The 57,671-nt window shown below is 68.1% G+C and carries 40 protein-coding genes (1 of these 40 running past the window's edge); 17 read left to right on the forward strand and 23 right to left on the reverse strand.

Features of this window, described 5'->3' with window-relative positions; translation table 11 throughout:
- The first annotated feature begins 121 nt into the window (after positions 1 to 121).
- Together E8A74_RS31725 and E8A74_RS31730 are read left to right on the forward strand one after the other, a co-directional pair.
- Positions 122 to 1,876 (forward strand): M1 family metallopeptidase, encoded by a 1,755-nt coding sequence (locus E8A74_RS31725; RefSeq protein WP_136932857.1) that lies wholly within the window; start codon positions 122 to 124, stop codon positions 1,874 to 1,876.
- Positions 1,877 to 2,036: 160 nt separating this feature from the next.
- Positions 2,037 to 2,558 (forward strand): hypothetical protein, encoded by a 522-nt coding sequence (locus E8A74_RS31730; protein WP_136932858.1) that lies wholly within the window; start codon positions 2,037 to 2,039, stop codon positions 2,556 to 2,558.
- Between the two features lie 9 nt (positions 2,559 to 2,567).
- Here the strand turns inward: E8A74_RS31730 and E8A74_RS31735 are convergent, their stop codons facing one another.
- From E8A74_RS31735 to E8A74_RS31770, 8 genes are all read right to left on the reverse strand, one after another.
- Entirely contained in the window at positions 2,568 to 3,428 is an 861-nt protein-coding gene (locus E8A74_RS31735; protein WP_136932859.1) for a sugar ABC transporter permease, read from the reverse strand.
- Positions 3,425 to 5,686 carry an extracellular solute-binding protein gene (locus E8A74_RS31740; protein ID WP_136932860.1) on the reverse strand — a complete coding sequence of 754 codons (2,262 nt, stop codon included), beginning with the start codon at positions 5,684 to 5,686 and terminating at the stop codon, positions 3,425 to 3,427. The genes E8A74_RS31735 and E8A74_RS31740 overlap by 4 nt, the downstream gene beginning before the upstream one ends.
- Before the next feature lie 4 nt (positions 5,687 to 5,690).
- Positions 5,691 to 6,773, reverse strand: a complete 1,083-nt coding sequence (locus E8A74_RS31745) for an ABC transporter ATP-binding protein (RefSeq protein WP_136932861.1) — start codon at positions 6,771 to 6,773, stop codon at positions 5,691 to 5,693.
- A 15-nt stretch (positions 6,774 to 6,788) separates the two neighbouring features.
- Positions 6,789 to 8,720 (reverse strand): alpha-amylase family glycosyl hydrolase, encoded by a 1,932-nt coding sequence (locus E8A74_RS31750; RefSeq protein ID WP_232379839.1) that lies wholly within the window; start codon positions 8,718 to 8,720, stop codon positions 6,789 to 6,791.
- Between the two features lie 25 nt (positions 8,721 to 8,745).
- Positions 8,746 to 10,422, reverse strand: a complete 1,677-nt coding sequence (locus tag E8A74_RS31755) for a carbohydrate porin (RefSeq protein ID WP_136932863.1) — start codon at positions 10,420 to 10,422, stop codon at positions 8,746 to 8,748.
- A 75-nt stretch (positions 10,423 to 10,497) separates the two neighbouring features.
- The gene (locus tag E8A74_RS31760; RefSeq protein ID WP_136932864.1) at positions 10,498 to 11,817 is read right to left on the reverse strand and encodes a hypothetical protein; all 1,320 of its coding nucleotides are present in this window, start codon (positions 11,815 to 11,817) and stop codon (positions 10,498 to 10,500) included.
- On the reverse strand, positions 11,814 to 12,605 hold the full coding sequence (locus E8A74_RS31765; RefSeq protein WP_136932865.1) for a BtpA family protein: 792 nt from the start codon (positions 12,603 to 12,605) through the stop codon (positions 11,814 to 11,816). The genes E8A74_RS31760 and E8A74_RS31765 overlap by 4 nt, the downstream gene beginning before the upstream one ends.
- Before the next feature lie 22 nt (positions 12,606 to 12,627).
- Positions 12,628 to 13,491 (reverse strand): coiled-coil domain-containing protein, encoded by an 864-nt coding sequence (locus tag E8A74_RS31770; protein WP_136932866.1) that lies wholly within the window; start codon positions 13,489 to 13,491, stop codon positions 12,628 to 12,630.
- A gap of 114 nt (positions 13,492 to 13,605) precedes the next feature.
- Here E8A74_RS31770 and E8A74_RS31775 point away from each other — a divergent pair, with 114 nt between their 5' ends.
- Positions 13,606 to 14,484 (forward strand): hypothetical protein, encoded by an 879-nt coding sequence (locus tag E8A74_RS31775; protein WP_136932867.1) that lies wholly within the window; start codon positions 13,606 to 13,608, stop codon positions 14,482 to 14,484.
- 34 nt (positions 14,485 to 14,518) lie between these two features.
- On the opposite strand, the gene E8A74_RS31780 is transcribed toward E8A74_RS31775, so the two are convergent.
- Both E8A74_RS31780 and E8A74_RS52940 read right to left on the reverse strand, forming a co-directional pair.
- Positions 14,519 to 15,256, reverse strand: coding sequence for a hypothetical protein (locus E8A74_RS31780; protein WP_136932868.1), 738 nt, complete (start codon positions 15,254 to 15,256; stop codon positions 14,519 to 14,521).
- A 261-nt stretch (positions 15,257 to 15,517) separates the two neighbouring features.
- Positions 15,518 to 17,173 carry a hypothetical protein gene (locus E8A74_RS52940; RefSeq protein ID WP_170229526.1) on the reverse strand — a complete coding sequence of 552 codons (1,656 nt, stop codon included), beginning with the start codon at positions 17,171 to 17,173 and terminating at the stop codon, positions 15,518 to 15,520.
- A 303-nt stretch (positions 17,174 to 17,476) separates the two neighbouring features.
- Here E8A74_RS52940 and E8A74_RS52945 point away from each other — a divergent pair, with 303 nt between their 5' ends.
- On the forward strand, positions 17,477 to 17,965 hold the full coding sequence (locus tag E8A74_RS52945; RefSeq protein ID WP_170229527.1) for a hypothetical protein: 489 nt from the start codon (positions 17,477 to 17,479) through the stop codon (positions 17,963 to 17,965).
- Positions 17,966 to 18,106: 141 nt separating this feature from the next.
- Here E8A74_RS52945 and E8A74_RS31790 read toward each other — a convergent pair whose 3' ends face one another.
- Positions 18,107 to 21,346: a hypothetical protein gene (locus E8A74_RS31790; RefSeq protein WP_170229528.1), complete on the reverse strand. Its 3,240-nt coding sequence runs from the start codon at positions 21,344 to 21,346 to the stop codon at positions 18,107 to 18,109.
- Positions 21,347 to 21,918: 572 nt separating this feature from the next.
- Here E8A74_RS31790 and E8A74_RS31795 point away from each other — a divergent pair.
- Positions 21,919 to 22,590 (forward strand): hypothetical protein, encoded by a 672-nt coding sequence (locus tag E8A74_RS31795; protein ID WP_136932871.1) that lies wholly within the window; start codon positions 21,919 to 21,921, stop codon positions 22,588 to 22,590.
- A gap of 7 nt (positions 22,591 to 22,597) precedes the next feature.
- On the opposite strand, the gene E8A74_RS31800 is transcribed toward E8A74_RS31795, so the two are convergent.
- The gene (locus tag E8A74_RS31800; protein ID WP_136932872.1) at positions 22,598 to 24,052 is read right to left on the reverse strand and encodes an FAD-binding protein; all 1,455 of its coding nucleotides are present in this window, start codon (positions 24,050 to 24,052) and stop codon (positions 22,598 to 22,600) included.
- A gap of 161 nt (positions 24,053 to 24,213) precedes the next feature.
- On the opposite strand from E8A74_RS31800, the gene E8A74_RS31805 reads away from it, so the two are divergent.
- On the forward strand, positions 24,214 to 25,221 hold the full coding sequence (locus E8A74_RS31805) for a hypothetical protein (protein ID WP_170229529.1): 1,008 nt from the start codon (positions 24,214 to 24,216) through the stop codon (positions 25,219 to 25,221).
- Between the two features lie 199 nt (positions 25,222 to 25,420).
- Here E8A74_RS31805 and E8A74_RS31810 read toward each other — a convergent pair whose 3' ends face one another.
- The 7 genes from E8A74_RS31810 to E8A74_RS31840 all read right to left on the reverse strand — a co-directional run bounded on the left by E8A74_RS31810 (position 25,421) and on the right by E8A74_RS31840 (position 32,888).
- Entirely contained in the window at positions 25,421 to 26,542 is a 1,122-nt protein-coding gene (locus E8A74_RS31810) for a sialidase family protein (RefSeq protein ID WP_136932874.1), read from the reverse strand.
- A gap of 24 nt (positions 26,543 to 26,566) precedes the next feature.
- The gene (locus tag E8A74_RS31815; RefSeq protein WP_136932875.1) at positions 26,567 to 27,319 is read right to left on the reverse strand and encodes a hypothetical protein; all 753 of its coding nucleotides are present in this window, start codon (positions 27,317 to 27,319) and stop codon (positions 26,567 to 26,569) included.
- Positions 27,316 to 27,594: a hypothetical protein gene (locus E8A74_RS31820; RefSeq protein ID WP_136932876.1), complete on the reverse strand. Its 279-nt coding sequence runs from the start codon at positions 27,592 to 27,594 to the stop codon at positions 27,316 to 27,318. The genes E8A74_RS31815 and E8A74_RS31820 overlap by 4 nt, the downstream gene beginning before the upstream one ends.
- Positions 27,595 to 27,612: 18 nt before the next feature.
- Complete coding sequence (locus tag E8A74_RS31825; protein WP_136932877.1) at positions 27,613 to 28,542, reverse strand: hypothetical protein; 930 nt, start codon at positions 28,540 to 28,542, stop codon at positions 27,613 to 27,615.
- Between the two features lie 302 nt (positions 28,543 to 28,844).
- A complete protein-coding gene (locus E8A74_RS31830) occupies positions 28,845 to 29,846 on the reverse strand; it encodes a hypothetical protein (protein ID WP_136932878.1) in 1,002 nt (333 codons plus the stop codon).
- 33 nt (positions 29,847 to 29,879) lie between these two features.
- Complete coding sequence (locus E8A74_RS31835; protein ID WP_136932879.1) at positions 29,880 to 31,583, reverse strand: VanW family protein; 1,704 nt, start codon at positions 31,581 to 31,583, stop codon at positions 29,880 to 29,882.
- 207 nt (positions 31,584 to 31,790) lie between these two features.
- On the reverse strand, positions 31,791 to 32,888 hold the full coding sequence (locus tag E8A74_RS31840) for an oxidoreductase (protein ID WP_136932880.1): 1,098 nt from the start codon (positions 32,886 to 32,888) through the stop codon (positions 31,791 to 31,793).
- Positions 32,889 to 33,101: 213 nt separating this feature from the next.
- Here E8A74_RS31840 and E8A74_RS31845 point away from each other — a divergent pair, with 213 nt between their 5' ends.
- Together E8A74_RS31845 and E8A74_RS31850 are read left to right on the forward strand one after the other, a co-directional pair.
- Positions 33,102 to 34,325, forward strand: a complete 1,224-nt coding sequence (locus E8A74_RS31845; RefSeq protein WP_136932881.1) for a hypothetical protein — start codon at positions 33,102 to 33,104, stop codon at positions 34,323 to 34,325.
- Between the two features lie 50 nt (positions 34,326 to 34,375).
- On the forward strand, positions 34,376 to 37,852 hold the full coding sequence (locus E8A74_RS31850) for a VIT domain-containing protein (RefSeq protein WP_136932882.1): 3,477 nt from the start codon (positions 34,376 to 34,378) through the stop codon (positions 37,850 to 37,852).
- Between the two features lie 11 nt (positions 37,853 to 37,863).
- Here the strand turns inward: E8A74_RS31850 and E8A74_RS31855 are convergent, their stop codons facing one another.
- On the reverse strand, positions 37,864 to 38,643 hold the full coding sequence (locus tag E8A74_RS31855) for a hypothetical protein (RefSeq protein WP_136932883.1): 780 nt from the start codon (positions 38,641 to 38,643) through the stop codon (positions 37,864 to 37,866).
- 523 nt (positions 38,644 to 39,166) lie between these two features.
- Between E8A74_RS31855 and E8A74_RS31860 the strand changes: the two genes are divergently transcribed.
- The 8 genes from E8A74_RS31860 (at position 39,167) to E8A74_RS31895 (ending at position 51,680) form a co-directional block, all read left to right on the forward strand.
- Positions 39,167 to 40,606 (forward strand): sigma 54-interacting transcriptional regulator, encoded by a 1,440-nt coding sequence (locus E8A74_RS31860; RefSeq protein ID WP_136932884.1) that lies wholly within the window; start codon positions 39,167 to 39,169, stop codon positions 40,604 to 40,606.
- A 110-nt stretch (positions 40,607 to 40,716) separates the two neighbouring features.
- Positions 40,717 to 42,180 carry a serine/threonine protein kinase gene (locus tag E8A74_RS31865; RefSeq protein WP_136932885.1) on the forward strand — a complete coding sequence of 488 codons (1,464 nt, stop codon included), beginning with the start codon at positions 40,717 to 40,719 and terminating at the stop codon, positions 42,178 to 42,180.
- 15 nt (positions 42,181 to 42,195) lie between these two features.
- Entirely contained in the window at positions 42,196 to 43,317 is a 1,122-nt protein-coding gene (locus E8A74_RS31870) for a tetratricopeptide repeat protein (RefSeq protein ID WP_136932886.1), read from the forward strand.
- 21 nt (positions 43,318 to 43,338) lie between these two features.
- A complete protein-coding gene (locus tag E8A74_RS31875; RefSeq protein ID WP_136932887.1) occupies positions 43,339 to 46,053 on the forward strand; it encodes a MopE-related protein in 2,715 nt (904 codons plus the stop codon).
- A 120-nt stretch (positions 46,054 to 46,173) separates the two neighbouring features.
- Positions 46,174 to 46,710 carry a hypothetical protein gene (locus E8A74_RS31880; RefSeq protein ID WP_136932888.1) on the forward strand — a complete coding sequence of 179 codons (537 nt, stop codon included), beginning with the start codon at positions 46,174 to 46,176 and terminating at the stop codon, positions 46,708 to 46,710.
- 154 nt (positions 46,711 to 46,864) lie between these two features.
- Positions 46,865 to 48,673 carry a DUF3604 domain-containing protein gene (locus tag E8A74_RS31885; RefSeq protein WP_170229530.1) on the forward strand — a complete coding sequence of 603 codons (1,809 nt, stop codon included), beginning with the start codon at positions 46,865 to 46,867 and terminating at the stop codon, positions 48,671 to 48,673.
- 175 nt (positions 48,674 to 48,848) lie between these two features.
- Positions 48,849 to 50,465: a sensor histidine kinase gene (locus E8A74_RS31890; RefSeq protein WP_136932890.1), complete on the forward strand. Its 1,617-nt coding sequence runs from the start codon at positions 48,849 to 48,851 to the stop codon at positions 50,463 to 50,465.
- Between the two features lie 42 nt (positions 50,466 to 50,507).
- A complete protein-coding gene (locus E8A74_RS31895; protein WP_136932891.1) occupies positions 50,508 to 51,680 on the forward strand; it encodes an SGNH/GDSL hydrolase family protein in 1,173 nt (390 codons plus the stop codon).
- Between the two features lie 16 nt (positions 51,681 to 51,696).
- On the opposite strand, the gene E8A74_RS31900 is transcribed toward E8A74_RS31895, so the two are convergent.
- Genes E8A74_RS31900 through E8A74_RS31910 form a run of 3 tightly spaced genes read right to left on the reverse strand, consistent with a single transcriptional unit; the run spans position 51,697 to position 55,318 of the window.
- Complete coding sequence (locus E8A74_RS31900; protein ID WP_136932892.1) at positions 51,697 to 54,030, reverse strand: Eco57I restriction-modification methylase domain-containing protein; 2,334 nt, start codon at positions 54,028 to 54,030, stop codon at positions 51,697 to 51,699.
- Between the two features lie 14 nt (positions 54,031 to 54,044).
- Positions 54,045 to 54,911 carry a hypothetical protein gene (locus E8A74_RS31905; protein WP_170229531.1) on the reverse strand — a complete coding sequence of 289 codons (867 nt, stop codon included), beginning with the start codon at positions 54,909 to 54,911 and terminating at the stop codon, positions 54,045 to 54,047.
- Positions 54,896 to 55,318 carry a hypothetical protein gene (locus E8A74_RS31910; protein ID WP_136932894.1) on the reverse strand — a complete coding sequence of 141 codons (423 nt, stop codon included), beginning with the start codon at positions 55,316 to 55,318 and terminating at the stop codon, positions 54,896 to 54,898. The genes E8A74_RS31905 and E8A74_RS31910 overlap by 16 nt, the downstream gene beginning before the upstream one ends.
- A gap of 165 nt (positions 55,319 to 55,483) precedes the next feature.
- Here E8A74_RS31910 and E8A74_RS31915 point away from each other — a divergent pair, with 165 nt between their 5' ends.
- On the forward strand, positions 55,484 to 57,671 hold the 5' portion of the coding sequence (locus E8A74_RS31915; protein ID WP_136932895.1) for a DUF2169 family type VI secretion system accessory protein. The gene runs 398 nt beyond the window's last position; only the first 2,188 of its 2,586 coding nucleotides appear in the window; it begins with the start codon at positions 55,484 to 55,486; its stop codon lies off the right edge, out of view.

Here is a 57,671-nt window from a genome sequence, read left to right on the forward strand (position 1 = left end):
GATGCCGCTGCCCGAGAGACCACCGGTAAGCCGTGTGCGGGAAATCCGCACGCACGGTTTGAACGGGAGTCTTGCCAGAACCATGCGCGGATGGTCGCGCAGAACAAGGTAGGATTTACCAATGCGCTTCCCTTCCCGCTCCTTCCGCCATACCCCCCGAACGCTCTTCGTCGGCCTCACGGCCCTTGTTTTGCTCGCCGCCGGTTGCAGTGACGACCCCGCTTCGAACTGCGGCGTCGCGGGGTGTGGCGAGGGCGGGACCGGCGGCGCGGGAGGCGCGGGCGGCATGGGCGGCATGGGCGGGATGGGGCCGACGGGGGACATCACGGCGAACGTCGTCCGGTACGACTACACGTTCGACCTCGTCACGGCCGAGGCGCAGTCCAAGCTCGCGCTCGACGTCGCGGAGCCCGGCGGAGATTGCTACAGCGTATCGTGCGAAGCCTCCTCGCTCACGGACGTCACGTGGAACGAAGGGCCCGCGGCCTCGGCCGATTTTGCGAACAATGCGCTGAAGACGTGCGGCCCGGGGGTGCCCGCGGGCCCCACGCTCACGGTCGGGGCGCGCACGACGGTTTCGAACGATACGTACTGGGGCCTCGACGTCGGGTTCTCGCGCAAAAAGGACCTCGCGGGCGGCGACTTTTCGTATCTGCTCTCGTGGGTCGGCGGCTGTGATCGATTCGGCCCGTGCGACGACGATCCCTCGCGCATGAGCGATTTCCATTTCGAGGTCACGCATCCGGCGGGCGCGGTCGTGCTTTGCCCGGGGACGCTCACGGCGGGGGACACGAAGACCACGTGCGACGTCACGAATGCGCCGACGTACTCGGCGTTCGCGATCGCCGCCGATCCGCTCTGGGAGCGCGCGCCCTACGGCAGCTTCGCGGGCGTCGATCTCGTGTTTTACGAGGTCCCGCTCGGCACCCTCGCCGCGTCGCTCGACAAGGCGAGCGTCGGCGCGTTCATGGACTGGATCACCGCGCTGCTCGGGCCGTTCCCGTATGGCAAGGAGCTGCGCATCGCGGGCGGGCCGACGGCGTGGCTCGGCTTCGAGCACCCGGCGAACATCATCCTGCACCAGCAGCTCGACAAATTGCAGACCGATTATGCCGACGCCATGATGCACGTGCTCATGCACGAGATCGTCCACCAATGGGCCGGCGATCACACGACCCTCGCGTCCGCGGCCGATTTCGTCTGGAAGGAGGCGACGGCCGAATACCTCGGCTACGTCTTCGAGGATCTCGCGCGCCCCGAGGGCGAGGCCGCGGCGACGCGCGCCTACTGGGACGGCGTCTCGCCGCTCTCCAAGCATTGGCCCCGCCCGATGGACGAGCCCGCGCCCGAGGTGCAGGACTTCTACGGGGACGTGTATGGCCCCGGGCCGATGGTGCTTTATCTCCAGCTCGAACCGCTCATCGGCAGGGACGCCGTCCTCGCGGGCATCGCGGATTTCCTCTCGAAATCGGGCGGCCGCAGCGTGACGGAGCTGAAGGAGGCGCTCGAAGCGGCGTCCGGGCAGGACCTCGACGCCTATTTCGACGCGTGGGTCTTCGGCAAGGGCGCGCCGGTCTGGCCGACGTTTGCCGTCTCGGCGACGCAGCTCGACGGCCAGGCGACGATCACGGTCACGCAGCAAAACCCGAACGGAAAACTCTTCCCCTGCGTCGTCGAGGTCGAGATCAAGGGCGCCACGGAGACCGCGCGCGTCGGCGTCGATTTTGGCCTCGCGCCGCAGGATGCGACGGCCACGATGCAGATCCCGTTCTCCGAGGCCGTCGCGACCGTCACGCTCGATCCGGATCACCGCCTCATCGGCACGAAGGCCGGCGCGCAGCCGATCACCGCCGCTCGGCCGGTCTGGATTTTCTGATTCTCCCCGCTTGACGCCCTTTGCGGCAAGTGCCCGCGAGCCCTGACGACGGCGCTTGCCGGGCGTCCGTTGGCATCATCCTGGCAATCGCTCCGTGGCGAGGGGCCTGTTTGCCTGGGGCGCGCAAAACGCGCTCCCTCGGCAGGTCCCTTGGAGGGCTATGGTCAGGTCGAAAGGCACGGGGTTCGGTCGACTCGCGGCATTTGCACTTCTCCCGCTCTCCGGTGTGGCACTCGCGGATACGGTCTCGCTCCTGGCGCAGCGAGACGGGCCCGACGGAGGGGCCGAGGCTCCACAACCGCCGAACGGACCCAGCGTTTCGTCGGTATGGGCTTACGACGAGCTTTTCACGTTTCCCCTGGAGAACGGCTGCTGGTACAGCGCGAGCATTCGGGGCACGGTACGCCCGATCGTCGCGGGCCGCGACGCGGGGCAAAAGGTCGAGCCCGATCTCGCGGTCACGGCCCTGCTCTCCTGCCAGGGCGCGGCGACCGTCAAGGTCTCCGAGCGCGTCGCGGGCACGGGCCCGATCACGCAGGCGCAGGTGGAACACCTGCTCGAATGGCGCGCCAGCATCCTGACCGACGAGGCCGGGAGGAAATGCTCGTACGTGCCGGAGATCGATCTCGTGGGCGATGGGCTCGTGGGTGCGGGCGTCAGCTACCTTTGCCCGAGGCCGTGATACGCCCCGTCACCCCTTCACGCCCCCCGCCGTCAGGCCTGCGACGAGGTGGCGCTGCGCCACATAAAAGAGCGCCATCACGGGCAGCGACACGACGAGCGCGCCCGCGGCGAACTTCTCCCATTGCGCGTCATATTCACCGATGAACCGCTGCAGCATCACGGGCAGCGTGAACATCTCTTCTTTGTCGAGCAAGGTCGCCGCGAGGATGAACTCGTTGTAGGCGCCCATGAACGCGAAGAGCGCAGTCACGGCGATCGCGGGGCGGGCGGCGGGGAGCACGACGCGGACGAAGGCGGAGAACCGCGTGGCGCCGTCGACCATCGCGGCCTCTTCGAGGTCGACCGGGATCGCCTCGAACGCCGCGCGGAGCTGGAAGATCGAGAAGGGGACGCTCGTCGAGGCATAACAGACGACGAGGCCCGTGCGCGAGTTCAGGAGGCCGAGGTAATTCAGGATCATGTAGAGCGGGATCGCGCTCGCCACGGCCGGGAACATCTGCGTGGCGAGCAGCGCCCGCATGCCGGACTCCTTGCCGGCGAAGCGGAACCGCGCGAGCGCGTACGCCGTCGGAATGGCGATGAGCACGCCGACGAGCGCCGTCGAGAGCGAGACGACGAGCGAATTCGCGAGCTGGCGGCCGAAGAGCCAGACCTCGGCCCCGTCGACCTTGCGCGACGCGCCGACGACGGCCGAGAGGTGCGCGAGCGTCGGCGCCTCCGGGACGGGGATCACGCGGGGCGAGGGCGTTTGCGTGCCCGAAAACGCGAGCGCGACGACCCAGAGGACCGGATAGAGCGCGAACGCCACCGCGATCACGAGGATCACGTGGCACGCGGCCGATTCGAGGAGCGAAGGCTTTTTGTTCACGCCGCACCTCCCGCCGCCTTCGCGATCGCCGCCGCCGAGGCCGCCTTTTCGCGCGCCTCGCGCCGCTCCGCGAACCAATCGGAGAGCCGCGTCCGACCGAAGAGCAAGAGGAAGATCAGCACGGCGTACGCCGCGGCGTACCCGTATTGCGCATTGCGGGTGAAGGCCCAGCGATAGGCCTCGGTGACGAGGATCTCCGTCGTCCCGTCGGGCTCGCCGCCCGAGACGAGGAAGACGACGTTGAACATGTTGAACGTCCAGACCGCGCCCATGGTCACGGCGGGCAGGAGGCTCGGCCGGATCATCGGCAGCGTGACGAGCCAGAGCCTTTGCCAGCGGCTCGCGCCGTCGACCTTCGCCGCTTCGAGCACGTCGTCGGGCACCGCCGTGAGCGCGCCGATCGTCACGACCATCATGAAGGGAAAGCCGAGCCAGACGTTCGTCGCCACGTTCGCCGCGAATGCGGTGGAGAAGCGGGCGAACCAGGAGATCGGTTCGAGGCTCGTGCCGAAGGTGTTGTTGAGGGCGTGGATGAGCCCCGTCACGGCCCCGAATTGCCGGTGGAACATGCCTTTCCACGCGAGCGCGGTCACGTAGCTCGGCACGGCCCAGGGGATGATCAGGAGCACGCGGTAGAGCGCGCGCAGCCGCAGCAGCGGCCGGGAGAGCAGGAGCGCGAGCGCGACGCCGAGCGCGACGTGGAAAAACACATTGATCACGGTCCAGAGGACGGTGACCAAGAGGACCACGTAAAACGATCCCGTCGAGAGGAGCGACCCGCCGCGCGCCGTGAGGATCTGGACGAAGTTCTCGAGGCCGACGTAATTGTGCCAGCCGACCTCTTTGAGGTTCTGGATCGATCCGCCGAGCAGCGACGTGAGCGCGCCGAGCACGAGCGGCAAGATCACGAGCACGCCGACCGCGATCACGGCATGCGTGACGTACGCATACGCGGGCAGCGAGCGCTTCACGTGTTTTCGGAATTCCGGGTCCTTCGCGCGCCGGACGAGCGAGAGCGCGCCGAGCAAAAGCAATGCGCCGAAGACGACGAGCCCGGGTGTGCGTGAGGCGGGCGGGGGCGACGGGCGGCGCACGTCGTCGAAGCGACGCTTGGCCTCGGAGAGCGCGGGGGAGGGGAGCGCGTCGCGGCGGAGGACCTTGCGAATGGCGCGGTCCGAAGGCTCCCACACGGCGTTCATCGCGAGCGACGAGGGCATCGCAACCGTGGACTTGGCTTGCTCGGCGAAGGCGGCGAGGAACGCGTCTTCCGGCGGCAAGGGGACGTCGATGCGCGCGGGCAAGGTGCGCGCTCGTTCAAGGCGGATCCTCGTCGCCTCGGGGCTCGCGAGCAGGCGCGCGAGCGCGCGGACCTCGGGGCGCGTCGCGCCTTTCGGCGTGAGCATGACGGCCTCGACGCCGAGATAAGGCAGGATCGGCTTTCCAGCGGCGCGAACGAGCGGCAGCGGGGCCACGCGGTAATGGAGCGAGGGCGCTTCCGCGAGGCTCGTCGCGAGCCACGGGCCGTCGATGGCGAACGCGGCCTTGCCGGAGCGGAAGAGGTTCGTGACGACCGAGACGTCGGTGTCTTCGGCGACGACCTTCTGGGCGCGCAGATCGAGGACGAAATCGAGCGATTTTTCCGCGGCGGGCCCCACGAACCCGAATTGATCCCCCGGCGTCAGCATGAGCCCGCCGAACGCGTGGACGAACCCGGCGTGGTAATACGTCGACTGCGAGTTGTACGCGAGGGGAACGACCCCGGCCGGGAGGGTCTTTCCGATCGCGGCGATCGATTCGAGGTCGGCCGGGAGGTCCTTGACGAGGTCCGTGTTCACGTAAAGAGCGACGCTCTTCTGCGTGATCGGGACGCCATAAGGCTCGCCGTGGAGCGAGACGGCGGCGAGCGTGGGGCCGGCGAACGCGTCGCGGTCGAGCGCGTCGCCGACGGGCGCGACGACCTTGCGGCCATCGTAATCGCCGAGCTTGTCGTGCGCGTCGAGGAAGAGGTCCGGCCCTTCGCCGAACTGCACGGCGGCGGAGACCTTCGATTTGAAGGCGTCCGAGGGCAACGCGAGCAACTCCACGCGTTCGCCCGGGAAGCGCGCGACGATCTCTTCGAGCGCTTTTTGCTCGTCGCCGCGCTGCGCGTGCCAGAGCCGGATCGGCTCGGCCTGGGCCGCGCGCGAGAAAAAGACGACCACGAAGAGCGCAAAAAACACCCCGAAGGCGGGGAAGCGTCGCCGCTGCGTCGATTTCAAGCGTTCACCTCGCGCGGAGCGACGTCCCCGTCGCCGCGTCGAACAGGTGGATCGAGCGGAACACGATGGCGAGCGTCTCGCCTTTTTTGATGCTCCGGCGGGCCTCGACGCGGGCAATGAACGGCGCGCCCGCGATCTCGCCGTGCGCATATGTCTCCGGGCCGAGCGCCTCGACGACCGAGACCACGAGCTTCGTCGTCTCCCCGCCGCCCTCGGCGAGCGCCACTTCGTGCGGCCGCACGCCGAGCGTGACCTTTCGCCCCGGTTCGAGACCGCCCGCGAACGTGGCCTCGTCGACCGGCACGACGAGGTTTTGCGCGCGAAACACCCAGGCTGACCCCGCGCGTTCGAGCGTCCCGTCGACGAAGTTCATCGCGGGGCTGCCGAGGAAGGCCGCCACGAACTTCGTCGCCGGTTTGTCGAAGATTTCCAATGGCGCGCCGGATTGCTCGACCTGGCCCTTGTTCAGCACGAAGATCACGTCGGCCAGCGTCATCGCCTCGACCTGGTCGTGCGTGACGTAGACGCTCGTCGCGCCGAGCTCGTCGTGCAGCTTCCGGATGTCGACGCGGACCTGCGCGCGGAGGGCCGCGTCGAGGTTCGAGAGCGGCTCGTCGTACAGATAGAGATCCGCCTTGCGGACGATCGCGCGCCCCATGGCCACGCGTTGCCGCTGCCCGCCCGAGAGCTGCTTTGGCAATCGATCGAGCAGCGCCGCGAGCCCGAGCATGTCGGAGGCGCGCTTGACCTGCTTTTCGATCTCCGCCGCGTCGGTCTTGCGGAGCTTCAGCCCGAACGCGAGGTTCTCCCGCACAGTGAGGTGCGGATAGAGCGCGTACGATTGAAACACCATTGCGATGTTCCGGTCGCGGGGTTCGAGCCGCGTCACGTCACGATCGCCGAGCTCGATCTTGCCGGTGTCGGCCTCTTCGAGCCCGGCGAGCAGGCGCAGGAGCGTCGATTTCCCGCACCCGCTCGGGCCGACGAGGACGGCGAAATGGCCCTCGGGCACGCGGACGTCCACGCCCTTGAGCACCTCGGTTTGTCCGAACTTCTTCTTGAGGGCCGTGACCGTGACCGACGCCATCGGGAAGCTCCGGGGCTAGCGCTGGGATTCGGGGACGAGGACGGCGCCGCTCGAAGGCGGCAGCTTGACCGAGAGGCGGCCGTCGTTCGTGACGGTGTAGGTGGGTCCGCCGTCATTGAGGACGTCGACGAGCACCGTGCCGGGCGCGGCGCCGACCTGCATGGGCTGGCCGCCGAACTCGGGCGCGCCTTCCTTTTCGATGTTCGCGTTGATCACGACGATCGCATAGGAGTCGCCCGCGTCACCGCCCGTGCGCTCGAACGCGAAGACGTTCGCGTCGGAGTCATTCGGGCCCGTCCGATCGCTCGCCCAGAGGATCTGGAGGTCCCCCTTGTTCAAGGCGGGGTACTTGCGGCGCAGCTCCGAGAGGCGGCGAATCCACTGGAACGTAGGCACTGCCCTGTCGTAGCCCGACGTCCAGAGGTCCTCGCGATTGCCGGGGTCGTTGCCGCCCTGGAAGTCCTGCTCGGTGCCGTAATAGACGCAGGGAATGCCCTCCTCCGTGAAGAGGAAGAGCAGCGCGTTGTGCAGCATCTTCCGGCGCGTCTCGAGCGCGAGCGGCGTGCCGAAGATCGGATCCTCGGGGTACATGCCCGCGCCCGTGAAGAGGAAGCGGGGCACGTCGTGGTTGTCGAGGAAGTTCACGAGCAGCTTTTGCGGGGAGATGCCCTGGCCCGCCGCGTTCACCGCGCCGCCCTGGGCCGGCGTCACGCCGTAATTGACGGTCCGCTCGGTCCAGAGCTTCTGGATGTTCGAGGTCGGCCCGCGGTAACGGAACACGTCGCGGATGACCTGGAACTGCTGCGGGAAGTAAAACACGCTGTCGAGCATGTCCGCCGTCAGCGGGACGCCGTCCGTCACGCACTGGTTGTCCTTCGCCAGCTCGTCGGCCGGCGGCGGGGCGTCGTTTCCGTTTTTCGTGAACGAACCGACGAGCTGATCCCGGCCGTCGAAGGCCTCGCCGAACATGAAGAAGTTCGTCTTGCCCTTCGCCGCGAGGCGCTGCCGGACCTTCTGCGTGAAATGCCGCCAGAAGCCGTTCTCGACGTGCTTGACCGTGTCGATGCGGAAGCCGTCGATGTCCGTGAGCTCGATCCAGCGCGTGTAGGCGTCGACCATCGCGTCGCGGATCGGGCAGAGCTCCGTGTTGACGTCCTTCAAGCCGCCCGGGAAGTCGCCGCGCAGGAGCTGATCCGGGTCGTCGAAATTGTACGTGCGGCCCTTGCGGTTGTAGGCGAGCGGGTTTTGCAGGATCTCCGGGAACGGCGGCATGTGGTTCGACGCCGGGTCGTGCGCGAAGATGACAGGCGCGAGGCCCGATTCCCCGAGGGAGGTCTCCGCCTGCACGCCGCGGACGTCGTAGGTCGGGTCGTACTCGTTCTCCTTGAAGACGTCCGGCGTGCCGGGCACGGATTGGTTGAGCGGGTCGTCCGCCTGCCCATTGCCGTTGATGTCGTAGAAGAAGAGCTGCCCCATGTGGTTCGTGACGATGTCGAGGATGACCTTGATGTTGCGGGCATGCGCCGCCTTCACGAGGCTCTGGAGCGCCGCGAGGTCACCAAATTGCGGGGCGGGCTGGGTGAGGTCCTGCGCCCAGTAGCCGTGGTACGCGTCGAATCCGGCGTCCGTGTAGACGTTCTTCACGACGGGCGAGATCCACAGCGTCGTGACGCCGAGCTCGTCGAGGTAATCGAGCCGCTGCTCGACCCCTTTCCAATCGCCGCCGTGCCACTTGCCGGGCGCCGACGGGTAGATGGAGAAGTTGTTTCCCCAGTCGCCGTCGGCGAAACGATCGATGAGGATCTGGTAGATGATCTCCTCGCGCCAGTCGACGACGTTCGTCTTGAGCTCGACCTCCGGCGGATCCTCGAACTCCATGCAGCCGGTCTGTGTGATACCGGAGACGACGAGGCCGAGGACCACGGCCGATGAACGCGCTCGATTCATGAGGCTCCTTCGATTCGCTTTCATGTCATCCACCGTAGGTCGTCTGCGCGTTGAACCACCACTCGACCCCGACGCCGAAGAAATGCTCCCATTGCCGGATGCTGAAGACGTCGTCCTTCGGGTACATCGAGCGCGCCCCCTCGTCGCGATGCGTGAGGAGGTAAATGAGCCGGAGCTGCGGGCGGCTGTAGCTGCCCTTGCCCGCAGGATTCAGGAAAGGCACGAGGCCGATGCGGAAGAGGCCGCCCATGACCGGATCCGCGGAGGGCGCCGGAATGGGCTGGCCCGGCTCCGCCTGGGGCTGGGACCGCACGCCGCGCTGCTGCGCCTGGTAGGAGAGCTCCGTCGCGATGCCGCCCCACTCCGTGAGGAAGAAATGGGGCCGGGCCATGAGGATGCCCTCGTCGACGTCGTTGAAATCGAGGGCCGGGCTCGCGTCGCGGAAGCTCCGGAAATACGCGGCCGCCATGAGCCCGAGCGGCCCCGTCTCCCAGTTGCCGCTGAGCGTGATCCAGAGCTCACGCGCGCCCGCCGAGGTGCGGTCCGGCGCGAGCTGGAACGGCGTGCCGAACTCGCCGTACGCCGCGGCGCCGCCCGCATACCGGAGGAACAGATTCACGTGGGAAGCGTCGCGCCCCGTGAACGCGCCGACTTGCGCGCCGATCACGTACCCGAAATCGGCCGGCAACGTATCGTACGTGCCCTTCACCTCGGTCTCGCGCTGGCCCGAGGGGATGTCGTGAAGCTCGCCGTAGACGACCGCCTTCACGCCGCCCGTCTGCCCGACGTTGACGATGTGGCTCGCCTTCAAGCTCGTGATGAACTTTTGCCGGTCGAGGATATTTACGTTGGTCGCGCCGACCTGGTTCAAGGCCGGCGTGCGCGCCACGGTTTGACGGAAGAACCCTGTGTTCGGCTGGTTCAGGCCGGCGTGCCAGGCGACGAAGGTGCGGCCATTGGCGAAGTCGTAGCGCAGGCCGCCGCCCACCGTGTTCAAGTTGTCGAGGGGCCAGAAATCGAGCAGGTACGAGTCGTCGCCGCGGTACATGCGCGAGCCGACCCAGGCCGAGAGGCCCTTCGTCACGACGTTGTTCGCCTGGAGGAACAGGTTCCGGACGGCCATGCGGACATTGAAATCCGCATTGTAATGGAACAGCGGCGCGGACGTGCCGAGCGTGATCACGGCGCGTGTGGTCGTGCCCGTGGCTTTCCAGTAATCCTGGCGCTGGACGTCGATCTCGACGTACGGCGATTCATCGAGGCGCGAGCCGCGCGCGACGATGTCGGCGTCCCGGCCGGCGCGCTTTCGGAAATCGGTGGCCGCTCCGACGCGGCCGTACGTGCCCAGGAAAAACCCGGACTCCGGCGGCGGGGGATCGGCTTTCGGGGCCTCGGCCGCAGGGGGCGCCTCCGCCTTGGGCGCGGCCGGCTTCACGTCGCCCGCATCGGGGCGCTTTGGTGCTTGGCCGTCGTTCGCGGGGGGCGGATCTGCCGGCTTGCTCGCCTCGCCCGGCGGCGGCGCGGGCGGCGCGTCGGCCAGCGGCGGCGCGCCTTCGGACGCGGGGGGCTTTGGTTCGGCGGTGGGCTCGGTTTGCGCTGCCGCGAGAGACGGGGAGGCACAGAGCGCCGCGGCGAGGAGGGCCAGCGGGACGCCGTGGATACGGCTCCTTCGCGGCCCGAATTCGGGTCCGGATCGTCGCACGTCGGGCACGGTACACCAAGGTGCGGCCCCGCGTGAAGATTGCATCGGTCGAGACGCACGGAGTCGGCGGCGCCGTCAAACCCGGACCTTCCGCGGCAGGATGCTGCGGACCCATCCGAGCCCACGGGTGATGCCATCGAATGCGAGGGCGATCACGATGCCATCGTAGGGTACGCGATACCGTACGTCTCCAAAGTAAAGCATCGCGACCAGCACGAGCGCGAGGAGGTGCGCGGAGAGCAGCGCATGCCGCGCGAGGTGGCGCCGGAACGAGGCGGCGAAGGCGACGAGCATGGGCGGCAGGAGCAGGACGTTGTGCAGATCGATCGCGCGCCGCATGGGGCGGCGATACGTGTCCGTGCCGGAGTCGGGCCAGACGATATTGTAACCCCACAACATGATGACGTGGCTGAGCGCGTAACGCGCCTGCCGGACGAGACCCGTCGCCGCGACGCACTTGCGCGCGAGCGCGTAAAACGGGTCCGCATTCCACATCGTGCCCTGGACGGTGAGCTTTGGGCCGAGCGCGGCATCGAGCCGGACGAACGCATCGGGATATTTCTTGTCGCGATAGGCGAGGTAGCCCATCGGCGGAGGCCCGAACGAGGAGACGTAGCCGCGGGTGCGCGCCTCGATGTCGACGGCGTGGCAGCGGCCGAAGGCGTAATTGAGGGGGCCGTTCGCGCTGATGAGGCCGGCGCGCCCCATGTGGTGGTGAAACCGCGCGGCGGAGACGGCGAGCACGAGGACGACGGGCACGAGCGCGCGCGCGAAGTGCGCGAGGCGGATGCGCGGGAGGGCGCGGCGGCGCGCGAGCCAGACGAGGAAAACCAAGGCGAGCGAGAGCAGGATCTGCGGGCGGAGCGTGGCGCCGAGCGCGACGGCCGTGCCGAAGAAAAAGGCCTCCCGCGCGCGCCCCGTATCCGCGAGGCGGAGCGAAAAGAGCGCGGCGGCGGTGACGCACACCGTGAAGGGCAGCTCGCTCAGGAAGTATCCGCCGAGCGAGATCCACGGATAATAAAAACAAGCGAGGAGCGCGGCGATCCGCGGCGCGATCCGGCCGCGGACGATCCGCTCGCAGAGGAGCGAGACGAGCGGCACGAGCGAGGCGCCGAGCAGCGCGTAGACGACGGCCGGCGCGGCATGGTTTTCCCGGCCAAACACGGCGCGGACGAGCGCGAAGAGGACATGGGTGCCGTAGGGGAAGAGGACGGCGGAGGGCTCTTTGCGGAGCGGGGCGTCGAGCAGCGCGGTGGAGCGCTCGAAGTAGCCCGCCATGTCGGAGTAGAGGTGCTCTTCGGGCGGGTGGACGACGAGGTTCCACACGAGCCGGAGCGCGAGCGCGAGGAGCGTGACGGCGACGAGGAACGGGCGGCGCGGCGGCCGGAGGGTCATCGACGCGAGGCGCGGAACGCTTCGGCGAAGCGGGCGGCGAGGTCGTGATCGATCGGAGCGCCGGCGCGGCCGCCTGCGCGGAGCGCGGAGCCGACGATGATGCCGTGGGCTTTTCGGACCGCGGCGAGGTTGTCGATCGTGACGCCGCTCGCGACGTAGACGGGGACGGAGACGGCGCGGACGACGGCGTGGAGATCGGCCTCGGAGGCGGCGCGCCCCGTGCCGCTGCCCGTGACGAGCAGGGCGTCGGCGAGGCCGCGCTCGGCGAGGTCGTGCGCTTCTTCCTCGATGGGCCGCGGCGCGAGGGGCGCGGAGTGCTTGACGTCGACGTCGCAGAAGATGCGCACGCGATCGGCGGCGAGCGCGCGGCGCGTGCGCAGCGTCTGGTGCGCGGCGCCTTGCACGAGGCCCTGATCGGTGACGCGCGCGCCGGTGTGCACGTTGACGCGGATCATGTCGGCGTGCGTGGCGACGGCCACGGCGAGCGCGGCGTCGGCGTCGTTGCGCAGGATGTTCACGCCGAGGAAGAGTCCCTTGCTGCCCTCGCGCGCGGCGCGCGCGCAGGTGGTCATGCACGCGATCGTGATCGGCGGGACGGGGCCGGGGAAGAAGGGCGCGTCGCCGAAGTTCTCGATGACGATGCCGTCGTAGCCCGCCGCCACGAGCAGCTCCGCCTCGCGAAAGGCGCGCTCTGCGGCGGGGCCGAGATCCCCGGTGGATCGAGGGCTGCCGGGCAGGGGCGGGAGGTGAATGACGCCGAGAAGGCTGGGGAGGAAGACGCTCGTCACGCGGAGACCCTTACCACGTGGTTCATGAAGATCGTTTCTTCGCGGTGAACTGGTTGTAGGTCATGCGGATCGTCTCCTTGTGACCGCGGTTCAGGTAGGGATCGGCGTCGAGCGCCGCGAGGAAATCCCCACCGCTGTTCGTCGCAGCGGCCGGCGCGGGCGGGGGCGTCTTCGCCGCATCTTCGCGGGCTTTTCCAAGCTCGGCTTCGAGGGCCGTGGCCTTTGCCTGGGCTTCCTTGGCCGCCGCCTCGCGCTCGCGCAGCTTCGCCTCGATCTCCGCGAGTTGTTTCTTCGCGGCGGCGGCCCCCTCGTCGGCGGCCTTCTTCTGCCGCTCCACATCGGCGACCTTCTTCGCGGCGGCCGTTGCGTCGGCGCGCGCGGCGGTTTCGGCCTTCGCGAGCTCGCTGAGCCTCAGCTCGCTGGAGGCCGCTGCGCTGCGACCTTCCTCGGCGGCGCGGGCGAGCTCGGCGATGGTCTTCTGCGCGACGTCGTTCTCGATGGCCTTCGCGTCGAGCGCGCGGTTCGCCTCTTCCTGCGCCTTTTGCGCCGCGTTCCGCTCCTCTGCGAGTCGCGCCACGTCGGCCTCGATCGCTTCGAGCTTCCGCTTCGCCTCCGCGGCCACCTCGGCTTCTTTTTGCGCGTCGGCGGCCTCCTTCTTCGCGAGCTCGGCTTCCTTCTTCGCGGCCTCGGCCTCCTTCTCGGCGGCGGCGCGCTGGGACTTCAGGTGGACGAGCTCGCTCGTCGCGCGTTCGCGCTCTTTGCGTTCGTCGAGGAGCTGGCGCTGCGCGGTCTTCAGGCGCGCGGCGGTTTGTCGCCGGAGCAGCGAGAGCATCACGCAGAGGCCGAGGGCGATGATGGTGAGCCAGTAGAGCGAGGACTGCGGCATCGAGCTTGGGGACTACGGTAACGGAAACGGCGCTTCGTTTCATCTCCCCCGGATGGGATCGGGGCGCCTCGATCCTGTGGGAAAATTCCCGAAGACGGACTAGGCTCCGCCGCCATGTGGTGGCTGTGGATCGTCGCGCCGATCGCCGCGGGGCTCATTTTCGTGCTCACGGGGCAGGTCGACAAGCGAGCACTTTCGGCAATCGAAGCGTGGCGTGACGCGTTCGGCGCGCGGCGGGCCGGGGGCAAGGCCCGGGCGAAGGCGGCGGGCACGAAAAAGAAGAAAGCCAAGGACACGCGCCCGAAGCGCATCGCGGGCCTCGCGACCCCGCTCGGGCGGGTGGCGGAGCTCGCGGGCGGCGGGAAGCTGCTCGGCGATTACGAGCTCGTGCCGAAGGTGGCCTACGCGCGGTTCGTCCTGGGAGACGTCGCGGGCAGCAGCGATCACCAGACGGTGGTCGTGGCGATGGAGGAGGCGGGCCCTGCGTTCACCGCGCGTCCGCTGCCCTTCGTCGACGGCAAACCCGCGCCGAACACGGGCATCCAGTTCCGCAAGCACCCGGAGTTCATGGATGTGTACCTCGTCGAGGGATCGACGTCGCTGGCGAAGGCGATCGGCAAGTGGCTGACGCGCCCGCTGCGCGAGCTTCTGTGCGAGTCGGGCGAGGTGTGGGTGCGCGTGGAGGACAAGGCCCTGGCGCTGACGATCTACGGGCCGGTGCGCGAGGAGAAGATCGCGGCGCTGCTGGAGATCGCCGACCTGTTCGTCGCGGAGCACGGCGCGGAGGGCGGGCCGTCGCTCTTCGGGGAGGACGAGGAGACGCGCGCGGCGCGGTTCGCCGAGGACGCCGAGGACGAGGACGACGAAGAGGACGAGGACGAAGGGGACGAGGACGAAGGGGACGAGGGCGACGAAGAAGACGAGCCCGCGAAGCCTGCGGCGAAGGCGCCGGCGAAGCCTGCGGCGAAGTCCCCGAAGCCGACGAAGGGTTGAGGGGCCGGCGCCTAGATCCGATCCGGGGGGGTTGTCAAGGCTGGGCGGGGAGGGGCGCGTCCTCGGACGGGGCCGGGCTTTGCGACGCGGCGCGCGCGCGATCGGCGCTCAGCTTGTCGATGTAGGAGAAGATCGAGGCCTCGTGGCGGGCGGACAGGGGAGAGCCTTCCTCTTCCAGCTCGTCGCGGAGCGCGTCGCGAAAGCGGCCGAGGAGGCCGAGGGTCGAGGCGCGAAGCGGGCCGGTGCTGGCCGCATTCTCGCTACCCGCGAGAAGCCTCGCGCGTTCGCGGAGGAGCGAATCGATGGCGTCGCCCGCGGCGACGAAGTCGTGGACCCACGCGAGGAGATGGCCGCCACCGGGTGTGGCGATGGTGAGCAGGTCGGAAGCGAGGCCGTCGAGTTCTTTTCGCGCATCGAGCGCCGCGGCGGCCTCGTCCGCGTAAGGACGGCGGAGGACGGCGAGCTGAGGGACGAAGGTCTCGCGAATGCGCTTGGCGGCGTCTTTCTTGGACGGCGCGAGCGTGGGGTGCGCCTCGACGGCGAGGCAGACGTAATGAATGGCGGTGCCAAACCCGTCGTGGCGCTCGTCCGTGGATGCGAGCTCGGCGGCGAGGGGCGCTTGCTTCAGTGCGGGATCGGGGATGGCCTCGATTTCTTTTTGCCTCTTGCGGAGGCGTGGCTCGTAGAGCTTGCCGGTGTTCGAAAGGCGCAATTCGTCGACGCGGGTATCCAGGAGATCACGGAGCGAGAGTCGTAGGTCATCGAGGGTCATGTTCCGCATGGGTATGCCTGCCTTGTAAGTTGACGGCGAGGATTGAGACGAACGGGGGGGCAGGGAACGTCAATGGCAGGGTGGGGAAGCAAGAACTTGACGGGTCGGGGGGGGGGCGCGTAAGGTAAGACACGAATGCGGGCGAATGCGGAAGGGGACGAAGCAGCGGAGGGCGGCGGTCGTGCTCCTGGGCGCGCTCGGGGCCCCTGGTGGTTCACGGGTGTGTGATTCAGCCAGCCGAGGGGCCGCGCGAAGCGGGGGTCACCTCCGAGACGGCGAGAGTTCGTGCACAGCTTTGAGATCGCTGCTCGCGGGGAGCGTGAACCGAGATCGAAACCCATCATCGCGTCGCGCCGCAAGCCATTGCAACGCATGATGAGCGCCGACTTTGCCACTCAATAAGGCGCCATAGAGATAGGCGTATTCGTCCCCCAAGGACGTCGCGAAGCTGATGGGGTCATCGGTGTTGATGGAGAGCTGAACTGGCTGTTCGTCGTGGCGCGATCCGCCTGGGATGGGCTGAAATCGAAATGCCGGATGTGAATCGACGCTCCCCATGTCGTTGATCAGGAGGTTGCTCGTCGGATTGGCCTCGATGGTCATCTCTCGGCGAGCGATCTCGACTCGCAGCCTGTGGCCCACGAGCCGGAGCATTCGCAGTTCACCATCGCTCATCCGAACCTCGACGAGATCCTGCCCGCGTGCGAACATCGGCGCGTCCGTCAGGTATCGATGCACGAGCTTTTCGATGTCATCTTCCGGGACGCGTCCATGCACAAATGGATAGCCGAGGCGCCGCAAGACTGCGCTCTCGTGGAGGCTGCGGCGTGCGAGCCCGAGATGGTCGAGGTCCTGGCAAGCTCCGAACATGCGCTTGGTCAAGTCGAGCGCCTCGGCGCGCACCTGTTCGACGCGGCCAGCGTCCGCGGGCAGTTCGCCCGACTTGTACCAGTCGAGCTCCCACAAGAGATCGAGGAGCCGCTCCTCGACGGGCTGCACGGTCACCGGATGCTCCCGGGCCCAGCGCTCGGGGTCGACGCCCGCGGCGAGCCCATGGCCGATGCGATCACCTGCTTCGAGGAGGCCGAATTCCAGGAGCTCATGCATTCGACGAAGGCCCTCGGCGAGGCGACGAAAATCCTCCCCCGCGTGATACGTGGCGCCCAGCGGTTTGACCTTCCAGTGCGGATGCGTGCGCGCGAGCCTCGCGCCGGCTCGATGCGCCGCTCGTCTGACTCTCTCGAAGGGAAGGACGAATGCCCACGTCGGCACAGACAGCTCATCCGATGCGACGTCAATGCCGCGCAAGACGAGCAACAGCTCTGGTTGATGGGTGAGCGCTACAGCTATGGCGGCAGCCTCTTCCATGCACCCGAACGAGAATGCACCGAAGCGACACCCGTGGCCACGCTGGCGAGGGTCGGCGTTGAGCCTTTTCTTCCCGGCGTGCTTTCGAGAGTCTTTCTTCAGGAAATGCAGCACAAGGCCTACTTCGGGACGGGCCTTGTCGTCCACGGAGGGGACGCATGCTTCGCGGACGAGGTCACGCACCTTTGCCCACGAGCGCTCAGGAGATGTGCGCATTTCAATGGCGGCGAGACCAACGCCTCGACGTGCGCTGTGAACGGCCACATCGAAGCCGGCTCCGTCGATGCAGGAGCGTAGTGGCGAGATACGCTCGTAGTGCTGCTGAAACCAGCCGAGCCCCGCGGTGCCCGGTTCGACGGAGAGGTGGCGGAAGGTGAGCGCGCGTATTCGCTGGTATTGCCAGAAGGCGCGCGCGAAGGGCCTGTCTTTCCGCCCCTCGTGGAGCAGGTATGCCAGGCCGCGCCGTGACAAGCGCGTCTCGGTCGTGGCCACGTCATGACTTCCACCGAGCCATTCCGTGAGCGGATCGGCTTCGAGCACGTCGGCCATCGTCTTGGCCGAGCGTGGGGCCTTCGGACCGAGGAGGCGGCGATGCGCTGAGGCGAGGAGTGCAGCCGGCGGCGCGTCTCCGCCGAAGACCACCATGCGAAGGGCCAGGACGCACACACGCACGAAATCGTCTTCGCCCGCGGGCCAGGCAGCGAGCGGGGCGATGCACCTCCGGAGCGGACCTTCGGGATCGTCGATGAAGCTCTGGAACGACGACACGCGTCCGATGCGATCACGACGCCACAAGAAGCCAGCAAGAAAGAGGCGTGTCATGGCGGCAGCCTGGAGCATCCTGTGGAAGGAATGGGGCGAGCCGAAGGGTGGGGTACCGCCGCGGCCGAGCTTTTCGGTATCGAGCGGATGATAGGGCAGGCGGCTCATCAATCCGATCCAGAGGAGCTGAAACGAAGAGGCCGCGCCTACGTGCAAATGGGTCTCGGCGACGTCCTTTTCGAGTCGGCTCGCGAGGTGCGGGGTCAAGAGATCCGCGTAATCGACGGCCGGGTCGGTCCGCATGTCGACCGAGCACGCGGCGACGAGGAGATCTGGGGGCAGGAGCAGGGAGAGCCAGCGGAAATGCGCGAGCGGCTCCTCGATGGTGGGGCTCGTGCGCAGGGCGATGTGGCCTCCACGTTGCGTCAAAGAACGCTTGGCGAGGCGGAGGAGGTAGTCGGCCATGTCGACGGGCCCGGGGGTCTCGTCGAACCAGGCGAGGTCACGGATTTGCCGGAGGGATTCGAGGGAATGGCCGCGCGAGCGGGGGCGGATCCAGTCTTTCAGGGCATCTGCTAGCTTTTGGGTCGGAGCATCGAGCAGGTGCTCGTCGTTTTTTCCGAGGGAGAGGAGGAGCTGGCGATGGGATGCCTCGGAGGCCAAAGGGAAGGCCTCGCAGGCGGCGCGGAGGTAGGCGACATCGACGGGACCCGGCATGGCTCAGGGCGTCTTGTTTCGGAGGGGCTCCTCGATGGCGGTTATCCACGGATGCGTGGGGAACCCTTCGTCAATCGTCTGAAGAAAAGCGTCGCGACGCGGTGCGGGGACGTTGAGGTATGTCAGTCGTTCCCGGCGCAGCTTGGCGAGCTCTTCGCGACGCTGCGTGAGGTCGGGGATCGTCTGCAAGATGATCGCTGCGACGGGTTGGCTCAAGCCGGACTCGGGGGCCGCGAGTAGGCCGATGTGATCGAGAAAATCGTAGAACGCACGGCGGTGAGCGTTCGGCGGGTTGGGTTGGGAGCGTCTTTGGCTGAAGCAGTATTTGAGACTATTCTCCCATTGCGTCACTTCCGAAGCAATGGCAAAATTGATGTGCCCAAGATCGCATCTGTGTCCGCTAAAATGTTCGATCGTCGTGACGTACCAGTACGCGGCCGAGTCGCCGAAGACCTCCCTGCTGCTACCGGCCTCTGCTGCTTCATCGGCGAGCTTATCGATGGCCGGTACGACCTTTTCATTCCACGCGTGTAGCAGTCGTTCCCAATCGAGGAACCTCGGCCACACGGCAGCGGGCCATGGGTATCGCTCGATATCAGAATAGACGCCGCCCGCGAGCGGCCAGAAGGCGGGCAGCGGCGCTAGGTCGCGCTTGCTCAGATCGCTCTCGATGTCCCAAACCATGCGAAAGAGGGCATGGAGGTACGGGGCGGTTTTTTTGTCCTTCGACCATGCGAGCTCCCCGCGCGAGAGCCCAAGTGCCATCTTGTCCGTGCTGCCCGAATCCAAGCGCAAGTTTCCCGTCGACACCCGCTGGAGGGCAGGACGACCCAGCTCCTTGAACGCCTTGTTGATATCGAGCTCCAGCCGCCCGCGATAGAGAACCGCCTCTTGCAACGCAGCAGGCGCATCCCTCGTCGCGATTCGCCAGAGCCTCTCGATCGCGATGTCGCCCGCAGCCCCTTGCTGCCTGGCCAAGGCTTCGAGCGCGTTGTGCATTCGCTCGAGCATGTCGACCGGAGCACTTCGCAGCTCCGCTATGCGTGTCGGCGTCAGGTAGGACGTCAGCGTTCCGGCCGACCGATCACCGGGCACTGAGATTCTATCCATCCGCCTCAGGAGCGCACGGAACGTCGTATCAGGATCGCGCTCGATCAATGCGTGCCACGTATGGTTTGGCGATTTCGCCCGAATTTCGCGAAGATCTTGCACGAGCTGGTTCTTAGCCTCCGCGTCCAGATCGAACTGGTCAACATCTCCCCAGGGAAGCACTCCACCCCGTGCCGCCAGTATCCGCGCCCGACGCCGCTCCATCAGTTGCACGCGAACCAGCTTCCACTCGTCCTCTGAAAACAGCGCGAACAATGCCTCCAACCATGCATTGGCATTCTCTGCATCAAGGCCCGATTCAGGCGCGGCGAGCAGCGGTGCGTCCAGGCTCGCCCATGTCTTCAGGGCAGGATCGGCGTCCCGGTTGTCCCATATTGCTTGCAACCGTTCCGCGCGGCTACGCCACGGGTCATCGTCCTCTTTAGGTTCACCCCCGAGTACCGCGTCGAGATAAGCTCTCGCGAGGTCCCCGACGGTTTCCTGTTTCGTCTTCGCGAGCGTCTCCAGCCGTTTCGACCAGCGCTTGCTAAAAGCAATATAATCCGCAAACCTCGGCCATACGGGCGTGGGCCACGAGATCCAGGAAAATTCCTCCCCCATGCGCGCCATGACGACGGCGAATTCGTTCGTCTCGATTGAGGGCGCGACGAGCGAGCGTACGTGACGATTCCTGGAATCCCGCCCATAATCGAGCAAAGGAAGCAGGCATGCCGCAAGAGCCTCGGGCAGGGCCGCCCCTTTGGAATCATAGACCCCCAGGTGCCATTGGTCGGCCACCTCCACGCGCGTCTCGCCCGATGCGCCGAACGAACGCAGTGTCGTCGAGAAACGGAACTTGTTCTCAGAATTGATACGAACGACGACCCGACGCTCATCGTCCTCCGTCACCCAATCCTCGAGTGCTAACGCTGGCCAGGCGACATCAAGCCCATACTTCCAAAGATAGTGCAGCACCCGCGCTTCGACGACGCCCTCCTCGACCCCCTTGCCTCGGATGTCGATCCCGGGAACCCAAAGCGCGAAATCCTGCAAAGGCCGGAGCCGCTCGGGCAACGCCACCTTCAGCGTCGCATATTGCGCGAAGAGCTCCCGTGCCCGCGAAATGCGCCTCTGCTCCTCCGGCTTCGTCTTCGCGGAGAACCATCGGTCGAGCAACGTATAGCGCTCATCGGATCGTAGAGCCTTGAGTTCCAGGCGATGCAGCGGCGGCACCACCTTGTCATAGATGTTGCGCGGTAATGAGCGAACCAGGGGCTCCGCCGAAGAGACGGCCCCCTTCCCTGAGACCGCTAGCTCTTTTTCCACCTGTACGTGGAGGGCGGCCCGGAACAATTCCGTATCTCCTGTCAACAAGAACGCCACGCGCGGATGCCAGAGCGTACGCACGACATCCACGAGCTCCGCCGCCTTCGGCACGTTCATATCCGCATCGTCGATGCCCATCACGAAGAGCGGCGGCCCGCCTCGATGCCAGCGCGTCTGCCGGTACTCCTCGACGAGCGCATCCATGAAGCGCCGAAAGCACGAGACCACATCGAGCCGCTGCTCCTCGGCCTGCTCGAGCTCCACAGCATACGTCTCCGGATCCGCGTGTGCTCGCCGCCCCTTCAGCGATCCATCCCAGCCCGCCGCCGCGGCCTGCAAGAACCGCCGCCATTCCGTCGCGCTCTTCGAGCCCTCCGGCTCCGCTCCATGCCAAGGCGTCCGTGAACCCCCTTGGCCCGTCGCGCTCTCGATCACCTGCACGATTCGCTTGAATCGCGTCACCAGATATAAAAGCAAGTTGGTAGCGCGCGGCAACGGCTGCAAATCGAGCAACCCCACTGGGACGACCTGGCCAAGCGGCTCGAGCGCGTTCTGAAGCTCTTTGTCCGGCTCTGCCGGCTTGTCACCTCGTTCTGCCTCGCGCCGAACACCAAAGCTCCACACATGCATGTGCGTGACAAGCAACGCCGTCTTCCCCGAGCCTCGCCCGCCATCCAGCAAAATGACGTGATTGAGACGTTTCTCGTCAATGAGCGGCAAAAAGACATCGACGTGCGCGTCGCCTTTCTGAGGCGGCAAGGGCTGCTCCGCGAGAACCCGGACGAGCTTGCCAACCCGCTTGGTCGCATCCTGCTGCTCCGTCGTCATATCCTTCCAGGTAAGCGGTCGGGCTTCAGGACGAGGTTCGAGCGCGTCGATGTTCTCTGGAGACATCATCCAGCGCACAGTAAGCGCCAAGCCCAAGCCTGGTCAATGATCAACCCGACCAAGCTATCCCAGCTTCGCTGGTCGCTCCCGCTCACATCTCCGCAGCGCACTTCCTGCACCTCGCGAACAAGGCGCCTTTTCGGACGCGATCCATCGCCGGCGAGCCCCCCGCCCAGATCGGACCTCGCCGGTGCCTCGTCCGCGAGACCCGGCTCCAGATCGGACTTCGTCGGGTGCCTCGTCCGCGAGACCCGGCTCCAGATCGGACCTCGCCGGTTGCCTCGTCCGCGAGACCCCCGCCCAGATCGGACCTCCCCGGGGCCTCGTCGACCAGGCACCCGACGAGGTCCGATCTCCTCCGGGGTCTCGTCGTCGAGGGATCCGGGTGAACTTACGTTGTCGTTGCGTGTAGGTGCGGAGGGAGAGGTACGGGGTTGATGAGGGGCCTTGCCTTCGGCTGGGTGCGGGACTGCACCTTCCTGCGTGGCGCGGTTGGGCCGTCAGGATTTACGATGAGCGTCTCCATGGCAGTGCCCCCTTCCCGGACGGTCGATTTCTTTCAAGCGCTGGCCCGCGCGCGCGACCTCCTGCCAGAGGCACGAGCCATTCTCGACGAGAGGGCTCTCGTGCGTCCCGACTTGATGACAGAAGCATTGCAGGTGTATGGCACTACGCTCGCGTGGGCGGCCTTCGATCCCGACGATGTCTCGCACCTCGAACGGCTGATCAAGGCGATCGCCGGGGACGTCTATGTCGTCGGTCATTTCGGGGTTCCTGCTCATTTGCAGGTGATTCACGTTCGATATGAGGAAGCGGATGGTGTTCAGCTCGACGTCGATCTTGGTCTCGACGTCATGCTGATTGGAGTCACCGTTCCAACGATCGGCCTCATTCATCACGACGGACTGTCCGCCGTCGTGACCGACCTCCCAGCCCGCGGGTCACCAGAAGAAGCGCGAGAGCTCGAACGACATTTGGTGGAGCAAGCCGAGCGACGACGGAGCGAAGCGCTGGCGTGCCTGCCACAGGCCGTGCGGGAGGGCATGTTGGCGATTCTCGAAGGGCAGAAGAGCATCGCTGCCATCAAGTATCTTCGAGAACAACTCGGGTGTTCGCTGTCGACCGCGAACGACATCGTCGACGCCGTTCAGCCATGGTGGCCTCGCGGTCGTGGTTCGGCGTGAAGCCGCCTCAGAAAATCCCGTGCCCCGGCGTGAGCACGTAGTCGGGATCGTATTCGTCCTTCGCAGCCACGAAATCGCACCACGCGTCGCCGAAGTGGTCCTGCCAGTCGGCCTGCGTGACGTCGAGCGAGCCGATCGGGTACCGCTTTCCTCCGAGCAGCACGAGCTCGTCGTAGAGGGCGCGGTTTTGCGCGACGAGAGCCGCGACGGCCGAAGGCACCGGCGGGGCGAAGCGCAGCAGGCTGAACAGAAACACGTGTTCGCTGTCAGGCAACGCGAGGAAGGGCGTCGTCACCTTGTCCCTCCGGAAGGCATAAAAGAGGATCGGACCCCCGCCCATCGTCGAAGCATCCTCCTCGGCGAGCCTGCCCTCGACGAACGCCGCCGCATCCGGGCCCGGCACGAAGACGTCGATCCACGGGTGCGGCAATGCCCAGGCGCCGACCGATTGCAAGAACGCCACGGTGGCCGCGATGCGGTTCGCGAAATCGAAATACGTGACGTCGCTCGTGACGACCGTGCCCGGGACGAAGGAGAGCCCCGCGAGCATGGCGCTGTCGTTCGGCGGCGCGCCCGGCGTGAAGTATTTCGTCGCTTCGAGCTTGTAGATGGGGGGGGCCGCGGGCTGGAGCTCCGCCATTCCTTCGAGGTAATCGAAGCGCTGGTCGTCCGCGAGCGCCATTTGATCCGCCGCGAAGACGGCAGCGTCCGTGTAGGTGGCCGTGTAGACGCGCGCCATCGGGGCGACGTCGACGAGGCGGATCCGCGCCCGCACGATGATCCCGAACTGCCCGAGCCCGCTTCGCACCGCGTGGAAGAGGTCCGCGCGTTTCGTGGGGGAGCACTTGACCCGCTTGCCTTCCCCGGTGACGACCTCCAATTCGAGCACGTTGTCGACCTGAAGCCCGTGCCGGGACACCTGACCGCCGATCCCTCCCATCGACAGCGTGCCGCCCACGCTGAGCTCGATGTAATCGGTGAGCGTGGGCGGGCTCTTGCCGAGCGGCACGGTGACGGCGAGAATCTCGCTCCACCGCACGCCCGCATCGACGAGCACGCCATGCGCGTCGATTTCGTGGATCTCCGCGAGCGCCCGCATGTCGATGATCACGCCCACGTCGAGCTGCGCCTGGCCGTACGTGCTGTGGCTCTCGCCGAGCCCCCGCGAGCCGGCGACCGCGATCCCGAACTTGCGGGCGAACTTCACGATGGTGACGATGTCGTCCACCGAGCCCGGGACGAGCACGGCGCTCGGCGTCTTGCTGATGATGTGACCAAAATCGTCGGCGGCCTGGGTTCGCGTCGCTGCGTCGAAGAGGAGCGCGCCGTCGAGCTTGGGGATCTTCACCTTTCCCGGCCCATGATGCGAGGCCCAGGCTTTCGTGGTGGGATCGAATGCGACGATGGCCGCAGCGGCCACGACGGTCTTCAGGAAACGACGGCGCGCAAGGGAATCGGGCATGAAAGGCTCCTCCTGTTCGGCACCGGGTGCAGGTGTGGGGCCAGGGCCATGCGTGGACCTGGCCCGATCGGATCGCAATCGGGACATTCGAGCCGTGGACGAGGGTGAATGTCTCGCATCCGCTGGGAGGATAGTCCTTTGGGTCGAGTGTGTCGCTATTTTTGATGCTCGCCCGAGGTGGACTTACGCTGTGGTTGCGTGTAGGTATCGGGTTCGTTCCAACGTTGGGGGAGGATGTCGTGATCAGCGAGGCCGAACGATGGCCGACGGAGCTCCGGCTGCTGAATGGCGCCATGGTGATGGACGGCGGCTCTCTCGTTCTTCACGCCGTGGACCAAGACGACGCGCGGGTCGAGTTCTCCCTGGATTGGTCCATTCAAAGCCAGCGGGAGGGCACGACGCAGTTTTACGTGAATGGCCGGCTCGTCCCCCGAGGGTCGCCCGAAGAGGCACGCTGGCTTTCGCTCCTCGGCGGGGCGGTGCCAAAGCCGCGCAATCCACGGCCGGCGTCCAAGGACGGGGCCAGCTCGAGCGATGGCGTGATCGTGGCCGAAGACGCCGCCGCGTATTGGAATGCAATCGAGCAAGGACCCGCGTCCGCCCTCGTGCACCTGGCAACCCGTTTCGTCACCTTGATCTCGTCGTCAGCCTACCAGGAGGGCTGCGCGCCCGTTCCGCCGCAAGCTCCACAGAATCGCGTCCGATCGCTCGTGATGGAGGGCAAGAGGATGGAAGCCATCAAAGCTTATCGTGAAGCTCATCCCGACGTCGGGATCGTGGCGGCCGGCAGCGCAGTGAAGGCCCTGGGGGCAGAAATGGAGCAGGCGATGCGTCGAGGCAGAATCGTGACCCGAATCCCGGTCGAGGAGCTCTGGACGGACGATGGCGTGCTGGCCGCGACGCGCCTCCGTACCCTTGACCGCGTCGCCATTCGCGACCTCTTACGCCGGGGTCCCGTTCGGTTCGTGGTCGCCGATGTCGGCCACGACCTGAGATGGATCCCACCCGCCGAAAGATTCGATTTCTGGAAACGGGACGGCGAGATCCACTTCGCCCTGACGAAAGAGGTTCACCTCGATGATCTCCCCGACGGCATGGCCTACCTGGCGTCCGAATGGACCGTTGCCGGCGACGAGGCCCCCGTCCTCCTTCTGGAAGTTTACCATTGAAGGATGAAAGGCGCTGCGCGCCCCGGAGGCGAGCGGTCGTACCCGCAAAAGCACGTCCTTTAAGGCTTCTTCTGCCTCGCAGGACGATACCCTCGCTTCGGATATTACCGCCCACGTCCGGGGCGCGCAGCCGAAGTCTGTGCTCCATCATTTGAATCAAAATCGCATTTCTGTCAAGGGCTTTTTGCCCGTGCGCGTATCAGGCGGCGGCGCTCGTGCGGCGCAGGAGGGTGCCCGCCGCGCCCGCAATCCATACCTCGCCGGGGCCGGTCCCGCTGATCGCGTGCAATGCCTCCGTCGTCCCGCTCTTCTGTAGCTTCCACGTCGTGCCCCCATCCGACGTATGCAGGATCGTTCCACCGCGCCCCACGGCATAGACGTCTCCGGGGCCGCTGCCCCATACTGCGTACAGGTTCTCGGTCGTCCCGCTCGTCTGCGCGGTCCACTGCATTCCGTCGGTCGAATGCAGGATCTTGCCCCCCGCGCCGACCACGTACACGTCGTTCGGGCCACTTCCCCATACGCCGAAGAGATCCCGCGAGGTCCCGCTCGGCGTCGACTGGAAACCGTTGTCCGTCTTGTACAGGAGGGTCCCCGCGCCTCCGACGACGTAGGCATGCCCGTGCGAGGACGCCCAGACCGCATGCAGGGGATAGGATTTTGATGGAACGGGCAGGGGCTGCCACGCCGTGCCCGACGTCGTTGATTGGAGAATCGTCCCCGCGTCGCCGACGGCATACACGAGCCCCGAGCCCGAGCCCGCGATGCCATTCAAGGAGACGTTCGTGTTGCTCGCGATGGGGACCCACGCCCCGCCCGGCTTCGGGCAGCGCAGGACGAGCCCATTGCCACCCACGGCGCAGAGCTCGCCCGCGCCGCTGCCCCACACGGCGTGCAGGCGCTGGCCGGTCGCGTCGCTCGCGGGGCCGAATGTCTCGCCGTCCGGCGACCACAAAAGGACGCCGAGCTTTCCCACGGCGTAAACGTCGCCCGAGGATCTCGCGTGAATGCCGTAGAGGCTCTCCGTCGTGCCGGAATAGAGCGCCTTCCACGGATCGACGGGCGCGCCCCCCGGGCCCGTGAGCTCGGCCCCGGGCGGGAGCGCCGAGAAGCTCATCGTGAGCCTCGCCAGATAGGCTGGATCCGGCGTGACGCCGGCCTCGGGGTTCGGCACTTCGAGCAAGACCTCGAGGCCCTTTTGCGACAGGATCGCCGGCACCTCCACCTTGAGCTCGGAGACGGCGAATCCGTCCGACTGCTCGACCTTCGCGAGCGACGTGCGGAACGCGGAGAGAAAATGCGTGAGCGTGACGAATGCCATGACGTTACCTCCGGTTCCCCGTGATCATTTCGTCGAAGCGGGCGCGAGGGGCGGAAAGGTGCCGGCGCGGAAGTCGATACGCACGCTGCCGACGAGCTCCATGCTCTTCGAAGCGGCGATCGAGCGTTCATTGGCGACCCGCACGCGCACGCCGAGCGAGGACGCAGGTTTCGGCGATAAGGCCGTACTGCCCGGCGTGGGGCTCGGGGACGAGACCTCGGATTGCGTGATCGTCATCGTCACCTTCGTGCAGATCTGGCCCCCCGTGACCACGATGTTCGGCAACCCTGCGCGGAGCAAGGCCGTCACGCGCGCGTGGGTGAGCGACGCGTCCCTCCGGATCTTCGCCGTGACGAGCGAGAGGAGGTTCGCCTTCTGCACGAACCACGGAAAGACGGCGCTCTGGGACGGCTCGACGAGCTCGCTCACGAGCCGAGGCGCGCCGGACACGTCCGTCGCCACGACGCGATGAAAATGGGCGAGGAAGGGCTCCCTCCGCGCCTCGGCGAAATAAAGAGGGTCCGGAATCTCCGCGGTCGGGAGCACGAGCAGGGGGAGGACGACCGTCCGGATGTAGGTTTCGACGGTCGCCTGCTTTTCCGCCTCCGTGAGGCCGAGGATCTTTTCTTGATACGCTTCGAGCGGCATTCCAACCTCGGCGGCGAGATCGGCGTACGCCTCGGCCTGCTCCATGGCCGAATCCGTGATCGAGCGGAAGACATCCCGCACGAGCGTCGTCGTGAGATCGGCGAGCGGAAACTCCAGGTTGGTCGTCATGCACGTTCCTCCAAGGCGTCCGCGCGCGGGGCGAGGACGACCACGATCCGGGAGAGCAAATGGGCTGCGCGCGGGCGGCGGAGCCCGATACGAACGCCGCGCGCGTGGCAGATGATCGAGGCCGGTATGTCGATCTCGATTCGCTCGATCGAGACGGGCGCCGGGGCGATGCCTTGGCCCGCCCCGGCGCCCTCGAGCTCGATCGCACGAGCGCTCGCGCTCGCAGCCTCTCGGCGCAGCGCCTCCACGAATTCACCGAGCTCGCCGTGGTTCATGGGCCTCTTCCCAGGCGCTCAGGGGCCGGCGGGCGCCGCCGGATCAAACGACGGGAAATAATCCGACCGGAACTTCAGCTCCACCTCGCCCATGATTTCGGCGTCGAGGGTCGTGACCGCGGTCTTTTGCTCGTTCACGACGTTGACCTTGAGCGTGGTGGACTGCTTGGTCCTGGCCCCGCCGAGCTGGAACCCGAGGGCGCGCTTCAGCACCGAGCCGCTGAGGCTGCCGCCGATGTTCGAGGCCTGCACCGTGTAATCGGTCGTCGCGCTGGACGACTGCTGCGCGTCGGATTCGGACGCGGACACGTGGAATGTTATCTTGGTCGCGATGCGGCCCTCGGTGATCACGAGCTTCTGCATGCCGAGCTTCAGGATCGTGAGGAGCTTGTCATACGAGGCCTTGAGCTCCTTGCGGAACTTCGCGAGCGTGAAGGCATAAAGGCGCTCGGCGGGCATCTCGTTGTTCGCGGTGAGGACTTGGTTGTCGTAGATCGTGCGCTCGATGGGGCTCAATTCGCCGGCGAACTTTACGGGGACGACGACGCCCGCGTAATGCGCCTTGAAATCCGCGAGCTTCGTCGCGTCGATCTTGATCGTGTCCGGCGTGTAGACGGCACCGGCGCGCGAGAACGTGGTCCAGCCCGCGTCGCCGAAGGTCGGTCGAATGAAGTTCGCGATGTACTTGATGACGTCGCCCGTATTGCCTTCCAGGTTGGGGAAGGTGCGCTGCTCGTAGGCTTCGAGCGAGCCGGAGACGCTGGCGACGAGCTCGGTGTACGCTTCGAGCTGCTCCATCGTCGAATCGACGATCGTGCCGAAGACGTTGCGGACGAGGCCGGACGTGAAGTCCACGAAAGTATCGAGCACGGCCTGTCCCTTGAGGACGGCGTCGATCGCCCGACCCGTGGCAGATTCCTCGAGCTTGTTGAGTTCGAGTGGTCCCATACTAAGGATCCTCCAATTCTTCGCGGGCCCGTCCCTCCCCATGAACCCACAACCACGCGGGTACATGGGCGGCGCAATCTTGTGGCCATGCCATCGACCACACGGATGGCATTCGCGAAGTATTTGTAGTGAACAAAAATCGCGAGCCGGTCAATGCAAGAATGTCACACGAATGGGACATTCTTTGTCCATCGCCGGATTGACAATGCGCGCGGAAGATTCCACGTCGCCCACGGCGGGATTCCTGCGAGGGGGCGCGGGCGCCTGGCGGGATCGGCTCTTGCGGCGCTAAGGCGCCGGGCTCAATCCTCGCGCACGAGGAGCTTGCGCAGGAGCTCCAGCGGATGGAAGCCGAGCATCTCTTCGAGCTCTCCATGCTGCGCGCTTTTCGCGGCCCGATCCCACAATCGCTCGATCGACCCCGCCACCACGCCGTTCGAATCGACGCGCTCCATCACCTTGCGCATCGCCAAAAACGCCGCGCGGCTCGCGTCGATCCCCAGCGGAATCGCCATCGGCGCCGGGAGCGGCGAAAGGATGATGTCGCGCACGAACGCTGCGCGCGCCCACGCGCCCGGGCTCGGGTCCACTTCGAGCGCGCGGAAGCTCGCCGTCTCCGCATAACAGCCGAACGCGATGGGCCCGACGCGATCCTCGATCGCATGCGAGAGGTGCCGGTAGTCGCGGCGCCAGTCGCCCGAGAGCAGGCCCATGTCGCCGCGGATCTCGTCGGGGCCGAGGATCAAGCTGATGCCGTCCTGTCCGCGACGCAGCGCCACGCTCGTCCAGAGCTCGCCGCCCTCGAAGATGCCGAGCACCAGCGCCTTGCCGATCGGGCACACCGCGTCGAGGCTCGTGCGCACCATGCCCGGCGTCGGGATCGGGACACCACGCAGGCGCAGCGGCCAGGCCGAGAGGCGGCCCGCCGCGAGCTCGGCCTGCGCGAGCGAGAAGAGCGTGAGCGTCTGCGTGGCGAGGTCGTCGCCTTTGCGCGCGCGCGAAGCGAAGCGCTCCATGATCCGCTCGAGCGTGCCGCTCTCGAGCACGATGCAGAAGCTCGCCTCGTGGCGCTTCGCGAGCTCCTCGGCGGTCATCGGCCACGTGATGTCACCCGTGCCGAGGCGGCCGACGGTCGTGTGCAGGAGCTTGCGGAGGCGGCCGTGGTCGTGGATGGCGATCACGCCGCCGCGCGGGCGGTTTGGATCACGCAGCTCGCCCGTGGTGCGTCGGGGCCGAAAGAGCGACAGGACGCGGACCCAGTCCGTCGCGGTGAACCCCTCGAAGCGTACGTGGGGGGAGAGCACGGCGGCGCAGGGTAGCCCGAGGCGCGGAGGTTGTCAGGTCCCGCTCTCGGCCGCGGGCTTCTTCTTCTTGCGCTTCTTCTTCTTGCCCTTGTCGTCCTCGGGCTTCTTGGTCTTGCCCTCGTCCTTCGGCTCCGCCGAGGCAGGCTGCGTCGCCGATGCCTCGCCCTCGCTCGCGCCTTCGGCCGTGTCCTTGCTGCGGTAGTGCGAGAAGCCGAGCTTCTCGTAGTAGCCTGGCTTGCCCGTCTGTCCGGGCTCGCGGCTCTCGATCGTGCCGCCGCCGGGCTGGGGCTCGGTGACGCCCGGCGTACGGATGTCGGGGCCCTGCGTGACCACGAGGTACTCGTCCACGACGTACTCGGGGTGCTCGTCGTCCTTCGCCTTGGTGTCGAGTTCCTTCGGGCCCGTGCCGACGTTGATGATCTGCGCCGTCGGCGGGTACGAGTCGCTCCACTTGTAACGAAGCGCGTGCGCGCCGTCGCGCACGACGCGCGAGCTCGTGGTCTTGAAGCCGGGGATGCCGCGCTGCGCGAGCACGCGCATGCCCTCGGGGAGCTTCGGCGTCTGGCGCTCGACCTCCTCGAACGGGAGGGTCGCGTCGATGCGCCGGAAGTACGTGACCGTGTGGCGGCGCTCGGGGCCGAGGATCTCGGCACGTACGACGCCGTTCGAAACCGTCTCGTGCAGGACGATCGGGAAGTCGAAGGGGTTGCGGAAGCGGAAGCTGATCGTCGGGTAGACGACGGTCGCGTCGAGGCCGAGCTTGATGTAGGAGCTCGGCCGCGAGTGCGGGTAGCGCTCGACGATGTCGAGGCCGGCGAAGAACGCCGCGCCGTGCAGGGTGCCGGAGATCTGGCAGGTGCCGCCGCCGAGGCCGTCGACGAGCTCGCCCTGCGCGATGACGGTCGCGACGCGGTAGCCGTGCGCCTCGTCGCGTGGGCCGACGACGTCGTTGAAGTCGAAGATCTCGCCGGGCATGACGACGGCGCCGTCGAGCTTCGAGGCCGCGAGGCGAAGGTTGTACGTGCGGTCCCGCGTGCGTTCGCCTTGTGTGTAGCGCGTCTCGAAGTAGCCGAGCACGTGGCCGAACTCGACGTTGCCGAGCTGCTCGGCGCGGCGCTTCGGCGGGACGGTCTCGACGGCGGCCGCGACCTCGTCCGCGCCCTGGCGGAAGGCCGCGTCGATGCGCGCGATCGTGCCGTAGACGTCGAGCCGGTGGCCGTCCTTCTCGGGGACGAGTTTTTTCTGGGCGAGGTCGACGTAGGCGTCGGTCGCGGCCGCGTCGAGCTCGCTCTTCAGCGCGAGGAGTTTGTCGACGGCGGCCTCGGCGTCGAGGATGAGCGGCAAGGGGACGTCGAGCGGCTTGCCGGGGTTCGTGCTGTCGTGGGCGCGGCGGAGGGGGCTCTCGGGGCGGAGCGCCTCGCGCACGAAGCCGGCGAGGCGGACGCGGTCGATCTCGGCGCCGAGCGCGCCGCGGCGGATCTTGCGGCCCGTGCCGTCGGGCAGCTTGATCGTGATCTCGCCGGTCGCGTACCTGCGCACGAGGTCGAGCGCGTTCGCGACGGGATCCCCCTGCATCGGCACGGTCATGCCGGCGACGTGCAGCGCGGGCGTGGGATGCACGACGGGCGCCTCGGGCGCGGGCGGCAGGAGGAGCCACGTGATGCCGAGGCCGGAGGCGATCGCGACGGCGGCCATCGCCGCATACCGTTTCACCTCGGAGGATCGCGGGGCTCGCATCGCCCGGGCATCTTGGAAAGAGAGGGGCGAGGCGTCAAGGGAACGGCGCACTGCAACAGTGTTGCAAAAGCATCCGGGGTGGTTTAGAAGAGACGTCGTGGCACGGCGGTTCGTTGGTCGACCGCCGTGCATCACGCCGCTCGCGGGGGCGCGGGTTCCGGGACCGCTTCTTCTCCGCGCCCTCGCGAGCGTTTTTCTGACAGCGCGCTAGCGCGCTTCGTCAGCGACAAAACCCTTCCAGCGGCGCATGTAGTTGACGAAGGTCTCGCCGAGGCCCCGCGCGCGAAGCTCGTCGGGCGTGGCCGGAGGCCTCGTCGGCTGCCACGCGGGGTCCCGCGAAGCGCGCGGCCAGTCGGGGTTCAGGATGGCGGCGCGGCCGAGCGCGAGGGCGTCGGCGCCTTGTTCGAGGAGCGACGTGGCCTCGGCGCGCGTCCAAATCTTGCCCGCGACGAGGAGCGGGACGTCCGCCGGGAGCGCGCGGCGGAAGAGCGGGATGGGATGCTCGTCGGGGCGCTTCTTCGTGTTCGCGAAGCTGTCCCAGAGCGAGACGTGGAGGAAGTCGATCCCGTCGTCGGCGAGCCACCCGGAGAGCGTGAGGTTCTCGTCGAGGTCGAGGCCCTTCGACTGCGCCATGTCCTCGGGCGAGATGCGCATGCCGACGAGGAACGACGCGGGCACGGCGGCACGGACGGCGCGCGTGGCTTCGCGCATGAGGCGCGCGCGGTTCTCCAGGGAGCCGCCGTAGGCGTCGTCGCGCTTGTTGCCGGTGGCGCTCAGGAACTGGCCGAGGAGGTAGCCGTGCGCGCCGTGCAGCTCGACGCCGTCGAAGCCCGCGCGGCTCGCGCGCACGGCGGCGTCGCGGAACGCGGCGATCACGCGCTCGATGTCCTCGCTCGTCGCGGCGCGTGGGTTCGCAGGGTCGCTCTCCATCTCGCTCGCGCTCCACGGGCGCGTACCGATGAGGCGCGCGTCGGCGCGTGCGCCGCCGTGGAAGATCTGCACCATGGAGACGGCGCCGTGCTCGCGCAGCGTGGTGGCGAGGCGCGTGAGGCCCGGCAGGAGCCGATCGTCGAAGATGCCGAGCTCGCCGTCCCAGCCCTGGCCGTCCTGCGTGACGTGCGAGGCGCAGGTGGTGATGACGCCGAAGCCGCCTTCGGCGCGGAGCTTCAGCCAGCGGTGCTCGTCGTCGGAGAGCGCGCCGTCGGCGTGGCTCTGGAGGTTCGTCATCGCGGCGAGGGCGACACGATTGCGGGCCGTGCGGCCGTTGCGGAAGGTGAGCGGTTCGAAGAGGTCTTTCGAGGCCATCGTGCGGCGAGGCTAGCAGCGCCGGAGGCGCGGGCCATCCTCGGACACACAATGTCCGAGTGGCGGGCTTCGTTCATTGAAATGCGCCGGGCGATCCATTAAAGAAAGCAGACGTACCGCGGCCCGGAAGAGGGACGTGGCGAGGGCGGGCCGGACGCGCCGGCTGCCCGCGCTGCGCGGCGCGCGGACACGACGTGTTTTCACGAGGCTCGCATGAACCTTGCTGCACAGCGCTCGCCCGCGGCGCGCTCGAGCGTGGACGCTCGTTTCGTCGCCGATGAATTCCTCAGCCTTCGCGGCCGCGCCGTTCGATGGGAGCTCGCCGCATGGTCGGGGGCGATCTCGCAGGCGCTCGCCCGCGCGCTCGCGCAGAGCCGCGAGGAGCGGCTGCCGGCGCTCGCGCCGTGCTTCGAGGAGGCGACGATCGTCGCAGGGCACCTCGGCAGGCACGAGGACGCGCGCCGCATCGCCGAGGCCGCGGTCCGTTTTTATGCGACGACCGCGCGGCAGAAACGATCGGCCGAGGCGCTCGCGTTCGCCGTCTCCGCGCTCGTCGGGCTCGGCGCCGCGGAGCGCGCGGCAGGTCGCCTCGACGAGGCGCTCTTGCACCTCGGGCGCGTGCGCTCGCTCGGGCTCGGCGCGGAGATCGGCGCGGGGCTCTTGCGCGTGTCGCGCGCGCAATGGGAGAGCGTGCTCGCGCTCGAGCCGGCCGCGGCGCGGGCGATCGCGCTCGCGTCGGCGACGGAGGCGCTCTCGGCGTTGCTCGCGGCGCGCAGGCTCGAAGACGTCGTCTCGCTCGCGCTCGTGTCGCGCCGCGGCGCGACCGATCCCCCTGCGCTCGAATGGGCCCGCAAGGAGGCTGCGCTCTCCGCGCTTTGCCACCTCGGCCGCCCTGACGAGGCGCTCGCGCTCGCCGCGCGTTACACGGTGGAGGCGGGCGAGGCCGAGCGGCTCGTCTTCGAGCTGCGCCGCGCCGAGGTGCTCGCGTGTTTTGGCGACGCTTCGAAAGCGCGCGCGCTCGCCGAGGTGGTGCTCGGGCACCTCGAACGCAAATGGCGGTCGCGCCCCGGCACGCTCGAAGACGTGCGGCTCGCCGCGCGCGTGGCGAGGCTCTGCGCAGAGCTCGGCGAGGCGGCCTCGGCCGATTTTTGCTGGGCCGCGCTGGCCGAGGCGCTCGCGATCGGCGACGTGCCGCTGCAAGCGGAGCTGCTCGTGCACATCGTGGAGACGGACTGGGATCAGGAGCGGCGCGACGACGCGTCGGAGCTTTTGCGCGCCGTGGCGCTCGGCTCGGGGTATCGATTGCCGGCGGCCGAGCACCTGATTTCGCCCGAGGACGGACCACGCTCGTCGCGCTCGGCCGATGAACGTGCGCCTGGCTTCACCTCGCTCGTCGCCTCGCTCTGCGCGCTCGATCCGGGGCGGCGCACCTCGTGAACAACGGTAGAACGCCGCGCCGATCGGTGTAGCATCCGTCTCGGCCCGCCATGACCGATCCCACGACCGACCGAATCACCCAGGGCAGCATGCGCACGTCGAGCGGCGCGCCTTTGCCGCTCGAACACACCGACGTCGAGGCCAAGATCGACGGCCCCGTCGCGAGCGTCACGCTGAAGCAGCGTTTTCGCAACACGACGGGCGGGCCCATCGAGGCCGAATACCTCTTCCCGCTCCCGCACGAGGCGTCGGTGCACACGATGCGTTTTCGCATCGGCGCGCGAACGGTCGAGGCCGTCGTCAAGGAAAAGGAAGAAGCGAAGCGGGCCTACGAGGCCGCGCGACGCGAAGGGCGCAGCGCGACGTTGCTCGAACAGGATCGGCCGAACCTGTTCACGCTGAGCGTCGCGAACATTCCGGACGGCGAGACGATCGAGGTGACACTCGGTTATCAGGAGAAGCTCGCGTTCGACGAGGGCGAGTGGCGCTTCGTGTTCCCGATGGTCACGGCCGAGCGCTACCACGCGAGGACGGCCGCCGACGTGCCGGGCGCGGGGGCGATTCGCCCGCCGCGCGCGGCGACGGGCGAGCGAAAAGCGGACGTGAGCGTCAGCGTGGAGATCCGCGCCGGCGTGCCGATCGAGCCGCCGCGCTCGCCCTCGCACCGGCTCGACGTCGAGCCCCTCGAAGGCGGCGCCTTCCGCGTGAAGCTGCACGCGTCGGAGACCGTGCCGAACCGCGATTTCGTGCTCGCCTACCACGCCGCGCACGACAAGGGCGTGCGGCCTCGGGTTCATTTCGAGCGCCAGGCCGACAAGATGGGCACGTTCCTGCTCGTCGTGACGCCGCCCGTCGCGCCGATCGAGGATCTCTCGCTCGCGGAGGCGGGCCCGGGTGGCGATCACCGCACGTTCCGCTGCAACAACTGCGGCGGCGCGCTCCGGGATCCTTCGGTCGTGAAGGAATGGCCGGGCCTCGGGCCGGCGTGGAAATGCGAATACTGCGGCGTGGTCGTGGCGGCGACGCGCGAGCTCGCCAAGGTGGGGCTGCCGCGGGACGTCGTCTTCCTCGTCGATCGATCGTGCTCGATGCGCGGCCAGAGCCTCCCGCAGGCCCGTCGCGCGGTGCGCTTGATCCTCGATCACCTCGGGCCGGGGGATCGCGCGCAGGTGTTCGTGTTCGATCACGACCGGATTGCCGCGGACAAACAGGGGGAGACGTTCGTCCCGGTCACGAAGGAATGGGTCGAAGAGATCGACGTGTTCCTGCGGAGCATGACGGCGCGCGGCGGCACGGAGCTCGAAGAGGCGCTCGTCCGCGCGGCGAAATTGCCCACCGAGAAGGGGCGGACGCGGCTCGTCGTGCTTCTCACGGACGGCGCCGTGGGCAATGAGGGGCGGATCTTCCGGCGCGCGCCGGAGATCCTGGGCAAGGAGACCCGCCTTTACGTGCTCGGCGTGGGGCCTTCCGTGAATCGGTATCTCGTCGAGCGGCTCGCGCGGGCGGGCGGCGGCGCGAGCGACGTGCTTTTGCCCGGCGAGGACGTCGAGACCGTCGTGCCGCGGTTCGCGCGCCGCGTCCGTCAGGCCGGCCCCGTGCTCACGAACCTGCGTTTGTCCTGGGATGATGCCATGCCCGTGGACGTGTATCCGAGCCCGGTGCCCGAGCTGTTTGGGGGACAAACCGTGCAGCTCCTCGGGCGTTTTGCCGGGTCGGGGAAGAGCCGGCTCGTGCTCACGGCGGAGCGCGCGACGGGCGAGCCGTTCCGGCAGGAGGTCGACGTGGAGCTGCCGGAGCAATCCGAGCAGATCCCGGGGCTCGAGCGGCTATGGGCGAGGCTCCGCATCGATGCACGTTTGTCACGGCTCGCCGAGGCGCCCGGCGAGGCGGCCGAGGTGCGCTTGGAGGTGCTCGCGCTCGCGCTCAAGCACAAGCTCCTGAGCCCGTACACGGCGCTCGTGGCCGAGGACAGCGAAAAACGTGTCGAGGGGCCCGCGAAGAAGGTGCAAATGGAGGCCGTGGCCTCGCACGCGGACGGGGGCGAGGACGGATTCGAGGACGCGGAAGATGCGCCGGCCGCGGAAGGCGGAGGGCCGTTCCTCGAAAAGGCGAGGCGGGAGCGAGGGGGCGGTGGCATGGATATGCTCTCCGCGCGATCGCTGTCTGCCCCGCCCGTGGCATCCGCCGGCCCGCGTGCTGCGGCGGCGCGACCCGCGATGGCCAAGGGCGCCGCGCCCCCCGCGCCGGGAGCGCCTCCGCCGCCCTCCCCGGCGTTTGGCGCGCCACCCGCGGCCAAGGCGGCGCCGCCGCCCGACCTCGGCTTGGTCGAAGCGTCCAAGTCCAGGGGCGGCGGAGGGTTTTTCTCGAAGGTGAAGGAAGCCTTCGGGATCGGCGGCAAAGCAAAAGAGGAAGCGGCGTCGGCGACGATGGATTTCATGCCGATGGAGGAGCCCGCGTTGGCGGACGACGACGACGCGCTGTCCATGCCGCCCGACCTCGCGGTTCTCGAATCGAGCGCCCCCGCCCCGAAACCGGTGGCCGCGCCCGCGCCCGCGAGGCCAGCGCCGCAAGGCCGCTCGCAGAATGCGCCGTCGCTGCAATCGAACGACTCCGAGGCGTATTCGCCCGAGATGCTCGCGCGCGTGGCGAGCGCCGGGGTCGGCGAGCTCGATCTCGTGTTCCTCGTCGACGAGACGGGCAGCATGGGCGAATACATCGAGCAGGTGAAGCGCAGGCTCGTCGAGATCATCGACGCCCTCCGTCACGCCCCGCTCTGCCGCAGCCTGCGCCTCGGAATCGTGAGCTACCGCGATCATCCCCCGCAGGATCGCTCCTTCGCGAGCCGCGTCGTGCCCCTCACGGACGATATCGCGTCGATCAAGAAGGGCGTCGAGCGCATGGAGGCCTCGGGCGGCGGCGACGGGCCGGAGTCGGTGACGGACGGGCTCTTCGACCTCGTGCGGCTCGATTGGCGGCCCCGCGCGGCGCGTGTCGTCGTGTGGGTCGGCGACGCGCCGCCGCACGGCGTGGAGCCCTCCGGCGACGCCTTCCCCCAGGGCTGCCCTTGCGGGCACCACTGGTATGCGCAGGCCGAGAACGCCCGCGAGATGGGCATCGTCATTCACGCCGTCGGCTGCCTGCCCACGCTGCGCCAATACGTGGGCGCCGAGGACGTGTTCAAGACGGTGGCGCGGACGGCCCGCGGCCTGTATTTGCCGCTCGAACGCGCGCTCCTCCTCATCCCGATCATCACCGGCGTCGCCGAGACCGAGCTCGACAAGCAACGCATCGAGGAGCACATCGCGGAGGTGCTCGCGAAATACGAAAAAGAGCTCGTCCCGGCCGATCAGGAGGAGCGCGTCCGTTTCGTGACCGACGTCCTCCGCCAGGGAAACGTGCGCCCGCGTGGCCTCGTGTACGACCCTTCGATTCCTGGCCCCTCGCCGCTGCGCTTCCGCGAGATCACGTCGGCCGACGTGGAAGAGGGGATCGAGCGGCTCCGCAGGGTTGCGCGCACCTCCCTGTAAAACCATTCCACTCAGAAGAAGGCCTCGGGCTGCGAGCTCCGCGGATTCGAGGGCCGCTCGCCCGTGATCGCGCGCGCGCTCGCCTGCGCCGCCTGCACGCATTCGCGCAAAAAATGCCGGTAGATGTCGAGCGCGCCGGCGCCGATCTCCGCGAGCTGCTCGGCGGCCTCCGGCATCCCGTCGAGGATCGTCTCCAGCGTCGCGGCATAAAGCGCTGCGCGCTCCACGCCGATGGTCGCGCGCTTTCGCAGCCACGTGAGCCGCTCGGCCATGTCCGCGCCGAGCACGCGCTGGGACTGGAGGAGCAGCCCGATGCTGAGCGCGCTCGTGATGCGCTCGGTTTCGTACTGGATCGCGGCATACCCGAGGGGCAGGTCGGCCCCGAGGACCTCCTCGTTCAGCACGCGATAGGCCCGCATGACGACGGTCGGGCGCTCGGCCAGCATGGCGACGTCGAGGGAGATGCCGCAACGCATGCTGATGATCTGGGCGACAGCGCGCGCGTCGCGCAGGACGAGCGACGCGCGGACGTCTTCCTCCGCCGCGTGCTTGCGGAACGACTGGGCGATGGCGTCGAGCCCGAGCTTGTCGCATTGCTCGGCGGCGCGCCTCGACCAGCGCGCGGTCGGTTGCATGAGATAGGGCGTCCGAGCGAACCATTCGAGCAGGAAGCACTCGACCAGGACGGGGGACGCGTCGGCCGCCAAGATCTCGCCGAGGACGTGGTCATCTTCGACCTCGGCGCGGAGAGAAAGGACGCGTGGTTCGTAGAGGGTCTTCAAGCTGTTCATAGGGAGAACCTCGCGCCGATGTTTTTGCATTCGCCATGCCACGAGAGAAAAAGGCCGAGAAACTGTATCCGTCATGGGATTGTCGAGCCGATTCTGCTCGATTGGCGCTTCGCGGGCCCTCGTTGAGGCGGAAATGGGCTGACGCGCATGCCCTACGGTGATGCTTTGCCTCATCAGGTCTGCGGCGCAGGTTCCCCACCGCGGCGCGCCGCTCCGCACTGGTGCAACTTGGTGCACTTTCACACAGGGAAGTTGACTGTTGACAAGGAAACGTTTTTCGTGTGGAGGGCTCGGCGAGGCGGCCTCGTCGTTGGCGTGGAGGAGGCGGGCGCCTGGGAAAAGGAAGCCGGACCACCGTGTCTACGTTGGACAGCCGCTCCGCGAGGGGACACACGGCCCGCGCTCACCTCGGCGCTGGTTCGAAGCGAACGCCCCGACGCATGGTGGCTTGCGTTTCGGGGCGTGCTCGACCTACGGTTCCGCGAGCGGTGCTGTTCATCGGAACGAAGGGAACGACGAGAACGTGAAGGGGCGCCTCGAGCTCGCAGTCTTCGCCGCGGGCGGCGTCACCCGTCACCCGCTGCCCGCCGAGGGGAAGGTGATCCTCGGCCGCGCCGAGGAGACCGACATCCGGATCGACGACGGCTCGGTGTCGCGCCGTCACGCGCTGATCCACATCGGACCCCCCTTGCGCATCGAGGACCTCGGCAGCGCGAACGGAACCACCGTGCGTCGCGAGAAGGGCGCAGGCGGGACGGTGCGCCTGCTCGACACGCGCGTCGAGCCTGGGAAACTCGTGGAGTTCGGCGTCGGCGACGCCATCAACCTCGGCTCGACGATCCTCGTCGTCCGCAAGCTCGACGACGAGGAGCCCGAGGTGCGCGGCGAGGGGTCGCCGGGCAGCTACGTGATCCGCGACGAGGCGATGAAGCGCCTCTACGCGCTCGCCGAGCGCGTCGCCGAGGGCCCGATCAGCGTGCTTTTGCTCGGCGAGACGGGCGTCGGCAAGGAGGTGCTCGCCGAGACGATCCACCGCAAGTCGCCGCGCGCATCGGGGCCGTTTCTGCGGCTCAACTGCGCGGCGCTCAGCGAGTCGCTGCTCGAGAGCGAGCTCTTCGGTCACGAGAAGGGCGCGTTCACCAACGCCGTGCGCTCGAAGCCCGGCCTCTTCGAAACCGCGGAAAAAGGTACGGTTTTCCTCGACGAGGTCGGCGAGCTGCCGCTCGGCATCCAGGTGAAGCTCTTGCGTGTGCTCGAGGACCGCCAGGTGATGCGCGTCGGCGGGCTCGCGCCGCGCCCCATCGACGTGCGGTTCGTCTCCGCGACGAACCGCGACCTCGCGTTCGAGGTGCAGAGGGGCACGTTCCGCCAGGACCTCTACTTCCGGCTCAACGGCATCGCGCTCTCGATCCCACCCTTGCGCGAGCGGCGTTCGGAGATCGAGCCCCTCGCGCGGACGTTCGCGGCGCGCGCGGCGGCGTCGATCGGCAGGAGCCCGCTGGAGATCACGCGCGAGGCGCTCGCCGCGATGACGAGCTACGAGTGGCCGGGCAACGTGCGCGAGCTGCGCAACGCCATCGAGCGCGCCGTCGTGCTCTGCGAGGGCGCGATCCGGCCCGAGGATCTCGTGCTGGAGGGGCGCGTGCAAGGCACGGCGTCTTCGCCGCGCAACGTGCCGCTCACGGGCACCGTCCCGCTCACGCCGATGGACCCGTCGCTGTCACCGTTCTCGATCGCTGCCGACGACGCGACGTCGCAGCTCCGCGGCAGCGTGGTCGATACGGCCTCGCTCGGCAGCTTGCGAGAAGAGCTCGGCTCGCTCGAGCGGCAGCGCATGATCGACGCGCTCGAAAAATGCGCGGGCAACCAGACCGCGGCGGCGGCGATGCTCGGAATGCCACGACGTACGTTCGTCTCGAAGCTCTCGGCCTACAACATCCCTCGGCCGCGGAAGAAGGGCTAGGGTCGGGGCGGCCCCGTGGGGGGGTCGGGGATTACGATCGCGCGTGAAGCGTAGGATCTTGGTCCCCAGCGCCTGAACTCTGGCATAATGGGGAATCATCCGAGGAACGCATGGGCGCCCCGAGCGTGGTCTTTCTCCCGACTGGAACGCTATTTCACGAGCGTTATCGTGTCCTTCGGGGCATCAAGGCGGGCGCGATGGGCGCGGTCCACGAGGCGCGCGACGAGCGCACGCATGGCCTGTGCGCGCTCAAGGTGATGCTCCCCGGCGTGCTCGAAGATGCGGTGCTGCGGGATCGGTTCGCCCAGGAGGCGCGGATCACCGGCGAGATTCGGAGCGATCACGTCGTGCGCGTGACCGACGCGGGCATCGATCAGATCACGAGCATGCCCTTCCTCGTGATGGAGCTGCTCCACGGCGAGGAGGTCGGCGCGATGCTGAAGAAGCGCGGCCACATCCCGATCGACGAGGCGCTCGTCTACCTCGGGCAGGTCGCGTTCGCGCTCGACAAGGCCCACGCCGGGGGCATCGTCCACCGTGATCTCAAGCCGGGCAACCTGTTCATCGCGGAGCGCGACGACGGCTCGCCGTGCGTGAAGATCCTCGATTTCGGCATCGCGAAGATCGTCTCCGAAGGGACAAACTCGAACATGACGCAGGCCGTCGGAACGCCGACGTACATGGCCCCCGAGCAGATCGCCGGCAAGAGCAGCCAGATCGGGCCTGCGACCGACATCCACGCGCTCGGCCACATCACGTATACGATGCTCACCGGCGAGGCGTACTGGCAGGAAGAGGCGCGCGAGCACGGCGTATACGCGCTCATCCGCCGCGTCGTCGAGGGGCCGGAGGAGATGCCCACGGCGCGCGCGCTGCGCCGCCGCGGCATGGTCTTGCCGGCCTGGTTCGACGGCTGGTTCGCCCGCGCGACGGCCTTGCACCCCGAGGATCGTTTTCAGCGCGCGACCGAGGCGATCGCGGAGCTGCGTGACCAGTACGCGGAGTCGGGGCCGGACTCGTTCCGGATGAACTTGACGATCCCGCTCGTGCGGCGCTCCGACGCGCCGGAGCGGCCGCTCGAAGAAGCGTCGACGACCCGCGCGTCGGTCGCGTTGATTCAGGCCTCGACGCCGCCTGCGCCGCCGCCGGCACGGTCGCGCTGGACGACGGCCGCGCTCGTCACGCTCGTTTGCAGCGTGCTTACCCTCGTGGGTGGGCTCGGGGTGCGGGCGCTCGTCAGCGCGGGGCCGCTCTCGGTCGCGCGCGCGGGATTGCCCGACACCGTGCCCTTGCCGCCGATCGCCGCGGGCGAGGCGCCGCGCACCGAGCTCGCGAAGCCCGCGTCGCCCTCGTCGCCCTCGTCGCCGCTTGAGGTGGGCGCGGAGGGGGTCGAGGTCGAGCCTTCCCCCGCGGCCGGCACGCCTGCGGCCGCGCAGACGACCGCATTGCCCGGAAAAACCGGATCGCCCGGGCAAACGGTCCGCCCGGCTTCGACCCAGGCGCCCCCTCCCACGAAGAGCACGGGGACGAAGTCGACCCGCAAGCCTTACGAGCCTCCGAGTTCGATCGATTAGGAGACGGCTTTGCGCATGATGAGCGGAAAACCCGGCGCGTGGATCGTTCGTTCGTTCGTCGCGCTCGGGGTCGTCCTCGTCGCGTCGGGCGCACACGCGGGAGACCCGGCCGACGAGGCCCGGGCGACGGCGTTGTTCCAGGAGGCGCGCGCGGCGTTCATCGCGGGGGACTACGCGACGGCGTGTCCGAAATACGAGGAGGTCGTGCGGCTGCGCCCCGGCCTCGGCGCCCGCATCGGCCTCGGCGATTGTTATCGGAAAATGGGCCGGCTCGCGCGGGCGTGGGAGACGTACCGCGCCATCGTGGAGGACGCGGCGCGTATTGCCTCGACGTCGAAGAGCTTTACCGAGAAATCGACGGCGCAGAAGCGCGGCGACGAGGCGAAATCGCGCATGGGCGAGATCGAGCCGCGGCTCGGCTGGATCACGGTCGCCGTGCCCGAGGCGGTCCTCGCCTTGCCGAATGTCGTCGTCACCCTGGACGGGGTCCCGCTCGCGCGCGAGGCGATCGGGAAGCGATTGCCGGCCGAGCGTGGCGAGCACGTGGTCGATGCCAGCGCGCCCGGGAAAAAGTCCTGGGAGAAGAGCTTGGCGATTGCCGAAGGCGCGGAGCTCACGGTCGCGGTGCAGGCGCTCGAGGACGAGGCCGCGCCGAAGCCTGAGCCGAAGACGACCCCGGAGACCAAGGGGCAGGAGCCGCCCAAGGGAGCGAACACGGCGCCGACGACGCCGATGCAGGGCCTCCCCGGGCCGCGGGGGCCCCGCGCGCCCGACCGCATTCCGGAGGCCCCGAAAGAGAGCTTTTTCAGCACCCAGCGCGTCCTCGGGCTCGGGCTCGGGATCGCGGGGCTCGGCGCGGGCGCCGTGGGCACGTATTTCGGGCTCCGCGCGGTGCAGAAGCGCGACGAGAGCGAGGTGGACGGGCATTGCGCCGGCAACACCTGCAACGAGTTCGGCTATGACGCGCGCCGTGATGCTTATCAGTCTGGCAACATTTCCACGGGGCTCTTCATCGCGGGCGGCGTCGCGTTCGCCGGTGGCCTCGCGCTCTTCTTGACGGCGCCGAAGCGCACGAAGACGCAGACGACGGCGATCCTCGTGGGTCCTTCTTCTTTTCTTTGGACGGGGCAGTTCTAGCGCCCGAAGGGAAACTCGGTCATGCGGCGTGCATTGGTGCTTGGGCTCGTGCTCGTGGGCGTTGGGGCGTGGGCTGCCGGGTGCAATGCAGCCCTCGGCATCGACGACCCGGTGCTCGTGCAGACGGGTCCCGGCGGGACGGGCGCGGGTGGTGGCCAGGGCGGCGCCGGAGGCCAGGGCGGCAGCGGCGGGGCGGAGTGCACGGCCGTGGAGAAGGCCTGCGATGGGATCGACGACGATTGCAATGGCACGATCGACGACCTCCCGCTCGCGACCTGCGGCTTCGGCGTCTGCTTCGTGAGCGTGGAGGCGTGCGTGGACGGCATGCCCGTGCCTTGTGTGCCCGGTTCGCCCTCGCAGGACGAGCTCTGCGACGACGACAACGACGGCATCGACGACAACTGCAATGGCCAGGTCGACGAGGGCTGCCCCTGCACGGTCGGCGAGACGCAGGCCTGTTATACCGGCTCGATGGACACGCGGAACATCGGCGCGTGCAAGGACGGCTCGCAGACGTGCATCGCGGAGAACACGTGGGGGCCCTGCGAGGGCGACACGCTCCCCTCGATCGAGACGTGCAACGCGATCGACGACGATTGCGACAACGTCGTCGACGACGGCTTCCCGGAGATCACGTGCGGCGAGGGCGCCTGCCAGGTGAGCGTATCCACCTGCAACCCTGCCGGCGGGGATCCGCCCGAATGCACGCCGAAGGACCCCGTCGACGAGATCTGCAATGGCCAGGACGACGATTGCAACGGCGTCATCGACAACGGCGATCCGGGCGGCGGTGGGGTGTGCCCGTCGGGCATTCCCGGTCAATGCGCCGTAGGGACATACCATTGTGACGGCGGCGCGCTCAACTGCATACCCGACGCGAAGCCCACGATGGAGACCTGCAACGGCGCAGACGACGATTGCGACGGCATGACGGACGAGGAGAACCCCGGCGGCGGCATCGCCTGCCCGACGAACCAGCTCGGCGAGTGCGCGTTCGGCTCGACGAAATGCTTCATGGGCTCCTTGATCTGCGCCGCGCCGGCCCCGATGGACGAGATTTGCGACGGCAAGGACAACGATTGCGACGGCGAGATCGACACGCACGGCGTCGACGCCGACAAGCCGTGCACGACGGGCATGCCGGGCGAGTGCTCGCCGGGCAAGACGCTCTGCATGATGGGCGCGCTCCAGTGCAAGCCTTCGATGCTGCCCGAGATGGAGTATTGCGACGGCAAGGACAACGACTGCGACGGGACGATCGACGAGGGCAACCCGAACGGCGGCGCGGCTTGCACGCTCTCCTTCAACAAGGGCGTGTGCGCCGCGGGGACCGATACGTGCGTGGGCGGCATCGTCACCTGCGTGCAGAACGTGCAGGCGTCGGCCGAGATCTGCGACGGCCTCGACAACGATTGCGACGGCGACGCGGACGAGAGCCTCGCCTGCGGCGCCTGCGGCGCGTCGACGATCGCCTCGGGGAGCTGCACGAGCTTCGCGATCCCCTCGCAAAACCCGCTCACGACGAACTGCGAGCAAATCTTCCCCCCGGCCTCCACGATCGCGATCGCGATCGCGGAGACGGCCGTCAAGTATTACGTCAATGCCGCGGGCGGCAGCGACAACAACGACGGCAAGAGCCCCGCGAAGGCCTGGGCGACGCTCTGCAAGGCCGTGGCGATGGCCCCCGGAGGCAGCACGATCCTCGTCGCGCAGGGCGGGTATGCGTCGACCTCGGTCATCGTGGCCAAGGAACTCACGATCAAGGGCGGATTCAGCTCTTCGTTCGCGAACTGGAATCCGGACACGTACCCCACCGTGTTTTACGGGCAGCTCACGCTCGACCACAACAAGGCGGTCTGGGGCGGCTTCCGGATGCTCGCGGCGCCCACGACCTCGCTCACGCAGCACAACCTCCGCGCCGGCACGTTCGTGCGCAACTACGTGGAGACGCTGTTCAGCGGCGGCGCCGCGACCTCGGCGGCGCTCGGCGCGACGGCCTGCACGGGCAGCACGGCGACGTTGTTCGGCAATGACGTGTACACCCGCTCCACCACCTCGACGACGCACACGGCCATCCAGTTCGGCAATCAGCGCGGCGCGACGATCCTCGATTCGAACCGCGTCTGCGTCGAGGGCAAGAGCAGCGGCGCCGTGACCTATGCCATCAACGGCTCCGGGCCGAACGCGGCCAGCGTCGCCTCCTTGGTCGCGCGGAACAACGTGATCGAAGCGGCGAGCAACAATGCGTACCTCGTCAATTTCCTGGGCAGCAACGGCGGCGTCGATTTCAACCTGATCTTCACGAACAACACGATGCTCGCCCGCACGTACGGCATCTGGGGCACCGCGGCGTCGAGCGGCAAGATGCGCTGGCGGCTGACGAACAACATCCTGTTCAGCATCACGGGCGGCAGCACGGCGGTGAACCTCGGCTCGGGCGCGGGTGTCTCGCTCGACTCGGCGGAGAACAACCTCGTCTTCGGGTTCAACAACAACCTCTTCAGCGCGCCCGCCCCCGTGTTCACGTCCAACAACGACACGACGAACACGTCCACCGCGGCGACCGTCTTCATCAATGCGATGGCCGGCGATTTGCGCCTGAAGACGAACGGCCAGGGCGACGGTACCGGGAAAAACGTCTACAACCAGGCCACGTACGGCACGGTCACGACGGACATCCTGCAAGCGGGACGGCCCCAGGCGGGGGTATGGGATCGCGGGGCGTACATGAATTGAGGGGGTCTGGAAGACGCTCCTCCTCGGCGTGAAAACGGCGGGTTCGTGCGCGCGGCCTCTTGCGATGCGCCGCGGATCGGGGCTCAATGAGGCATGCACAAGCCGCTCCCGGGAGTGCGCATGGACCGCCGTGTCGCGCTCCAGAACCTCGTCCTCGCGATCGCGGCAGCCGCCGTCACGAGCTGCGACAACCTCGACAATTTCGAAGTGGACGTCGGCGCCAAGGCGACGATCCCCCCCGGCACGATCCTCGAAGAGCTGCTCGGCGTCCTCGCCTTCGACGATTTCCAGAGCATCAACCTGACGCAGGAGCTCGACAACCAGGGCGTCACGAAGGAAGACGTCGACTCCGTGCGCATGATCTCCCTCTCGCTCGTCATCGACGGGCCGACCGGGGCGAATTTCGATTTCATCGAATCGATCGCCTTTTTCGCCGAGACCGAGGGACAACCGAAGGTGCTCGTGGCCGAGCTCGATCCCGTGCCGAAGGGGAAGACCTCGCTCGATTTCGTCGTGTCGGGCGCCGAGCTGAAGCCTTACGTCGTCGCCCCCTCGATGAAGCTCACGACGACGACGAAGGGCAAGCGCCCCCCGCAGGAGACCATGGTCTCGGCCGCGGCGGTGCTCGACGTCGACGTCACCGTACCCGGTTGCTGAGCTTGACGACGGGGCCGGGTCCGTTTTTCATGATCTCGTGAGGATCGTCGGGCTCGCTTTATCACTTCTCCTCCTCTTCGACGGTTGCGCGGAGGCGCCTACGCCTACGGCGCCCCCGCGTGTGCCGCGACCACGCGCCGCCTGCGCAACGCGCGTGCCCACGCGGGTCCCGCTCTACGGCGACCTCCACGTCCACACGGCGTTTTCTTTCGACGCCCGCTCCTACGACACCGTGGTCACGCCGGCCGACGCGTATCGCTTCGCGCGTGGCGAGCCGATCCACCTGCCGCCGCTCGACGCGGCGGGGAAGGGGACCCGCGAGGCGCGGATCGACAGGCCGCTCGATTTCGTGGCCGTCACCGACCACGGCGAGTTCCTCGGCGAGATGTACCATTGCACGACGCCCACCTCGCCCAAGTACGACACGTTCACGTGCCAGACGTATCGCGAGGAGGTCGGGCAGGGCGCCTCCACCTTCGCCGTGCGCCTCTCCCAGGCGAACCCGATGCGCGTCGCGGAGCTCTGCGGCGAAGGCAAGGACTGCGAGGCCGCGGCGCGCGAGCGCTGGCAAGCCATGCAGGACGCGGCCGAGGCAGCCTACGATCGCAGCGCGTCCTGCTCGCTCACCACGTTCGTCGGGTACGAATACACGAACACGTTCGGGATCTCGAACCTGCACCGGAACGTGATCTTCGTGAACGACATCGTGCCCGAGCTGCCCGTCACCTATTTCGAGGCCCCGACACCACTCGACCTCTGGACGCTCCTGCGCGACGGGTGCAAGTCCGCCGAGAATGGCTGCGACGTGCTCGTCCTCCCGCACAACTCGAACCTCTCGAACGGCCGGCTCTTCGACCCCACCTACCCCGGCGGCGCGACGATCGAGGAAGAAGCCGCGCGCGCCGCGCTCCGGGCGGAGATGGAGCCCGTCGCCGAGATCTTTCAGCACAAAGGATCGAGCGAGTGCCGCAATGGGTTCCTCGACGTCGAGGCGGACGTCGATCCGCTCTGCGACTTCGAGGAGCTCCGGCCGGACGACGACGAACAATGCGGCGACAAGCCCGGCTCCGGGGGCATGCGCCTCTGGGGCTGCACGCATCGGCACGATTTCCTGCGGTATGTCCTGAAAACCGGCCTCCTCGAAGCCGAGCGGCTCGGGACGAACCCCTTTCTGTTTGGCCTCATCGGCTCGACCGACACCCACAACGGCACGCCGGGCAACACGTCCAGCGTGGGCTTTCCCGGGCACGTCGGGCTCGTCGACGACACGCCGGAGAAGCGCCTCGGCGCCGGCACGGAGACGCACGACGGCGTCATCAACAATCCAGGCGGGCTCGCCGGGGTCTGGGCCGAGGAGAATTCGCGGGAGTCGATCTTCGAGGCGATCCGCCGCCGCGAGACCTTCGCCACGAGCGGCGCCCGCATTCCGATCCGCTTCTTCGGCGGCTTCGGGTACGACGCGGGCCTCTGCGGGCGCCCCGAGCGGCTCGAAGAGGCCTACGCGGCCGGCGTCCCCATGGGCGGAATGCTCGGAACGTCGTCGGGAGCGGAGCCGACGTTTTTCGTACAGGCGACAGCCGACCCCGGCACGGCGAGCTGGCCAGGCAGGCCGCTCGAACGGCTTCAGATCATCAAAGGCTACGTGCGCGAGGGAAAGGTATACGAAAAAGTCTATGACGTCGCGGGCACGCCCGCCCCGGAGCCCGCTGTCGATACGGCGACCTGCGACGTGCTGGCCGAGGGCGCGGAGGAGCTCTGCGCCGTCTGGACGGACCCCGATTTCGTTCCGAACGAGCGAGCCTTCTATTATGCCCGCGCCATCGAGGTGCCGAGCTGCCGCTACAGCACGTACGAATGCAACGCGCTCGATCCGGCCTCGGCGCCGGCGGCGTGCACGGACGTGTCCGTCCCGATGACCGTGCAGCACCGCGCGTGGAGCTCGCCCATCTGGTACGGGCCATGAGAGGTCGCCCGGCGGCTTCCAGGCGCTCCCGGGAGACGGGCACGTCGGCCCTCGACATCCATTGCCGTCGTGACTACTTCCTTTCCGGGGTCGTACGCGCCCGAGCTGCATCGAGAAGAAAAAGAGGATGCGGACATGAGGCAAAACGAGGGGCGACGGGCAGCGCGAGGAGCCCATGACGGAATACGTCTTCTCTGGCGTTCGTGAAATGCAAGCGGAGTCGGCCCTCCTCCGCGGCGCCCTCGACGTGCTGGACGACGCGATCGTCGTGGTGGACCAGACCGGCAAATTCGTGTCGTGGAACCGGACCGCGGCGCGCCTCGTCGGGGTCCCTGTCGACGCCTCCCCCGAGGCGTGGACCGAAGCGTTTGGTGTTTTCTTTCCAGATGAACGAACGCCTTGCCCAACCGAATCCATTCCGCTCTGGCGGGCTCTTCAAGGCGAGCGCGTGGAGGACGTCGAGCTCTACGTGAAGAACCCGCGCGCGCCGCAGGGGATCCATGTCCTCGCCTCCGCGCGGCCGATCCTGGGCGAGCAGGGTCGGGTCCGCGGCGGCGTGGTGGTCTTTCGGGACGTGACGCTGGCGAAGGTCGCGAAGGCGGCGCTCGGTCACGCGGAGGCGCGTATGCGCGCGATCGTCTCCAATACGCCGAACATTGCGATCGAGGGATACGATTTGCAGGGCCGCGTGCTCTACTGGAACCGGGCCGCCGAGCGCCTCTTCGGCTGGTCCGAGGACGAGGTCGTCGGCAAGACGCTCGACGGCATGATGCTCGACACACCCTCGACGGCGAAGTTCGTGGAGACGCTCGAAGAGATGGCGCGCACGGGCATACCGAACGGCCCCAAGGAATGGTCGTGTTATCGCAAGGACGGCAGCCAGGTCTGGGTGTACTCGACGATCTTTTCGATCCCGACGATCACGGGCGCTTGCGAGTTCGTCTGCATGGACGTCGACGTGACGCCCCTCAAGCACGCCGAGAATCGGATCCGGGAGCAGGCGCAGCGGATGGAGGCGCAGGCCACGGACAACGCGAATCTCTTTCACGAGGCGCTGGAGGCGATCTCGGCGCGCGACGACTTTCTGGCCGTCGCCTCGCACGAGCTGCGCACGCCGCTCACGCCCCTCAAGTTGCAGCTCGAACGCCTCGTGCGGGATGCGCGCGCCGGGGCCCACCAGGAGCGCCTGGCGCCGGCGCTCGAGGTCGCCTATCGGCAGGTCGGGCGGCTCGCGGCGCTCATCGATTGCCTGCTCGACGTCTCGCGGATCACGGCGGGCAAGCTCGATTTGTGCCTCGACGAGGTCGACCTCTGCGCGCTGGTGCACGACGTCGTCACGCGCTTCGGTCGCGAGATCGAGGACGCCGGGTGCCAGCTCTCGTTTCCTCATGACAAGCCGATCCTCGGCGCGTGGGATCGGCTGCGGCTCGAACAGGTGGTCACGAACCTCCTCGGCAATGCGATCAAGTACGGCCGCGGCAAGCCGATCGAGATCGGGCTCGAAGCGGACGAGGGCACGGCGCGCCTCACGGTCCGCGACCACGGCGTCGGCATTGCACCGGAGGATCAGGGCAAGATCTTCGAGCGATTCGAGCGCGCCGTCACGAACCAATCCTTTGGTGGCCTCGGCCTCGGGTTGTGGATCGTGCGGCAGATCGTGGAGACACACGGCGGGACCGTGCGGGTGGAGAGCGCGCCGGGCAAGGGCTCCACGTTCCAGGTGGAATTGCCGCGGTGGCGGAGGACGCTCGACGAATTGCAAGGCCCGCTCTCGATATCGCAGGGGACGTGATCGCTGTTGCCAGCGGCGCGCCGGGGAGCGATCCTCGGGCGCATGCAGACGTTCGCGCTTGCCTCCTTTGCCTCCCTCGCTCTCTTCGCCCTCGCGTGCAGCCCGTCTTTGGGCGGGGGAGGGACGCAGGGCTCGGGGAGCGGCGGCTCCGCGTCGTCGAGCGGGATGTCGTCCTCCACGGGCTCCTCGTCGTCGAGCGGCGCGGGCGGCGGCGGTCCGACGGCGGAGGTGCATTTCATCGGTCGATTCACGAACGAGGCGGATCCGCGCTTCGCCTGGCCCGGCAGCACGATCGTCGCGCGTTTCTCGGGCACGGGCCTCGACGTGCGCCTCGCGGACGCCGGCAACAACCATTTTGCCGTCGTGATCGACGACGGACCGCCCACCGACCTCGCGACGAGCAGCGCCAAGGACACGTACACGCTCGCGGCGAACCTGCCCGCCGGCGAGCACACGGTCTTGCTCGAAAAACGCACCGAGTCGTACGTGGGCGTCGTGCAGTTCAAGGGATTCGTGCCTGCGCCCGGCGGCGCGCTCGTCCCCACGCCCGAGCCGTGGAGCCGCAAGATCGAGCTCGTCGGTGATTCGATCACCTGCGGCTACGGCAACACCGGCGCGGGCCCGCTCTGCCCGTTCTCGCCCGAGACCGAGGACGAGTATTCGGCGTACGGCGCCCTCGCGGCGCGCAAGCTCGGGGCCGCGCACATGGGGATCTCGTACTCGGGGATCGGCGTGTACCGCGATTACAGCGGCGCGACGCAGAACCAGATGCCCATCCGCTTCGAGCGCACCCTCGCCGACGATCCGGCCTCGACCTGGGATTTTTCCTACATCCCGGACGTCGTCGTCGTGAACCTCGGGACGAACGATTTTGCCAAGGATGACCCCGGGCAACAATACATCGACGCGCTCTCCGGGTTCCTGGACAAGCTGCGCGGGCATTACCCGAACGCGTACCTGCTCTGCGCCGTCGGCTCCATGCTCTCGGACTCGTATCCCTCCGGCGCGATGCATTTGACGAAGGTCAAGCAGCACATCAACACGACGCTCGACGCCCGCAAGGCGAAGGGCGACACGAACGTGGGGTTCGTGGACCTCGGCGAGCAAAACGCGGCGGTGGACGGGATCGGCTGTGATTACCACCCGAGCGTCGCCACGCACCAGAAGATGGCGGACAAGCTCGTGGCCGCGATTCAATCGGCCAAGGGCTGGTGAGGCGCGCGCACGGGCGTCACGGCGAGGGGGCGCGGTCCGGGGCCACGGTCCGTGCCCATCGCTCGATCGGTCCTCGTTCCATGGGCGAGAGGCCGAGCGCGCGGGCGACGAGATCGTCGAGCGTGTCCTGCTCGGCCCGGCTGATGCCCTGATTGCGGGCGCCGAAACTCTCGGCGAGCGCCTCGATCTCGGGGACGAGCCCGAGGTCGGCCGGCGCGGGGAGCGCGCGCAGGTGGGTGATCTTCACCTGGGGCATGCCCTGCCGGGCGTCGCGGTGCCGCATGTAATGGTACCAGCGAATGGGGCTCGCGTTGAGCCATCCGAGGAGAAACACCGCGCTCCACCGCTCGTCGGCGAACCCCGCGAGGATCGAGTTCCGGAAGGCGAGGCCGTCGGACAAGGCGACCATGGGAAAACGGGCCGTCTGGCGAATGAGCAGGCGCACGGTGAGCCATTCGGCGTCCTTGCGGAAGCGACCCGTGAAATCGGCGGGATCACAATAGAGGCGCGGAGGACGCCGGGAAAACGGCTCGATGTCCCCGCCCACACGCAGGCCGACCTGGAGACGCCCCTCGGGCGCCTCGCGCTCGTGGAGGTGCCGGACGTCGTCGCCGTTGCTCTGAAACCCGCGCTCGCCGAAGAGGTGCGGGGGCAGCTTCGGCAGGGCCGAGAGGGTATCGAGCAGGGCCGCCGTTTCGGCGTCGAGGTCCGTGCGCGCGAGCGGCCAGGCGAGCGCCGTGTCGAGCGAGGCTTTTTCCTTCCGGCGTGTGGAGAGCAGGCCCATGCTCGGTTGGAAGACGCCCTCGAATGCGTCCCCGAAATCGGGCAGATCGTCGTCGCACACGCAGAGCGCGTCGTGCGCGCGGCGCGAGGGCTCATACCCGCCGAGATCCGACATCGACGTCGGCAAAACGAGCCCGAGACGACCTCCCGGTCGAAGCATGCGGGCGCACTGGTGGACGAAAAGACCCTGCAAATTGCGATATCCGGCGAAGGCCGGGTTCGTGCGTCGATAAAATTCACGCAGCTCGTTGGCGAGCGGCTGCGCGGCGCGGCCGGCGTACGAGACCCAGGGCGGGTTTCCCACGCATGCGTCGAACCCGCCGCGGCCGAAGACCTCCGGGAGCTCGATGTCCCAGTGGAACGGAGAACGCGAGGCCGCGAACGCCGTGGCCTCGGCCTCGAACTCCGTCCCGCCCTCGCCGGCGAGATGACGCGCGGCCAGATCCGGCAGGGCCGCCAGGCGTTCTTTCTGGGCTTTTTTATCGTCCGAGGCAAAGAGCGCGGCGAGAAGGGCATGGCCCACGGTGCGCAGCGGCGCGAGCGCGCGGTTGGCCTCGGCGAGGAGATCCGGATCGGCCGTCTCGAAAAAACGTCGCCGCAGCGTCTCTGCCTCGGCCAGGCGCTCGTGGACCTTCGCTGGGGAGATGGCTTCCATCGATTCGCGCCCGAGCCCCACGAGCGAATCCCCATGGCGCAGGCTCGCTTCGAGAAACGAAAAGGGATGCGTCTTTGGCGCCGTGAGCAGCCAGAGCGACACCCGGGCGAGGTCCACGGCGATCGGATTGCGATCCACGCCGTAAAGGCAATTCGCGGCGACGAGCCGGCGCGCGTGGGATTGCGGACCCTCGCCGGGCGGCAAATCCGCGGGTATCCCGTCACGCTCCCAGGCGGCGACGAGGCGCTCGGCGAGCCATCGACAGACCTGCACGAGAAATGCGCCCGCGCCCATGGCGGGGTCGCAGACGGAGAGGCGGAGGATCTCCTCGGGACGCGCGTCCGGGCGCACGAGCGGGGCGAGCGTACGCTCGACCATGATTCGCGTGAGCAGCGGCGAGGTATAATGGGCGCCCGTGCGGCGCCGCTCCTCGGAGAACCCCATCAGCGTCTCGTACACAGTGCCGATGTGCTCGACGTCGAGGTCGGCGTATCCGAGGCGCTCGCCCGACACGAGGAGGAGTTTGTCGAGGATCCGCAGGACGACGGCGTCGGAGAGCCGCCCTTCGAGGAATGGAAAGGCGTCCGCGTCGAAGAGCGCGCCGCGCCGGGCGGGGCCCGGAGGAGGCGTTTGCCCGAGGGCGCCTTCATGCAGACGGCGAAACAGGGCCCTCACGCGCGGCCATGCGTCGTGACGATCGGCGAGCGAGGCGCGTTCGACCGCGGCGAGCTCGGCGTGCAAGGCGCCGAGCTCATCGCCCGGAAAGAGCCCGCGCGACGAAGCAAAAAGAACGACGACGAGGCGCAGGACCACGCTCACGAGCCCCGCTGGATCCGCCCCCGGAAACCCGGCCGTGAGCTCGCGCAGGCAGAGCGTCGCCTGCTCTCGCAAGACGCCCGCGCCTCGGGCCACGTTCGCGCTCTCCGTCACTGTTTTTCGCAATGGATGAGCTCGATCCAGGGGAGCGCCGCCTCGCTCGCGTCCGTCTCCGCTTGGGCCGTGTACGTGTCGTTCCGTGCATACCCGGTCGCGGCGCCGTTGCTCACGAGCCCGATTCCGTGGGAGGTCGTGGCGAGCGAGACCTCGCCTCCGTGCGTATGCGTGCGCGAGGCCGCGCTCGAAAGGGGTTCGCCGCCGAACGAGAGATCCGGGGGCGCGTCCTTCGGCAGGCCCACGACGAGCCGGCCTTGCGTTGCGGCGGCCTGCTGAAAGCCCGCGGGGCATTTCGGGCCGTCGTAAAAGATCTGCATGCCCTTCGGCAATGGTTTGACCCCGGCCTCCGGCGCCGCGAGCTTCTTGCACGCGAGGAGCTGGACGTACGGCAATCCCGTGGTGGATTTCTCCGAGGTCGTGCCGAATTCGAGCGTTCCCGCCGCAGAGACGCCGTTGTTGCCGCCGCCGGAGACGCCTGCATACGTGATGGGGACGAGGTCGAACGTCGCTTTCACCCCGTGCGTGTGGGGCCGCTCTTCGCCGCTCAGGAGCGGCTCGCCCACGGTCGTTCCGCCCGCCGCGTCGGCGATCGTCGGGAGCACCGTGCGTCCGGCCGCGGCCTTGTACGGCTCCCATCCGCTCGGGCAGGCAGGGACCTGGAAAAACCCGATCGTGTTCGTGGGCATTGCGTCGCCGCGCGCCCCGGGGCCGCCGCCCACGCCGCCGCTCCCTCCGCTCCCGCCATTTCCCTCCCCGCCGGCGCCTTGCGAGTCGCCGGTCGTGGACACGGATCCGGTCGCGCATGCCGTGACGAGGGCGATGGCCGTGATCGCGGCCGCGCTTTTCATTGCTTGACGCATGCCATCACCTGCACGAAAGGAAGGCCCGAGACACCGGGGTTCGTCGTCCCCGCAATGGCGTACGTCTGCGCCTGCGCGCCCGCCTGGTTGCTCCCGTCGGCGGCCGCGATCGACTTCGAGGGCAGGGCGATCTCGCCCGCATAGTCGTGGGTGTGCGTGCGATCCTCGCGGTCGGAGAGCGGCCCGCCCACCTGCACGCCGACGTCCTTGCCCTCGGCGACCGCCACGACGAGCCGCCCCTCGACGTTCGGCGCGGGCGCCCATCCGGGCGGACAAACGCCCCCTTCGACGTGGGCCACCATGCCGGCCGGCACACCATCCTCCTCCACGGGTTCCCCGGACGCGCTCCGGCTCGCGACGAGCCCGAGGCCAAGACCGAGGCCGAGGAGCAGAAACCTTCCTGTCATCGTACCCGAGATTGGTTTGTGCATGCTTCGAGGCGTATCGACCCGCGCCGGGCGCGTCAACGGGTAGCGGATGACGCACCGCTGCGTAAACCACGTCGCCGCTCCGCGGGACGCGGGTCCATTTTTCCCCTCGATCCCGCGCCTGTTGAGATAGGCTTCGGCACGATGCAAATCCTCTCGGTCGGTCCCCTGCGCACGGGGTCCATCGTGTGGCAGAAGCGCGCGGGGGGCTTCGTCCTCACGGTCGTTTGCAAGGCCACGTATTGGCTCCAGCCAGGCGAGGCCGTGCTCTCGAACGAGCAAGAAGCCCTCAATGAGGCCGACGATCACTGGGACGACGATCCGAACCGGAGCTTGCGTGCCGCGAGTGATCTCGTGCCGGTCAAGCCGCGCCCCGAGGTCACGCTCGTCGGGTATGCCTACGCCCCGGGACAACAGCCGGTCCGATCCCTCGTGGCGCGCCTCATCGTCGGCGAGGTCGACAAGGCGATCGAGGTGTTCTGCGACCGCTCGTTCCTGCCCGACGGCTCGCTCCAGGAGGGCACGCGGTTCACGCGGATGCGCCTCACGTGGGAGCGCGCGGGCGGCGGGCCCGGCACGAACAACCCCGTCGGCGTGCGCGCCGATGTGCGGGACGGTTATGGCCGCCGTGCCCTGCCGAACCTGCAGCCCCTCGGCATCTACGTCTCCACGGCCGAGGATTTCGTGCCGCCCGTGTGTTTCGCGCCCATCGCGACGAGCTGGCCCTCGCGGGCGGACCTCGTGGGGCGCGCGCCGCCGCCCGCGGGCGTGGGCCTCGACGGGCCGAGCGAGGCGTTTTTTAATGCATCGCCCTCGGATCAGCTCCTCACGGCGCTGCGCGACAACGAGCGGATCGTGCTCGAGAACCTGCACCCCGAGCATACGCGGCTCGTGACGAACCTGCCGGGCGTGCGGCCCGCGATCTTCGTGGACCGAGGGAACGGGCCTGCGCAACGGCAGAAGGTGCGCGCCGATGCCCTGTGGATCGATACGGACCGCGGAATCGCCACGCTCACCTGGCGCGTGCAGGTCCCGCTCGCGCGGCCGGACGAGCCGGGGCGCGTGATCGTGGGAATGGAGATGCCTGGGCACGACCTGAGCTGGGGCGAGATCGTCCAGACGATGGCCGCCTCGGAATCGAAGGGGTTTGCCGAGGACGACCATACCCAGACGAACATCATTTCGCAGATGGAGGCCGAGGCGGCGCGCCGCGCGGCGCTGCCCTTCGCGGCCTCGTCCCTGCAACCGGCGGCGCGCGAGCCGCAGCCCTCGCTTTCGGGCGATTTGCCATTCCAATCGTCGGTCCTCCAGCCGCCGACGTCGGCGCCGCTCCCCTGGACGCAGCAGCTCCAATCGCCGCAGCCGCCGACGCTGAAGCCCCCGCCCTTGCCCGCGGCGGCGCGCGCCCCGCTCCCGGGGACCGTTGTCTCCCCCGCGCCCGTGCCGCCCGTGTCCAAGCCCGCGCCGCCGGTGCCGCCGCCTGCGCCCAAGCCCTCGACGCCTGCGTTCATCCCGCCCGTCGTGCCCGCGCCGGTCGTGGCCGCGCCGCCGCCGGTGCCCGCGCCCGTGCCCATGCCCGTGCCCCTCCCGGCGCCCGTGCAACTCTCTGCGATTCCCGCGGCGCCCCCGTCGCCCGTCCCCGCGCCGGTTCGTCCGGGAACGATATCGTCCGAGGGCGGCCGCGGGGCGAGCCCGTGGGCGGGCGGCGCGCCCGGCGGCGTGGCGCCGGTGCGCGAGACGCTCGGCACGGCGGCGGCTGCGGCCGCGGCGGCCGTCGCGGAGACGCCCAAGGATTCGGCGTCGGACGGCGGCGCGCTCGGCGCATCGAATGAAGCGGCGGGCGTGCGCGCGTGGAGCGCGCCACGCCGGGAGATCCGCGCGGTCGTCGCGGAGGAGGAGGCGCAGAAGCCCGTCATCGTCCGCGAGCTCTTGCACCTCGTGTGGTTCGAGCCGAGCTTCGTGCCGCGCATCCGGCGCGTCCCGGCGTGGAGGCGGCTGCTCTCCGAGCTCGAACAGCGCGGCGCCGACAAGGAGATCGACGACGTGCTCGCCGGCAAGGAGGCGTGGGAAATCGAAGATCGCCGCGAGATCTTCGAGATCCTCGCCCGCGCCGATCGAATGGACGACCGGAGCCTCGTGGAGCTCATGGACCAGGCCATTCGCGAGGATGGCAAGTACGCGACGCCGATCGTGCTCGTCGGCGGCGAACTCGAAACGCCGTTCGACGAAATGGAGACGCTGAAGGCGCTCTCGACCGCGGCGGCGCCGCTCGTCGGGCCCACGGACGAGGGGCTGAAGGCTGCTGTGGAGGCCGCGGACAAGTTCATCGCGC

Source organism: Polyangium fumosum, assembly GCF_005144585.1.
Classification (GTDB): domain Bacteria; phylum Myxococcota_A; class Polyangia; order Polyangiales; family Polyangiaceae; genus Polyangium; species Polyangium fumosum.

What these genes read in the sequence shown, in the direction of transcription:
- E8A74_RS31725 (WP_136932857.1), top strand. Translation starts at nt 122, where the DNA reads ATGCGCTTCCCTTCCCGCTCCTTCCGCCATACCCCCCGAACGCTCTTC.
- E8A74_RS31730 (WP_136932858.1), top strand. Translation starts at nt 2,037, where the DNA reads ATGGTCAGGTCGAAAGGCACGGGGTTCGGTCGACTCGCGGCATTTGCA.
- E8A74_RS31745 (WP_136932861.1), bottom strand. Translation starts at nt 6,773, where the DNA reads ATGGCGTCGGTCACGGTCACGGCCCTCAAGAAGAAGTTCGGACAAACC.
- E8A74_RS31750 (WP_232379839.1), bottom strand. Translation starts at nt 8,720, where the DNA reads ATGAATCGAGCGCGTTCATCGGCCGTGGTCCTCGGCCTCGTCGTCTCC.
- E8A74_RS31760 (WP_136932864.1), bottom strand. Translation starts at nt 11,817, where the DNA reads ATGACCCTCCGGCCGCCGCGCCGCCCGTTCCTCGTCGCCGTCACGCTC.
- E8A74_RS31770 (WP_136932866.1), bottom strand. Translation starts at nt 13,491, where the DNA reads ATGCCGCAGTCCTCGCTCTACTGGCTCACCATCATCGCCCTCGGCCTC.
- E8A74_RS31775 (WP_136932867.1), top strand. Translation starts at nt 13,606, where the DNA reads ATGTGGTGGCTGTGGATCGTCGCGCCGATCGCCGCGGGGCTCATTTTC.
- E8A74_RS31780 (WP_136932868.1), bottom strand. Translation starts at nt 15,256, where the DNA reads ATGACCCTCGATGACCTACGACTCTCGCTCCGTGATCTCCTGGATACC.
- E8A74_RS52940 (WP_170229526.1), bottom strand. Translation starts at nt 17,173, where the DNA reads ATGGCCGACGTGCTCGAAGCCGATCCGCTCACGGAATGGCTCGGTGGA.
- E8A74_RS52945 (WP_170229527.1), top strand. Translation starts at nt 17,477, where the DNA reads ATGGGGCGAGCCGAAGGGTGGGGTACCGCCGCGGCCGAGCTTTTCGGT.
- E8A74_RS31790 (WP_170229528.1), bottom strand. Translation starts at nt 21,346, where the DNA reads ATGACGACGGAGCAGCAGGATGCGACCAAGCGGGTTGGCAAGCTCGTC.
- E8A74_RS31795 (WP_136932871.1), top strand. Translation starts at nt 21,919, where the DNA reads ATGAGCGTCTCCATGGCAGTGCCCCCTTCCCGGACGGTCGATTTCTTT.
- E8A74_RS31800 (WP_136932872.1), bottom strand. Translation starts at nt 24,052, where the DNA reads ATGCCCGATTCCCTTGCGCGCCGTCGTTTCCTGAAGACCGTCGTGGCC.
- E8A74_RS31810 (WP_136932874.1), bottom strand. Translation starts at nt 26,542, where the DNA reads ATGGCATTCGTCACGCTCACGCATTTTCTCTCCGCGTTCCGCACGTCG.
- E8A74_RS31815 (WP_136932875.1), bottom strand. Translation starts at nt 27,319, where the DNA reads ATGACGACCAACCTGGAGTTTCCGCTCGCCGATCTCACGACGACGCTC.
- E8A74_RS31820 (WP_136932876.1), bottom strand. Translation starts at nt 27,594, where the DNA reads ATGAACCACGGCGAGCTCGGTGAATTCGTGGAGGCGCTGCGCCGAGAG.
- E8A74_RS31825 (WP_136932877.1), bottom strand. Translation starts at nt 28,542, where the DNA reads ATGGGACCACTCGAACTCAACAAGCTCGAGGAATCTGCCACGGGTCGG.
- E8A74_RS31835 (WP_136932879.1), bottom strand. Translation starts at nt 31,583, where the DNA reads ATGCGAGCCCCGCGATCCTCCGAGGTGAAACGGTATGCGGCGATGGCC.
- E8A74_RS31840 (WP_136932880.1), bottom strand. Translation starts at nt 32,888, where the DNA reads ATGGCCTCGAAAGACCTCTTCGAACCGCTCACCTTCCGCAACGGCCGC.
- E8A74_RS31845 (WP_136932881.1), top strand. Translation starts at nt 33,102, where the DNA reads ATGAACCTTGCTGCACAGCGCTCGCCCGCGGCGCGCTCGAGCGTGGAC.
- E8A74_RS31850 (WP_136932882.1), top strand. Translation starts at nt 34,376, where the DNA reads ATGACCGATCCCACGACCGACCGAATCACCCAGGGCAGCATGCGCACG.
- E8A74_RS31855 (WP_136932883.1), bottom strand. Translation starts at nt 38,643, where the DNA reads ATGAACAGCTTGAAGACCCTCTACGAACCACGCGTCCTTTCTCTCCGC.
- E8A74_RS31865 (WP_136932885.1), top strand. Translation starts at nt 40,717, where the DNA reads ATGGGCGCCCCGAGCGTGGTCTTTCTCCCGACTGGAACGCTATTTCAC.
- E8A74_RS31870 (WP_136932886.1), top strand. Translation starts at nt 42,196, where the DNA reads ATGATGAGCGGAAAACCCGGCGCGTGGATCGTTCGTTCGTTCGTCGCG.
- E8A74_RS31875 (WP_136932887.1), top strand. Translation starts at nt 43,339, where the DNA reads ATGCGGCGTGCATTGGTGCTTGGGCTCGTGCTCGTGGGCGTTGGGGCG.
- E8A74_RS31880 (WP_136932888.1), top strand. Translation starts at nt 46,174, where the DNA reads ATGGACCGCCGTGTCGCGCTCCAGAACCTCGTCCTCGCGATCGCGGCA.
- E8A74_RS31890 (WP_136932890.1), top strand. Translation starts at nt 48,849, where the DNA reads ATGACGGAATACGTCTTCTCTGGCGTTCGTGAAATGCAAGCGGAGTCG.
- E8A74_RS31895 (WP_136932891.1), top strand. Translation starts at nt 50,508, where the DNA reads ATGCAGACGTTCGCGCTTGCCTCCTTTGCCTCCCTCGCTCTCTTCGCC.
- E8A74_RS31905 (WP_170229531.1), bottom strand. Translation starts at nt 54,911, where the DNA reads ATGCGTCAAGCAATGAAAAGCGCGGCCGCGATCACGGCCATCGCCCTC.
- E8A74_RS31910 (WP_136932894.1), bottom strand. Translation starts at nt 55,318, where the DNA reads ATGACAGGAAGGTTTCTGCTCCTCGGCCTCGGTCTTGGCCTCGGGCTC.